Here is a 53,830-nt window from a genome sequence, read left to right as displayed (position 1 = left end):
CGGCCGAACTCATCACCGCGCCTCGTGGCACCGACGCCCGGCTCGACGAGAACCGTCGCGCTACGCGCGCCGAGCGCCGCAGCGAGTACTACGAGCGCATGGACGCCAAGGCCGAGGCGCGCGCCGAGCTCGAGCGCGAGCGCACGGCGGGCATGTGGACCGAGCTCGACGAGCAGACCGACGCCGAGGTTGCTGCGGGTGCCGAGGCGGCTCCCGTTGCGGACGCCGAAGCCGGGAAGGACTCGAGCGGCGAGGATCGGGAATGACCCCCGCCAGCCGCGCAGAGATCCCCACCGCGTCGCGCATCGTCGTCAAGGTCGGCTCATCGTCGATCAGCGGTGAGAACTCCGAGCAGATCGGTCCGCTGGTCGATGCCCTCGCCGCTGCACACGCACGGGGCGCCGAGATCGTGCTCGTCTCCTCCGGTGCGATCGCGACCGCCATCCCGTTCCTCAGCCTCGATGGGCGACCGACCGACCTCGCGACCCAGCAGGCGGCGGCGGCGGTCGGGCAGAATGTGCTCATGTGGCGGTACCAGACGAGCCTCGACCGCTACGGGGTGCTCGCGGGTCAGGTGCTGCTCACGGCGGGCGACCTCGAGAACTCCACTCCTCGTTCGAACGCGCAGCGTGCGATGGACCGGTTGCTCGCCCTCCGCATCCTGCCGATCGTCAACGAGAACGACACCGTCGCGACGCACGAGATCCGCTTCGGCGACAACGACCGGCTCGCGGCACTCGTCGCCGAACTCATCGGCGCCGATCTGCTCGTGCTGCTCTCCGACGTCGACGCGCTGTACACGAAGCCGCCGCACCTCGAGGGCGCGCGTCGCATCGAGCACGTGCCCTACGGCGACGATCTGGCCGGCGTCGAGATCGGATCCGCCGGTCGCGCCGGCGTGGGCACCGGGGGAGCGGAGACCAAGGTCTCGGCCGCCCGCATCGCCGCCGAAGCCGGCGCTTCCGTGTTGATCACGGCGACGCCGCTCGTCGCCGAGGCGCTCGCGGGGCACGACATCGGCACCTGGTTCGACCCGGCGCCGCCGCGTCACACGGCGGAGCGCGACATCCCGCTCGCCTAGGCTGGGGGCATGGAGCAGCCCGACCTCGACGTCTCGGTGATCGATACCCGTCTCGCCGCGGCGAAGGACGCCTCACGGCGCCTCGCTCGCGCTTCGACCGCCGAGAAGGACGCGGCGCTCGAGCAGGTGGCGGTGCTGCTCGCCGAGCGCTCGGCCGAGATCATCGAGGCGAACGCGCTCGACCTCGAGGCGGGCCGCACGGCCGGGCTCGGGTCGGGCCTGCTCGATCGCCTCACCCTCGACGAGCGGCGGGTCGCCGCGCTGTCCGACGCGGTTCGCGAGGTCATCGGACTCACCGACCCCGTCGGCGACACCGTGAGCGGCCGCTCGTTGCCGAACGGAGTGCGCATCGACCAGATCCGAGTGCCGCTCGGCGTCATCGGCGCGATCTACGAGGCGCGGCCGAACGTCACGATCGACATCGCCGTGCTCGCGCTGAAGAGCGGCAACGCCGTGGTGCTCCGCGGCGGCACCGCAGCCGAGCAGACGAACCGGGTGCTCCTCCGCGTGCTCCGCGACGCGCTCGATGCTGCCGGACTGCCAGCCGATGCCGTGCAGACCGTCGACGACTTCGGCCGTGCCGGCGCCCGGCACCTCATGCAGGCCCGTGACTACGTCGACGTGCTGATCCCGCGCGGCAGCGCCGGACTCATCCGTGCCGTGGTCGACGAGGCCAAGGTGCCCGTCATCGAGACGGGTGCCGGCGTCGTGCACATGTTCCTCGACGAGAGCGCCCGCGAAGACTGGGCGGTCGACCTCGTGCACAACGCGAAGACCCAGCGACCGAGCGTCTGCAACGCGCTCGAGACGCTGCTCGTGCACGTCGACGCGGCCGAACGGCTGCTGCCGCCGGTGCTCGCGCGCCTCGAGGCATCCGGTGTCACCGTGCATGGCGATGACCGGGTCCGCGCGATCCGGCCCGAGGCGCAGCCCGTCACCGACGAGGACTGGGCCACTGAGCACATGTCGCTCGACATCTCGGTCGGCGTCGTGGACTCGCTCGACGACGCGATGGCGCACATCCGCCGATACTCGACGAAGCACACCGAATCGATCGTGACGAACGATCTCGGCAATGCCGAACGCTTCCTCAACGAGGTCGACGCGGCCGCCGTCATGGTGAACGCCTCGACCCGATTCACCGATGGGGCCGAGTTCGGATTCGGTGCCGAAGTGGGCATCTCCACGCAGAAGCTGCACGCGCGGGGCCCGATGGGCCTGCCCGAACTGACCAGCACGAAGTGGATCGTGCGTGGTGCCGGACATGTGCGCGGCTGACCTCGCTAGACTGTCTGGAGCACGACCCGCAGGATTCGAAAGGAACGGCGAATGAGCCTTGTCACCGCAGTGCAGACCGCGACGGTGTTGACCGAGACGGTGCACGCGAGAGAGCTGCCGATGGAGTCCTGGGTCTACGGTCTCATCGCGCTCGCGATCTTCGCCGCCCTCGGGTTCGTCGTCGCCTCGTACCGTGACGTGGCGAACCGCCACGCCGCCAAGGCCGCGGCCTACGCCGCACGCCACGCCGGAGACGAGCACGGCGGCCACTGAGGCTGGCGAGCGCGCGATGACGGTCGCGGAGCGCCGGCCTCGCATCGGAGTCATGGGCGGAACGTTCGATCCCATTCACCACGGCCACCTGGTCGCGGCGAGTGAGGTCGCGCAGTCGCTCGATCTCGACGAAGTCGTCTTCGTGCCGACCGGCCAGCCGAGCTACAAGTCGAACGTCACCCAGGCGGAGCATCGCTACCTGATGACGGTGATCGCCACGGCGTCGAACCCGCGGTTCACCGTGAGCCGCGTCGACATCGATCGCGAGAAGCCGACGTTCACGATCGATACGCTGCGCGACATCCGCCGCGAACGCCCCGATGCCGACCTCTACTTCATCACCGGCGCCGACGCCATCGCGCAGATCCTCTCCTGGAAAGACGTGCAGGAGCTCTGGGAGCTCGCGCATTTCGTTGCTGTGAGTCGTCCGGGACATGTGCTGTCCGTTTCGGGATTGCCGGAGCAGGACGTAAGCTTGCTGGAAGTTCCGGCACTGGCGATTTCGTCGACCGATTGCCGGAGCAGGGTGCGCCGGGGTTTCCCGGTGTGGTACTTGGTGCCCGATGGGGTCGTCCAGTACATCTCCAAGCACCATCTCTACCGGAGTGTCGTATGACGTCGTCGCAGGATCCGCCGCTGACGCGCCGCGAAATGCGCGAACGCGAGCGACTGCTGGAGCAGCAGGAGCCTTCGGCGACCCCGGATGCCTCCGGTCAGACGCCTCCCGTTCCAGACGTGCCGGTCGCGCCGCAGCAGTCTCAGCCGCCCTTCCCCGTGCAGTCGGTCCCCGCGCCCTCGGCGCCGGTTCCCTCGATGCCGGTCGCGGCGACGAGCCCGGCCTACGCGGCGCCTCGTTCGGCCGGTGGCTTCGGCGAGGCCGTTTCGTTCCCCGTTGCGCCGTCGGCGCCCGCGCCGCAGCAGAGCCCCTTCGCGCCGCGTCCGGTCATCCCCGCGCCGGCCCCCGCACCTGCGGCACCCGTTCAGCCGCCGGCCGAGGCCGCGCCGTACCCGCGCCCCGTCGCCGAGCAGCAGCCATCGCAGCCGTACGGCCTGAATGAGGCGACGACGCCCGAGCGCACGCTCACCCGCCGTGAACTTCGCGCGATGCTCGATGCCAACCAGCTCGACGAGTTCGACCTCGAAGACGACGAGATCGACGACCCGGCTCCGCTGCAGCAGCCAGGGGCCGCCGTGTCGTTCCCGGTGGGGGCGAGCCCGACGCATCCGGTTCGACCCGACGAGGCGATCGTGTCGCCGTCGCCGGCGGTCGGTCACTGGACCGATCAGCTGAACGCCCCGGTCGAGTCGGCAGAGCCGTTCGACCAACTGCTGTCGCGCGGTGGCGTGAGTCACGGCGTTCCGACGACCACCAACGCGCTGATCCTGCCGACGTTGCCCGACCACGGTTCGCTCGGTGGCACGCCCCTCGCATCGAGCGGTGAGATCATCGCCACCGGGTCGATCGACCTGCCGCGCTCGTACGGCGCGACGGGCGTGCACCCCAGCCGCATCGACTCCTCCGACGTCGACCGTCTCTTCGACCAGATCGAAGAGGTCGGCACCGGTGCAGCGCCGGTCGCCGCGACGCGCGCCATCAGCACCCAGGGTGCGGCCCGCGCCATGATCGCCCCGCCGAAGAAGGAGGGCATGAACGTTCCGCTCGTGCTCGCCGTGACCGCCGGAGTGCTCGCACTCGGCGTCGTCGCCACCCTCGTCATCGGCGCCGTCGCGGGGCTGTTCTGATCCGAGACAACCACCACGCACCGGAAGTGAGCGCATGACTGCATCCGACCAGGCCCTCGAGACGCTCGCGCTGGCAGCGCGTGCGGCTGACTCGAAGGGCGGCGATGATCTCGTCGCACTCGACGTGTCGCGCCAGATCCCGTTCGCCGACGTGTTCCTCATCGTCACCGGCAACTCCGAGCGCAACGTCATCGCGATCGCCGATGAGATCGAAGACGTGCTCGGCCGCGCCGGCACGCCGACGAAGCGTCGCGAGGGCCACCAGGTCGGGCGCTGGATCCTGCTCGACTTCGGTGACGTCGTCGTGCACGTGTTCCACCAGGAGGAGCGCCTGTACTACGGTCTGGAGCGCCTCTGGGCCGACTGTCCGGCGCTTCCCGTGGCGCCGTTGCTCGCAGCGAGCAGCTGATCGGAGCGGGCTTCACCGGTCGAGGGTCCCTCGATTTCGTCTGGGGGCGGAGGCTGGTGTAAGCTCAATTCGTTGCCTCAAGCGAGGCAGAACGGGTCTGTGGCGCAGCTGGTAGCGCACCTGCATGGCATGCAGGGGGTCAGGGGTTCGAGTCCCCTCAGATCCACCAAAACCCCTGATGAACATCAAGTTCTCAGGGGTTCTTTTCGTAGAATCGGGACTCTTGGGGCCTTTTTGGGGCCTTTTTGGTTTCGGCCCCGTTCCACAGCGATCTACAACGGATCACCTCGGACGATGAAGTAACAGGGTTTGTGCCGCACTCATAAGGAGTATGAGCACATCTGTTCCGTCCACCGCCCCGTCGGCTCGTCTGATCGAGAGCTTCGGGGACTATCTCACCGTCGACGAGCTCGCAGAGTATCTGCAGCTGTCCAGAGAGACGATCTACCACTGGCGTCTCGAGGGCACCGGCCCGAAGGCGACCAAGCTCGGCAAGCAATTGCGCTACAGCCGGGCGAACGTCGAGGCATGGTTGCGGTCCCGAACGGACCGCCGGTGACCGGTTCGGTTGTGCCCATCTCCCCTGGCAAAGGGCGATTCCGATGGCACGGATCAAACTAGCGCCTGGCTCACACGGGGAGATCACATATCAGGGTCTGCCCGATGGTCGGGTGCGCGGCACGTTGCGCTTCCGGCGTCTCGATGGCAGTTACGGCAAACTCCGAACGCGGGCCGGTTCCAACGCGGCAGCACGTCGGAAGCTGATGGCTTCGATCGAGGAGCAGTATGCGCCGCTCGGTCAATTCGGCGATCTCTCGCCCGATTCTTCGTTCCTGGCTCTGGCACGGGAGTTCATGGACTATGTGGAGTTCACCCAGGAACAGCGCGACACCACCCGGCATGAGAATCGCAGGCTCGTTGAGAAGCAGATCGCGCCACACATGGGAGATCTGGCCATCCGTGAGATCAAGGCCAGCACGGTGGTGCGGGTGTACAAGGCGATACACAACAAGACGCCGAGCACGGCGCGAAACGTGAAAGCACTCATCAGCCAGATCTGCTCCTACGCGGTGATGAACGACCTGATGGTCGCGAACCCCGCCCGCGAGGTGAAGCGAGTCAAGCAGCAGCTCAAACCCATCTACGCTCCCGAGCCGATGGAGCTGGCGGAATTCCGCGGCATCATCCGCAACTACCAAGACCGTCCTGACCGGATGGGTCCGCGACCCTCCGACCTCCTCGGCGATGTCGTCGACCTCATCCTCGCGACCGGTGCTCGTATCGGCGAAGCGGTCGGCCTCAAGTGGGAGTACGTCGACATGGACTCGCTCAAGCCGACCATCACGATCGCCGGCAAGGTCGTCGACTCGAAGGGGCAGCCGAAGCACTGGGAGAACTATCTCAAGAGCGAATCCGGGTGGCGCCGCATCACCATCCCTCCGGAGTTGATCCCGATGCTGCGGCGCCGCAAACTCGCCAGCGGCGGCAACGAGTTCGTCTTCCACACCCGCACTGGGGCGCCTAACGGGACTCAGGACGTGCACCGCGCGCTTCGAAGTGTGCGGGCGTGGGCAGGCATCGATGACGAGCTCGTCCCGCATGCGCTGCGCAAGTCGGCGGTAACGGCTGTCTCGGACGCGCTCGGCCTGGAAGCGGCGGCACGTTTCGCCGGGCATAAGCGCTCCCGCGTCACCGAGCAGTACTACGCCAAGCGCGCCATTGACGCGCCGGACACCTCCGGTGTCCTCGGTCAGCTTCAAGGACGTCCGAAGAATACGGCCCGCGTTCTCGAGATCGACAAAGAGCGCGGGGACCGCCGGGAGGCAGGTTTCTGAGCGTCGGTGCGATTCGGGGTAAGGAACCGGCAGGGAGGTGGAAATTGGCCTTGTCGCGCGCCGGTAGGGACGGGCAGATCGAGTTGGTCGATGGCGAACGACCTACTCGCCTACATCTCCGTTCAGGGCACGATCACGCCGACGATCGACGGACGCACCGACGACGTCGCCCGCCCAGACGCCTGATGCCAGGGAGTTCTACGCACGGCTACTCAGGCCGTTCACGAACACGTCCTTCGTTCTGCTCGGAGCGTGCCACATGGAGACGCTGGCTCCACTGGTAGACCGCGCCAACTGCATCGATGCCGCTGACGCCGACCACGGCGTCGTCTTGTTCGTGCAGGACGATGAACTCCTCGGCCTGCTCGATTCGAGTCTCGGGGTGCCCGGTGTAGCCGACGCCGGCGATCATCTGCCCGTAGATCATGGCCATGAATGCGCTGCGGGGGCGATACGGGCCCGGGTCTTCTCCTCGGCCGTAGTCGTGGAGCAGCATCCGAGCGGCGTGCATTCCCTGCGCGGCCCCGTCGTCCCAGTGATCGATGCGCCACGTTCCGAGGTGGTCGTCGTGATGCACGGCCATGCCACCTGCCGCGTACACGCCCTCGAGGTCGCGCGCGCAGAGCCGATCGTCGACGGCCACCCCTTCGCTCCATGGCGCAAGCGCGACAGGTGTCGTGCCGAGCGCGAGAACGACTAGATCGACGGTGAGGTCGGTTCCGTTATCGAGTGTGATGACCGTCGCATCCGTTTCGGGATGAATCCGCCGGATGGTGCGGCCGAAGAAGGTGGCCACCCTCGACTGGTGATCGGCCGCGATGCGTTCGGCAACGGGCCTGCCCAGCGCGGCAATGCCCGGTATTTCACTCCGAGCGATGAGGCTGATCTGGTGGCCTTGTGCCTGCAGCACCGAAGCGGTCTCCGACGCGGTCAGTCCAGCGCCATAGATCGCGACTCGCGCCTGCATGCCGCAGGCGTTGATGACCTCCCTGATTCGGACGGCGTCGTCGAGCGAGTGCAGGGTCACCAGCGTTCCGGCCTCCTCGGCCTGTTCTGCGCCCGGGACAGAGTCGAGACCGCGTGCTCGGCTCCCGGTCGCGACGATGAGCGAGTCGTAGTCGATCGTTGCGCCTGAGGCCAGGCGAACCTGCCGAGTTTCGATGTCGACGAATTCGGCTGTGTCAGCGATGAAGTCCGTTTGCGGCATGGGCAGCCGAATGAGCTCAAGGGTGGTCAAACCGAAGGCGACGCCTTTGATGAGCATTCGCGTATAGGGGGTCTCATCGGTCTGTCCGACCAGAGTGGTCCGGATACCGTCATGACTGGCGAGTGCGCGAGCGGCGGAAGTACCCGCCGCTCCGGCGCCGAGAATCACGGCATGGTGTGCGGTCATGTGTTGCGTTCTCCAGTTTCGGTGAGATCTTGCCGCGGCAGCCGGGGTTCGCGGCCCGCGAGAACGGGCCGCGAACCTTTCATCCGCGTTGCTATGCCATGTTGGCGGCGTACCTGGCGGGGTCCGAGTCGAAGGCGGGCCCGCATCCGGCGCAGCAGAAGTAGTACCGCTCGCCTTCGTGGTCGCGGTACAGGCCGGCAGCTTCAGCGGCCTTCTTGCTGACGGCGCTGCCGACCATGACGGGGCAGGTGGTCAGGTCGTCGCTGGCACCGGCGAGCAGGTTCTCATGACCACTGCTTGCCGCGGCAGGGTTGGCCGCGCTCGTGCTGCAACAGCTGGAGCTCGCCTGGAGGTCGTTCGTCATCGTGGGTGATTCCCTTCGTTCCTTCTTGTGGGTGGTCTGGGTTCGTCGCATCACTGCTTGGCGAGGCTCTTGAACCCGCGCAGGCGCAGGCTGTTGCCCACGACGAAGACGCTCGAGAGCGCCATCGCAGCCCCTGCGAGCATCGGGTTGAGCATGCCGAGCGCCGCGACAGGGATAGCTGCGACGTTGTAGGCGAATGCCCAGAACAGGTTGGTCTTGATGGTTCCGAGGGTCTTGCGCGCGAGGCGGATCGCATCGACCGCGCTGCGCAGGTCGCCCCGCACGAGCGTGATGTCGGAGGCTTCGATCGCGACGTCGGCGCCCGTGCCCATGGCCAGACCGAGGTCGGCCTGAGCGAGGGCCGGGGCGTCGTTCACGCCGTCGCCGATCATCGCGACGACCTTGCCTTCACGCTGCAACCGGGCGACGACGTCGACCTTGTCGCTCGGCAGCACTTCGGCGATGACCTCTTCGATGCCGACCTCCGTGGCGATCTGCCGGGCGACGGCCTCGTTGTCACCGGTCAACAGCACCGGAGTGAGACCGATCGCCTTGAGCTGTGCGATCGCCTCGGCGCTCGTCGGCTTGACCGTGTCGGCCACGACGAGGATGCCTCGTGCATGCCCATCCCAGCCGACCGCGACCACGGTCTTGCCTTCGCCTTCGGCGCGCGCCTTGGTGGAAGCCAGTTCACGGCTCAGGTGCAACGACCACTCGGCGAGCAACGACTGGCGGCCCACCACGACGGCATGGGCATCGACGATGCCCTGCACGCCCTTGCCCTCGACGTTCGCGAAGCCCTCGACGGCCGGCAGCACGCCGATCTCCTGGGTCGCTCCCTTCGCGATGGCCTGCGCGATCGGGTGCTCCGAGGCATCCTCCAGCGCCCCGGCCAGCCTGAGCAGTTCGTCACGCTCGGTGCCGGGCTCGACGACCACATCGACGAGCGTCATCTTGCCGGTGGTCACCGTGCCGGTCTTGTCGAGCACGACGGTGTCGATCCTGCGGGTGGACTCGAGCACCTCCGGCCCCTTGATGAGCACGCCCATCTGCGCGCCACGGCCGGTGCCGACGAGCAGCGCGGTCGGCGTCGCCAGGCCGAGCGCGCACGGGCACGCGATCACCAGCACGGCGACCGCCGCGGTGAACGCCGCCGTCACGGGGAACCCCGCGCCGAGCCAGCCGCCGAGTGCGGCGACTGCGATCACGATCACGATCGGCACGAATACGCCGGAGATGCGGTCGGCCAGGCGCTGCACTTCGGCCTTGCCGGTTTGCGCTTCTTCGACGAGCTTGGCCATCTGCGCGAGCTGCGTATCCGACCCGATGCGGGTCGCACGCACCACGAGCCGGCCGCCGGCGTTGGTCGTGGCGCCGGTGACCGCGTCGCCCTCGGCGACCTCGACCGGCACCGATTCGCCGGTGAGCATCGAGGCATCGACAGCGGATGTCCCGGACACCACGACCCCGTCGGTGGCGATCTTCTCACCGGGGCGCACGATGAACTCGTCGCCGATCTGCAGGTCCTCCACGGGGATCTTCGTCTCGACGCCGGCGCGCAGCACCGAGACCTCTTTCGCGCCGAGCTCGAGCAGGGCTCGCAGGGCAGCGCCGGCCTGGCGCTTCGATCGCTTCTCGAAGTAGCGCCCGGCGAGGATGAACATGGTCACCCCGGCGCCCACCTCGAGGTAGATGTTCGCGGCGCCGTCCGACGGGGCCAGGGCGAATTCGAACGGATGCGTCATGCCGGGGGTGCCGGCCGTGCCGAAGAACAGCGCGTAGATCGACCACAGGAAGGCGGCCGACGTGCCCATGGAGATGAGCGTGTCCATGGTTGCTGCACCGTGCTTGAGGTTCGTCCACGCCGCTTTGTGGAACGGCCACGCCGCCCAGATGATCACGGGTGCCGCGAGCGCGAGTGACGCCCACTGCCAGTAGGTGAACTGCATCGCCGGAATCATGGCCATCGCGATGACCGGCAGGGTCAGCACGATCGAGCCGATGAGTCGGTGGCGCAGCGAGGTCAGCTCGGGGTCTTCGGCGTCGCCGTCGCCCGCGGATGCATCGCTCTTCGAGCGGCCCTTGGGTGCGGGAACGACGGCGGAGTACCCGGTCTTCTCGACCTCGGCGATCAGCAGGGCCGGATCGTATCCGTCGGGCACGGTGACCTTCGCCTTCTCGGTCGCGTAGTTCACCGTGGCGGTCACGCCGTCGAGCTTGTTCAGCTTGTTCTCGATCCGCATCGCGCAGGAGGCGCAGGTCATCCCGCCGATCTCCAACTCGACGCCGGTGCCCACGGTCGGGGGCGCTGATGTGCTCATGTGTCGTTCCTTCTGCTAGCTGCTTACAGGCGGGACCTGACGGTCAGTGCCCTTCTGAATGCGATCCGCTCTCGATGCCCGTGACGCTCTCGCTGTGGGCGGCGTCGAGCACGAACTCGGCGGTGTGCACCTGTCCGTCGACCTGGAAATCCAGGTACAGCAGGTAGCGGCCCTCAGTCGGGGCCTCCGCGGCGAACACGATCTCCGGCCCGGCCGTCTCGCCGGCCTCGGGGTCGCCACCCTCGGCGTGCACGTGAAGGAACGCGAGGTCGCCCTCACGCAGCGCCACAAGGTGACCGAACGCGCCGAGGTACGGCTCGAGGGTCGTGACCGGCTCGCCCGCGCGAGCGACGGTGATGGTGACCTCGCTCGGCGAGCCCGCCACGAGGTCGCCCTCGATCGAGACATCGAAGCCGTCGACCGAATCGGCTTGCGAGGGCTGCGGAGCCACCGGCGCGAACTCGCCCGCGACCTGAACGGTGCGGGTGAGCGTCAGCGGCTGGGCCACTGCACCGGCAGTCGTGAAGTCGGCGAACACGCGGTAGGTGCCTGCCGCGGCCCACTCCCACGGCAGCGACCACGTGCCCGTCACTTCGTCGAGTGCCGGGTGCACGTGACGGAACTGGCTGCCGTCGGATCGAGCGACGATCAGATGCAGTTCGCGATCGTGAGCGGTCGTGTACTCGGTGACCGGCGTGCCGGCGGCATCCTGAATCTGGAAGCTCAGCTCGCCGGGAGCGCCGACCGTCGCGGGTGCCTGCACTGGAGACAGCACGAAGCCGTCGATCTCGAGTGCGAGGCCCTTCAGTGCGGCTGCGTTCGAGGCTGCGCCGTCGGAAGCGGCGCTCCCGGAATCGTGACCTTCGTCGTGTCCGTTCATCTCAGTCCCTTCAGTCCACCCGGCGACGACGCTGCCGGGAATCACGGCGCCGGCGAAGACGAATGCCGTGCCGAACGCCGCAACCAACCCGAGCCCGTAGAGGGCGAGGCGTGCGCCGGTCTTCATGCCGCTCGCACCGCCGAGTAGCCGGCCTCCTCCACGGCCGCCAGAACCTGAGCGTCGTCGACCGTGTCGGAGCCCGTCACCGCGAGTCGGCCCGTCTGCGCGCTCACCGAGATGTCGTGCACCCCGGGGATCTGGCCGACCTCTTCACGGATCGACATCTCGCAGTGCCCGCAGGTCATGCCCGTCACCTGATACTCGTTCGTGGCCATCGCGTATCCTCATTCCGTTCTGCTATACCCCTACCGGGTACTTCGTCAAACGGTATACCCCCATGGGGTATTCCGCAAACCGTGCATGCATACGTGATCGGAGCGTCCGATGTCCGCGCGTGCGCACCGGGTAGTGAGTGCAGGACGTGTGACTTCCGGTCTACGTCGTGGCTCGCCGAGGCTCACGTCCCGCCGGCACAGGATCACCGCACGGCGACGGGCGCGCTATAGGCGCGCTTGGCTTCCCGCGATGCCGGCACGGCGCGACCCTCCGAGGGAGTTGGTTCGTCTTCGAAGGTGATGCGGTGGGGCCAAGCGATCCAGCCGGCAACAGCTCCGATGACGGCGAGCGCGGCGAGGATGGACCAGGCGACGGTGAATCCTGAGATCGTGCCGAGCCAGCCGGCGATCGGATAGGTGACCAGCCACGCCAGGTGCGAGAGCGAGAACTGCGCAGCGAACGCCGCGGGCAGTTCGGACCTTTCGACCGCAGAGCGAATGACGCGCCCGGTGGGAGTGACGATCAGCGCCATCCCGCCCCCGATGACCACCCAGATCGTCATGGTCACCGTCCACGCGTTGACCTCACTTGCCACCATTGCGACTGTGGCGAACACTCCGACGAGTAACGTCAGAGCACCGGTCATCATCACTGTACGGTCGGCGATCCGGTCGAGCACGCGCGGCAAGAACAGTGCGACCACGAGCGTTCCACCACCAGACGCTGCGAGCATCCACGCGACATCCGCCTGTGTGCCGCCAAGGTGGTCACGCACATAGTTGACCGTGTTCACCACAACTATCGAACCGGCGGCGGCGACCACGAGGTTCAGCGCCATCACACCGCGAAGCTGCCTTGTCGCTGTGAAGGTCTTGACACCCGACGTGAGACGATCCCACGCTGAACTGCGTGCGTTCCGCGCCGCGTTGGGGACACGAGTCGAGAGCACCAGCACGGCCGAGACGATAAAGCCGACGGAGGTGCCTACGAACAGCCAATTGAAGGTCATGAACGTCAGTGCGACTGCAGCCAGCACCGGGCTGAACAGACTCTCCATCGTGTAGGCGACCTGTGAGGCCGAGAGCGCGCGCGTGTAGTCAGATTCCTTGCTCACGATATCAGGGATCACTGCCTGAAAGGTGGGCGTGAAGGCCGCAGAGGCGGCTTGCAGAACTCCGATGAGAGCGTATATGTGCCAGATCTCGGACACGAAAGGCAGCGCGAGCACCACGCCCGCGCGTACGACGTCTAGCAGTGTCAGGAACAGGCGTCGGGGCAGGCGGTCCGCGTATGCAGCCGCGAGAGGGGCGATGAGGACGTACATCGCCATCTTGATTGTCAGGGCTGTGCCAAGGACTACCCCGGCGGCGGAGCCAGCCAGATCGTATGCGAGAAGGCCAAGTGCAACAGTCGCCAAACCGGTACCGAAGAGCGCAATCACCTGGGCGCTGAACAGATGACGATAGTCGCGAATTGCGAACAAACTCATGGCGGTCTCCTCAGATCTCGTATGCTTCACATCGGTCAACTCAATACCCCTAGGGGGTATTCCGTTGAGCCGAGGCGAGCGTCGAGAACGGTCGTCCACACTGAAGCCGAAAGCGGTCTGGAAACGAGTCGCTACTCGGTCAGTGGCGCCGAGTTATGCCCGCGAGCACGACAGTGCACAATCGATGAACTGCCGCGCTGCTTTCCAACGTTGCAGCCGCAGAGAGCGCGTGCAGGCAGTAGTTCGCGAGCTCGCGGGGTGGGATATCGTCCCGGACGACTCCGGCCTGTACCCGTTCGCCGATGAGTTTTGTGAAGAGGTCGATGAGATGCTGGTGCGCGCTGTCGACGTGGCCGTCGTGGCCGTGGCTGCTCGATCGGTGGTGCACGCGCTCGGGGTGCAGCATCGGTGCCAGCGCGGAGTCAGCGCGTTCGCGATGGTGCAGTGCGTATACCTCCAACACTGCTTCGAGGCGCCGAGATGGCTGGGCCCGGTCACTGGCATCCTCGAGCTCCGCAAGGTGTCGTGAGACCTGGCGCTCGTGCCAAGCGGCAATGACCGACTCCACATCCGGAAAGTACTTGTAGAGCGTTGCGCGGCCAATGCCGGTGGTCTCCGCGATCTCGGACATCGTCGCCGATGCGAGGCCGCGCCGAGCAATCACTTCAGCTGCTGCGTCGAGCGCTGCATCTCGGACGGCGTGGCGGTGTGTCTCGATGGTTTCGCTCCACAGCCGCGGCACGCTTCGAGTATAGGCCGGATGCATACGAATCGTCACTTATGGAGACATACTGTACTGAAAACGAGAAGTGGAGGATTCAGATGGTGGATGACGAGAGACGCAAGACGCCCGCTCCGCCCGGTGGCAACGATCGCTCTCGAATGCCTTTGTGGGTGAAGGTCTCATGCGGTGTCGGGCTCGCCGTAATTGTCGTGTTCGTACTCCTGCACCTGACGGGCAACGGGATGGTTGGTCACTGACCATGGGACCGATGCTCCGCAGATCCCTCCTCATCGTCCACGTCCTAAGCTCCGTCGGTTGGTTCGGCGCCGTCGCCGCGTTCCTCGCGCTGGCGATAACCGGACTCGGAAGCGGCGATGATCAACTCGTTTCTACAATGTACCTGGCCGCGCAGCTCATCACCTGGTGCATCATCGTCCCCTTCGGCGCCCTTTCGTTCCTGAGCGGGGTCCTTCAAGCACTCGGCACACACTGGGGGTTGGTGCGGCATTATTGGGTGCTCATGAAGCTCGTGCTCACGACCGGGGCGCTGGGCCTCCTGATCCTCCACACAAGTGTCGTCGACGCGGCAGCCGGTCACGCTGCCGGCGGAGGAGCGGACGGGCTCGACGCGATGAGGCTCCAGCTCGTCATCGATTCGGCGGCGGCTTGCGCGGTGCTTGCCCTCACCACCCTGCTCTCCGTCGTGAAGCCCCGCGGGCGAACGCCATTCCGCGAGAATCGATAACGAGAGCCGCGTCAGGGCAAGACCGGGCCGCACGAATCACCCCGTCCACATCAGGATTGACGGATACCAGTGGGGGGTATATTTTCGGGGCATGACCGACGAGCATCAGCACAAATCTGACGATGCGCCGGCAGCCGCGCGTGCTGCCGCGGCACCCCAGCATCACGATCACCCCGTGGCAGACGATCATGGTCACCAGCATTCCGGCCCTACCGGAGAAATGAGCCACGCCCGTCACGGCCAGACGAGTCGCTCCGACCCAGACGGACACGAAGCTCACGAAACTCACGCCGAGCACGGAGGTCACGCCGAGCACGGAGGTCACGGCGACCACGGCGGTCACGGAGGGCACGGCGACCACGTCGACCAGTTCCGTCGCCTGTTCTGGATCATGCTGATCTTCGCGGCGCCGACGATCGTGTTCAGCCCGATGTTCGCGGCGATCCTCGGCTATCAGCTCCCTGACAACGCGTTGGTGCCATGGATCTCGCCCGTGCTCGGCACGATCATGTTCTTCTGGGGCGGCCGGCCGTTTCTCACGGGAGCCTGGTCAGAGCTGAAGGCGCGTCAACCGGGAATGATGCTTCTCATCGGCCTGGCGATCACGGTCGCGTACTTCGCTTCGCTCGGCGCGAGCCTCGGCATCCTCAGTCATGAGCTCGATTTCTGGTGGGAGCTCGCATTGCTGATCGTGATCATGCTCCTCGGCCACTGGATTGAGATGCGCTCGATCATGCAGGCCTCCTCGGCTCTCGATGCACTCGCGGCGCTGCTGCCCGACGAGGCCGAGCGGGTGACGGATGCCCCGGACGGCTCGAGCACGATCGAGACCGTTCCCCCGTCAGAGCTCCAGGTCGGGGACATCGTAATCGTGCGACCCGGCGGGCGTGTCCCGGCCGACGGCGACGTCGTCGACGGTACCGCGGCGATGGACGAGTCCATGGTCACCGGCGAGTCCATCGCGGTGAGCAGGGGACCGGGCGACCACGTCGTCGCCGGCACCGTCGCGACCGACACCGCGATCCGCATACGCGTCAGCGCAGTGGGCGCTGACACAGCACTCGCTGGCATTCAGCGACTCGTCGCGCAGGCGCAGGCCTCGAGCTCTCGCGCCCAGCGGCTCGCTGACCGCGCCGCAGGCTGGCTGTTCTGGTTTGCGCTCGGCGCCGCCGTCATCACCGCGATCGCTTGGACGCTTCTCGGCAATCCCGACGACGCGGTCGTGCGTACGATCACCGTGCTCGTGATCGCGTGCCCCCACGCGCTCGGCCTGGCCATCCCGCTCGTCGTGTCGATCGCGACGGAACGCGCAGCCCGCGGGGGAGTGCTCGTCACCGACCGCCTCGCCCTCGAAACCATGCGCACCGTGGGCGCGGTGCTGTTTGACAAGACCGGCACCCTCACCAAGGGCGAGCCGGCGGTCGTGGAAGTCGCCGCCGCGCCAGGGTTCACCATCGATGAGGTATTCGCACAGGCAGGTGCTGCGGAAGCGGATTCGGAGCATCCCCTCGCGAAGGCGATCGTTGCCGAGGCGCACCGCCGTGTGTCGCACGTGCACCCCGCATCCGACTTCACTGCGTCGCCTGCACTCGGGGTACGGGCGATCGCGCACGGCCGTGTCGTCGAAGTCGGTGGCCCCAGGCTCCTAGCGCGCGACCGCATCGCGCCGCTCGAGGTATCCACCAGCTGGAGCGAATCCGGCAAGACGGTACTGCATGTGCTCGTGGACGGCACCATCATCGGTGCCCTCGCTCTTGCCGACGAGATCCGGCCCGAATCGCGCGAGGCGGTCGATGCGTTGCATGCGCTCGGCGTGCAGGTCGTGATGATCACTGGTGACGCCGAGCCGGTGGCGCGCTCCGTGGCAGCGACGCTCGGCATCGACCGCGTGTACGCGGGCGTGCACCCCGAGGACAAGTCCGCGAAGGTGCAGGAGCTCCAGTCGGAGGGACTCACTGTCGCGATGGTCGGCGACGGTGTGAACGACGCGCCTGCACTCGCGCAGGCCGATGTCGGCATCGCGATCGGCGCGGGTACCGATGTAGCCATCGCATCCGCCGGCGTGATCCTCGCGTCATCCGACCCCCGATCTGTGATCTCGGTCATCGAACTGTCGCGCGCGAGCTACCGCAAGATGCAGCAGAACCTGTGGTGGGCGGCCGGCTACAACATGGTCTCGGTGCCGCTCGCCGCGGGCGTGCTCGCGCCCGTGGGATTCGTGCTGCCGATGTCGGTCGGTGCAATTCTGATGTCGCTCTCGACGGTCATCGTCGCCGCGAACGCGCAGCTGCTGCGCGGGCTCGATCTTCGCCCCGCGGCGTCGACCAGAGCGGTGCTCGGGCGCCAGGAAGAGCCCGCGAAGGACGGCGTGCGTGCGTAGCGACGCCGCGAGCTTGGAGCTCGGGGTTCGCACTGAGGTAACCCCTGCATGCTGATCCAACCGATCAGATTTGTCGTGGCCGATTTCTCGTGCCGGACGCCCGACGTGATCATCGAGGTGGTGTTGTGCTGACCCTCCCAGTTAGCCCTGCATCGTGAGAAGGATGGTCGCTGTTGCGCCGTAGTCGTCGGTGGCGACGACCCCACGTTCATCGGCGATGAGGATCCACGGTGCATCCCCGCCGACATATGCGAGCGCTTCCGGCACGCCGGCGGTCTGCCCGCGTTCACTCCAGGTGGCGCCGTCATCGGATGTCCACACGGTGCCTTCCGCGTCGACACCGATGAACTGGCCAGTGTCGTGCGTGAGGGTGAGGAGGTACAAGGCGGGCGCGTTCGGGACAGGTAAGAATGACTCGCCGCGGTCGTTGCTCACCATCAATCCTCGCGCTGTGGTCGCGTACACGCGGTCGGGCGCCGCCGGATCGGTTGCCAGATCACGAAGCTCAAGCGCAGCGCCTTCGGACCAGGTCGCCCCGGAATCGCTGCTTGCCTTCACCGTTGCGGCTGTTGCGTCGTATCCGTAGATGCGAAGTTGCCCGTCGGGCAGTTCGACGGCGTCGAGGTCGTGGAAGTCCACTTCGCCTCGGAGAGATACGCTCTCCCACGTCATCGCTCCATCGGTGCTGCTGATCAGTCCGAGATTCGGTGGATCCAGGTCGGGTTGCTCGACGAGGTCCGGGTGTCCGGACCCGAGGAGGAGGCCGGGCCGGGCCACGGTGAATCCCATCGTGTCTTGCCAGCGCTCGGCGATCTGGACGGGTGCTTGGACGTCGACGCTGTCGACTGCCGGATAGGTCGATGGCAGGTCGGTCGTCGGCAGCAGCCAAACACCAGTGTGGGTGGCGGCGTACGTCTGCCCGGTGGAAGGGTCCGCACCGAGACCGTGAACATGTCCGACGGTCGCGGCCGGCGATTCTATTGGGTTCGCGTCAGCCGTGCATGCGGCAAGCACCATGGCGAGACCACCGGCCAGTGCCAGGTAGACGGCGGCTCTGCGAATTCTAAGTTGATCAATCAAGGGTGACTCCTCGCGCGCTCATGAAAGGTTCAGGGTCGATGCGTGCGCCATCCACACGCACTTCATAGTGCAGATGGCATCCGGTGGAAGCCCCGGTCGTTCCGACGGAGGCGATGTTCGCGCCAGCGCCGACGTATTGACCGACTCGGACGTACAAATCACTGTTGTGGGCATACCCGGTCTGGACGCCGTTGCCGTGGTCGATCAGCACCCAGAGTCCGTAGCTGCCAAGCTCGTCCGCGTACACGACGGTGCCGCTGGTGGCGGCGTAGACGCTTCGTCCGCAGGCGGCAGCGATGTCGGTGCCGTAGTGGAATGCACCGACCCCTGCGACGGGACGATTCGGGCGTGGGCCGAACCTGTCGGTGTTCCGGCCGGCGACTGGCAAAGCCCAGCCTTGGTTGCTCAGTTGTCCTGAGTCGAGGCCGCCATCCCCACTGCCGGCTGCGGCCTCGGTTGCGGCTGCCGCAGCTTCGACTGCGCGTCGAGCGGCCTCACCACTCTCGAAGTCGGCTTCAGTGGCTTCGCGGTTCTCGGCGAGAACCGCCAGCTGCGCCCGCATGGTCGCCTCGATCTGCTGCTGCGCTGCAAGCTTCGCGTGCGCGGAGGCGCGCGTGTCAATGGCAGCCGTCAGTGCTATCTCGGCCGTCTTCGCGAGGTCGCCGAGGAGGCTCCCGGCGAGTTTCGCCTGCTCGGCGACGGCAGCTGCAGTGTTCCGGTCGGTGGTGGCCTGCTGGTAGATCTGGGTAGTTCGCTCCGTGAGCTTGCTCATCGTCCCCAGCCGCGAAAGGAGGCCGGCGGCATTCGCTGAATCGAGGAGCATCGTCATCGACAGGTCGGTTGAGCCAGTGCGGGCGAGCATCGCGGCCAGTTGGCCGGCCTGCCGACTGGACTCGTCCGCGCGGGCGGTCGCGTCCTGAGCTTGCGTCTCAAGCTGAGTGGCGCGATAGGTGGCCTCGTCGAACGAGGCTTGAGCCTGCTCGTACTCGGTGCCGCGGCGGGTGGCGAGTTCCTCCGCGGCTTGCGCTTCCGCAGTGAGCGTGACGATGAACGCCTCGAGTTCGGCGATCTGCGCCTGCTTGGCGGCTTCGGAGGCGCGCGCTTTCTGTACGTCGGCCCACGATGGATAGTCCGATGCGGCCGAGGCTGCACCCGTGCCACTGCTGACGGCCAGAATGAAGGCGAGTGCGACGGTCAAGGCGCCCGCGATATTGGCGCGCGCTGCGCCGTCCGCCCAGGTCGTGCGTGTCGCGGATCGCATCAGGGCACGACCCGTTCGGAAAGCCAGGCGAACGGATCGGTCGGGGTGACGCCGTCGAGCAGGATCTCGAAGTGCAGGTGCGGCCCGGTGCTTTGCCCGGTATTGCCGACGTTTCCGACCAGGTCGCCGACCGAGACAGTCTGCCCAACCGACAGAGCGAGGGAGGCCTCGGCCATGTGCGCGTACACGCTGCTGACGAGCTCGCCGTCGATTGTATGGTCGATGACGGCGTACACGCCGAGGCCGCCGTTATCCGTGGCGGAGACCTCGCGGACCACCCCGTCCGCGATCGACTGGATCGGTGAGTTCACGCCCGGATTCATGTCGATGCCCTTGTGGTAGCTGGAGCACCCTTCGCACGGTGCGACGCGGTAGCCGAAGTCGGTACTGATCGGGACGCCGGTCAGGAACGGCCACTGGATGGCGCCGAAGTAGTTCACATACGTTCCCGCGGTCTGGCTGTACGACGCCACCGTCGGGACCTTCTCGGTGATGTACCCATCCCGGTCTACGGTCGCGATAGTGACATCGGCACCGACGCTGACTTGTTGACCATCAATAGCATCCGGGGACGCCATGGCGGGTGCGAACGAAATGACCGGATTGACGGCAACGGCGGGTACTGAGACGCTCACCATCATCAGGGCCGCGAAGGTCATGGCGAATGCGCCGAAGACCGGGCGCCGGCCACACGGAGGAGTGGCGGTCCGTTGGGCGGCGCGCACCGGCCCTAGCGACGGCCGCCGCCGGCGGGCGGCTTCTGTTTGTCGAGCTGCGCGTCGGGTGAGGTCTGGCGGTCGGCTGGTGCGGCTATCCATGCACTTTGGCCCGTTCATCTCGGCGGGCTACTGCGATATTGAGCATGATGGGTCCTCAAAGCATCGGAGGGCGGACGGGGGCCTTCGCACAGGAAGAGGGAGGGCCCCCGCCGGGAACGCAGCAGAGGGGGCTGTCCGCGTTCCGTCAGGGAGGTGTTAGAGGCTGGCGAGCAGTTCCTGCATGAGGGTGACTTCCTCGGTCTGCGTGGCGACGATGGTCTCGGCCATCGCCTTCGCATCGGCGTTCTCGCCGTCCTGCACCTCGGCGTTGGCCATCTCGATCGCACCCTCGTGATGCACCGTCATCTGCTCGAGGAAGAGCCTCGCCGCATCGGCACCAGCGGCGTCCTCAAGAGCCGTCATCTCCTCCTCGGACATCATGCCGCCGCCGTGGTTCATGCCGTCCATATCGGACTCTTCCTGACCCCAGTCATCGAGCCATTCCCTCAATTGGTCGATCTCGGGCTGCTGGGCGTCCTTGATCTGGGTGGCCAGGTCCCGGACCCGCTCGTCGATGCCGTCCTTGGCCAGGATCGTCTCGCTCATCGCCACGGCCTGCTCGTGATGCGGGATCATCATCTGCGCGAACGTAACGTCCGCGCCGTTGAAGTCGGCGGTGGCGGCTTCCGAGGTCGCTGTCGGTTCCTCGGAGTTCATGTCCACGCCGGACATGCCTCCCGCGCAGCCGCTGAGGGCAAGCGCAGTGGCCGCGGTGGCGGTCATGAGGGCGAGCTTGTGAATTTTAAGCATGGTGTGTTCTCTCATCGTCGGAATAGGTCGAACCGCGAAGTGCCGACGGGTATGGCGAAGCCACGCCCGAACCGGCTGGTGCTGGGTTCGGCCTAGGTGCGACTGATGGAAAGAACGGTCAGGTCGGGGCGATGTATCGGCAACGGGATGCGAGAGGCCGCGCCGATGACGAGTGTTCCGGCGTCGAAGATCTTCCGGTAGATGACGGGTCCGCGTGAGAAGACAATGAGCGCCGCGACTGCGATGATCATGGCGCACGTCATGATCATTAACGCGCAATCGAGGACACCGTGCATGCAGGCCGCATCGCATTGCACGGCTGTTGCCGTTATCGATGCGACGACGGACGTCGCCGCGGCGACGATCTCATCGCCCTCGCCGTGGCCGGAGTCAGCGGCATGGGCAGTGGCGGCCGAAAGTTGCGGCGCAGGCGCGTGTTCTGCGCCAAACGAGTGCATCGCCAGAAGTCCCAGAACGATTGCCGCCATGCCGAGCGCGCTCAATATGGTTCGACGGATCGAACGCCGGCGGGGACGAGCCAGCGATCGAATCGCACTCAGCTCCATCACGCCTCCCGGCTGAACTCAGGTGCGGAGAAATCCGCGCCTTTGACGTATACCCCCACAGCGTACCTCAGCGCTCCCGAGCAGAGCCAAGGGACCGATGCGTCCGATCGCGAACGCGAAGGAGATAGCGGCCGCAGCGTCAGGAGTGACTCTCCGGCCCGCGCGATGGCCGTGCAAGGCTCAATAACACGCTCGAATCGATCGCGACTCAAGGAGTTGGCACGATGACTGACACACCACATGCGCAGATGGCTGGTCGCGAGCACGGCGGGCATTCCAGGCCCTATCTGGTGTTTTGGATCATGATGGGGCTGAGCTTTGTCGTAATGTACGCCGCCATGTTCACGATGATCGACGAGTGGGGCGACTTCCGGAACAACTTGAACATGTTCTACATGACGGTCACAATGTGGGCGCCGATGGGCATCATCATGTTGTTGGCGATGCGCGGCATGTACCGGAACAAGAAGGCCAACATCGCGATGTTGGTGGTGTTCGCCGTCCTTGCGGTTGGGTCGTTCGGGGCAACCCGGGCTCAAGCACTCGTCGACGACCGCCAGTTCATCGACTCGATGATCCCGCACCACTCCGGCGCGATTCTCATGTGCCGGGAAGCCGCCCTGACCGACGGAGAGTTGTTGGCGCTGTGTGAGCAAATCAGCACGGGGCAGCGCTCAGAGATCGAGCAGATGGAGCAAATCCGAGATCGCCTGGACCAATAGGTGGCGCCGATCGTGAGCCGCAAACGCCAGCGGCAACGAAGCCTGAAAGTTCATCTCTTCACGCCGGCGATTGGACTGTGTTCCCGGATACTGCTCGGTGTAGCGCAACATTTGTACGCGGTACCCCCATGGGGTATGCTTGCGGTGCCCCCAATAGTACCTGTCAAGCGGGAAAGAGATCACGACTCAGAGCGAGGCCACCATGAGCCACACGGACATGAGCCATCACGGCTACATCAGCGACAGGGACGAGTACCTGCGGCGGCTCAAGCGTATTGAGGGTCAGGCCCGAGGACTCCAAGGGATGGTCGCTGATGAGAAGTACTGCATCGACATCCTCACCCAGGTGTCCGCCATGACGAAGGCCCTCGAGGCCGTCGCGCTCGGGCTGCTGAACGACCACATGACCCACTGCGTGCTCGCTGCGGCGCAGAACGGTGGTGAGGAGGCCGAGGAGAAGCTCCGCGAGGCAGCCGACGCCATCGCCCGCCTCGTCCGTTCCTGATTGTGTAACACCCCCTGGTGTCTGCGAGGCCTCAAGGTGGAGGAGGCTAGCAGGCGGGGATTTTCCGCGCCCTACCCTTTACACGTTCGAATCAGCTGGACTCTGCAGTGATCGATGCTCACGTCGCACATCGTCGCGACGTCGGGTTCTCAGGCCGACGAGAATTCGGCTTCGGCCACTCGCCGTAGTGAGACGTCGTCCAGGACGAATCGCACGAAGTCCTCATCCCGGTCGGTGATCACCGCGTCCTCGACGGTGCTGGTGGGTGGCTCGCCCGGCCAGGCAGTCTGGCGGGTTGGCCGGTCACGGTCGAGCCGAGTGCCTGACGTGGCCACCCAGTCGTGGAGGCGTTGGCGGGCGTCGGCGAAGTCGCGGTGCCAGCCGAATGGGGCGGAACCGTGTTGCTCGGGATCGTAGGCGCAGAGCCAGTGCAGGTGGAGGGCGGAGAGCTCCCAGACGAGCTCGGGGTGGCGATGCCAGAACGGTGGGATGACGGACGCTGGAAGTCCGTAGGTTCGTCTGAGCCAGTTGACCCACCGGTTGAGCTCCACCCATTCCGTCTCTGCTTCTTCAGCTGTGAGCAGATTCCAGTTGATCGGATGCGGCGGCTCCGAAGTCAAAGGTCCCTCTAGTTCGTGCAGCGAGTCCTCATCGTTCGAGGAATGCCGCGGTTCGGCGCCCCACGAGCGGTTTGAGACATCCGGCATTTGGATCTCACCGACCGAGCGCGCCGGTGTCGGCGAGCGCCTGCGCTGGCGGGACGACTGGTCGCGGGCCCGGTGCCTCTGGTTCGGCGACCGGTCCCGTCCGACGGCTGCGATCGACGTCGTAGTTCGTGCGGGCGAGGTCGTGGCCGATCTTCTTCGCGACGAACTCTTCGCGTTCGACGATGACTCCGTCGCGTTCGACCTGAAAGGTTCGGATGTAGCCCTCCGCAACGAAGCTGTCGCCCTTTGCGAACCGGGTGAATGCACGGTCAGCGGTGGCGCGGTATGCGACGAGGTCGTGGAATGTCGGTGCGAGTTCAGAGAAGCGCCCGTCGTCTTCGCGGCGGTAATGAGGCTGCCCGACGCGGACGTAGAAGCGAGTGTCGCCGTCCTCGGTGACCGATCTGTGTGGCTCCGAGGCGATGAAGCCGGAGAGCGACTGTTGGGTGTGGAGTGCCATGGGACTGTCCTCCTGCGATCTGGCGGATCGATTTCGACCCGCTCACCAGAGAGGTGCGCCTCGGGTTCCGCTCTCGGTGAATGCCGCTACTCCTTCGGGGTCACTGGATCGGCTTCCCCCGCGAGTTCGTGGGCTTCAGCCCGAGCCGGCAGTTCGCGCAGAAGCGTTTCGATCTGACTGCGGTTCTCCTTCAGCTTCGAGGCATCCGGTCGCTCGGTCCACATCCGCAGCTTTGCGATGACGGGTGGGGCGGCGCGGAGGAGGATGAGGCCGGTGCCGAAAGGGAGGGTGCGGATGGTGTCGGGCGGCATGATCGCGACGCGGCGGATGGAACGTTGGGCGGAGCGGGATCCGCGGTCGCCGACGCTGGTCGAGTCGGTGGCTTCGTCGCGTTCGCCGATCAGAGTCGAGAGGTCTTGGAGGTCTCTCGAGTTGGATGCTCCGCCGAGGACGATCTTCACGATCGAGGAGTCCCAGATCGCGCCGGCTGCGTTGTCGCTCCACTTCGTGCGGGCCTGCGCGAGGGACTGCAGGACCGGCATCGTGGTGATGCCGGTCCCGCCACCTTCGGCCATCAAGTTGGGCAGCGAGGGGAGTGGTGCGAGGTTGCCGATCTCGTCGAGCGCGAGCAGGAGCGGCGGGTCGAGCCGGGCGCCGGGGTTGCGGGCGGCGATGCGGCGGGCGGTCTCGATGAGGTCCTCGACGAAGGCTGCGACGAGCGCGGCGGAGTTGTTGGCACCTGCGCCGGTGGCGAGCAGATAAAGGGTGCCATTGCTGCGGAGGAACCCTTCAGGATCGAATGCTTCGCCGTCGCCGGGGGAAACAGCGTCGAGCACCCGGGGGTCCGCGAGGGCGCCAAGTGAGAGGGACACGCCTTGCCAGATCGAGTCGCGGGTGCGGGGGTCGGCGTCGAGCATGGCCTGGAGTGAATCGCCCCACCCGGTTGCGGCGGCGGGGTTGCCGAGCAGGATCGCGGCGGCGTCGTGGGCTGCGGTCGGGTCGAGGGTCCATCGGTAGAGCTCGGCGGGCGGACGGCGGTCGAGCGCTGCGGCGTGAAGGAGGACTTGCAGGGCGGTGCGGGTCTTCGCTTCCCAGAAGCCACCGCCGTCGACCCCACCAGCGGCGAGCCCAGTGCCGGCGGCGAGCCCGGTGGCGCGGATCATCGCGGTGAGCGGGTCTTCACAGCCGCGGATCGGTGACCAGCGGAGGCCTGCGGGAACGCCGGCGGCGAGCTGCTGCGGGTCGAACACTGCCACCGGTCCAGCACACCGTCGGGCGCGGAGGGTGGCCGTGAGGTTGTCGGGCCTTGTCGATGTGGTCACCACGGGGCCGGGGGCGTCGAGGATGGCGTTGATGACGATGTGCACACCTTTGCCAGAACGAGGCGGGCCAATGACGAGCATCGAGTCCTCAACGCTGGCCCACACGTTCGTTCCGTTGGACCGGCCGAGGAGGTATCCGACGTCGGTCGGCTTCGCGTTAGTCAGTGATGGTCGCAGGTGGGAGGCGCGCTTCATCAGCGCGACGCGGGATGCCGCGTAGCTGACGTCGCTGCGAGTGGCGATACCGGGTATGCGGTGCGGGTCGATCTTCGTGACACGGCCGGCGGCGCGCAGGACCCGCCACAGCAATATGGTCACGGAGACGGTTGCGCCGATCAGGAGGGTCGCCGAGATCCAGAACGCAACCGGGTGCAGGCCGGGCGCGTCCAGAGCGGCAGCTGGATCGCCGGGGCGGAGGAACACGGCGAGCCCTGTTTCCGGCCCGCCCGCCGGCTGAGGGATCGATGTCGCCCAGGCTGCGACTGCGCCCGCAGCGCGGAGCAGGAGCGCGAGCCCTGTCGCGCCGAGCAGGAGTCCGATGCCGAGGCTCGCGAGCTCGCCACCGAGCACGTTCTGCGTTCGTGTCGTGCTCATCGCGTCTGCCGAAACCGTCGCGTCCGAGGCATCCGTCGCTCTGCCATCGTTTTCTCAGAGGATGAGGTCGGCGCCGCTGCGGCCGAAGTGCCGGGTGGTGGAGTAGGCGAAGGTGCGGTCTCCGGAGAAGCCTGCGGTGGAGTCGAGCAGATCGGTGATGTCTTGCGCGTCGGTGACGAGGCTCGCGATGCCCTCTTGGATGAGTCGGTGGCATCCGGCGCTCGCGGGGCTCGTGACCGGGCCGGGGACGGCGCCGACTGGTCGGCCGAGGGAGTGTGCCTGCCCGGCGACGTTGAGGGACCCGGATCGGTGACCGGCCTCGACGACGACCGTCGCGCCGGCGAGTGCGGCGAGGATTCGGTTTCGTTGCTGGAATCGCCAGCGGGTGGGCGCTGCGCCGGGTGGGAGTTCGCTCACGACGAGGCCTCCGGTCTCGACGATCCGCTCGAAGAGCTGTTCGTTGCCCACCGGATAGAGGCGGTCGAGACCGCTCGCGATGACCGCGATCGTCGAACCGGGCTCTGCGCTTGACGCGGCACGGTGGGCGGCCCCGTCGATGCCGTAGGCGCCACCTGAGCAGATCAGTCGGTGCTGGGACGCGAGATCGGATGCGAGTTCTCTGGTGATGTGTTCGCCGTACCCGGTTGCCGCGCGGGAGCCGACGATGGTCACCCTGCTCGAGAGCGGCGACGTGAGCCGGTGCCCGTTGCCTTTGAACCAGAGCGCGATGGGCGCGCTCGCGCCGAGCTGTTGCAGCTCGCCCGGCCAATCGACATCCTCCGGAGTGAGTAGACGCAGGTCGTGGCGTTCCATGTCCGCGCGGATCCGGTCGACCTGGCCAGGGTTGATCCGTGGTGCGAGGCGTCGCCGCCAGAGCTCTCCTTCGGCTGGGTCGACACCGTTCGGCAGCCGGTCCCTGGTTGTGATGAGTTCGATGGTTTCGGTGGCCCCGAGCCGTGCGATGAGAGTGCCGGTGACGATGTCGGCTGGTTCGGACAGCGCTGCGAGCAGCATCCTCGCTTCTCGCTGCTGGTTCATGCTGTCGGACATCGGATGTCTCCCTCGACGTCGTTTGGAAGGTCGCAGTGGAGGTGCACCGCAACCACCGCCTGCTATGACTGACCGGTCATCCGCGCCGTCGTGTCGAATGCCACGAGTTCGTCGGGGTGCAACTGGTGCTGCACGACGAAGCTGCGGTCCTTGACCCGCCAAAGTCCTTGCCCGAGGCCGAGCGCCGGCAGCAGCTTTTGCTCGGTGCCGGAGAGCCCGAGCGCGGTCGCGGTGGAACCGAGCTGGTCAGGCTCCTGCCGATACACGATCCGGGTTTCCGCGTTCGCGAGCAGAGACGACGCGAGCGCGCGCATCGCGGACCCTGAGTCGCCGACGTTGTCGAGGTCGCTGAGCTTGTGGAACACGAGCATGTTCGCGATCCCGAAATGCCGTGCAAGCCGCCACTGTGCATCCATCCGGCGGAGCAGTGCCGGGTAGGCCATCAGTCGCCAGGCCTCGTCGTAGATCACCCACCGTTGCCCGCCGTCGGGGTCGGACAGTGCGGACTCCATCCAGGCTGACGAGCACGTCATGAGCACAGAGATCAGGGTCGAGTTCTCGGCGACACGGGAGAGGTCGAGTGACACCATCGGCAACGAGGGGTCGAATCGGACGGTGGATGGCCCATCGAAGAGCCCCGCGAGATCGCCGGCCACGAGTCGCCGGAGTGCGTGCCCGACGAGACGGCCGTCTTCGGCGAGCCGTCGGTCGCGGTCATCTTCGGCGTTCGGCGCCAGGATCCGGTCGACGACCATCGGCAGGATCGGGACCTCGGCGTTGCGGACCGCGTCGGCGAGAGCGAGGTCGATCGCGGTGTGCTCGAGCGGTGTCAGTGGGCGGTCGAGGACCGTCTCGGCGAGGGCGCCGATCAGCTCGCGTCGACGTGCGGCGAGCTGCGCGGCCCATTCGGCATCCGACACGGATGCCGCGCGGTGGCCTTCATCGAGCGGGTTCAGCCGATTTCGGAGCCCATGGCCAAGAATGATCGCCTTCCCGCCGACGGCTTCGGCGACCGGGGTGTGCTCGCCTTTCGGATCCCCGGGCACATACACCCGCCGCCCGAACGGCAGCGACCGCGTGTACAGCGACTTCGCGAGCGACGACTTGCCCGACCCGACGATGCCGGCGAGCACGATGTTGGGCGCGGTGATGATCCCGCGCTGGTACAGCACCCAGGGGTCGTAGACGAAGGATCCGCCGGAGTAGAGATCCTGCCCGACGAATACGCCGGCGGATCCGAGGCCGGCTTCGGCGAGGAATGGGTAGTGCCCGGCGAGCGTCGCGGACGTGTCCTGGTGCTTGGGTAGCTTGAGCCGGCCGGGCATCCGAAGTTGGGCAGGGCCGGACTCGCCGCCAGAGGGGAGGTAGGCCGATAAGCGCGCCTCGGCCCGCTCGGCCGACCACCGGGTGCGTTGCTCGCTCGTCTTCGCCTTCCGGGCAGCAGTCTCGATCTGGGCTGCCGCACGCTTCCGTGCGCGGCGGTCGCTTCGGCGCTCGTGATGTGGTTCGACCAACGCCGCAGTGAGTAGACGTTCCTGCGTGTCCGAGTCATTCATCGCGTCACGAGATGTGCAGGGCAGGATGTGCTGTGATGGTGCGGCGAGAACCACAGGTCGGGGTGCTCGGCGATCGCGCGTTCACCCTCCGTCGCTGGCCTCTCGAGCGCGACCGCAGGCGTTGGATCGGGGCTGGCATCGTAGCTGCGCAGCAGCGACACGTAGCCGTAGTGCGGACTGTAGGTCAGCGCGTAGTGCCCGGTTTCGTCGACTGCGGTGCGATCGAGTCTGCCGGCTGGAATGTCGTCGTACACATAGCCGTTCTCAAGCGCGGCCTCGGTCGTCTCGTCACCGAAGTCCCATTCCTCCAAGTGTCGGATCGCCTCCACCGGCCCCGCGAGATCGATCAGCTCGAGCACGGTTTCGGCATCGTCGCCGTCGAGGAATACGACGCTGATCCACCGGGACGGTGGGGCGTGCTGCACCAGGGTGGTCATGACGAGCTCCAATCAGGATGCTTCATCCTGAAGGTGCTCCCTTTAGATCACAGCGAGGTGCGTCTCGTCACGGCGTTGGCGTAGACCCAGACGAACCGATCCTGCTTCGTCGTTGGGTCGGGGTACTTCACCAGCACGGCGCCGTTAGTCCAAGCGAGAGCCACGCCCTCGACGGTTCGAGGTTCTTCGTAGACGACTCGATACCGGACTGATGCGATGACCGGAATCGGCGTGGGCGGCTCTGCGCGGTGGCCGGTGCGTCGGACTTCGGCGGTCGTCAGGCTCACCGGGGTGCCGAGCTTGGCCTGCTCGAGGTGGATCTCATCGGCGCGTTCGTCGGCGGCGTCGGGATATCTGCGGTTGCTTCCCACGTCAGGCGTAAGTCGCTTCGACGGTCCAGCCGATCGCTGAATGCCGCAGGTCGAAGACGAGCAACGTGTCGTCGTCGGAACGCCCGGTTACTCTCCACCCAGGTGCCAGGAGCACGTTTGCCGGCGGGTGTGAGATGCCGCTTGGCCATTCCGGGGTCTGGGGGAGCGAGGTGGGTTGGTCGATGACTCGGTAGCGCATCCCGTGGTGGACGAGTCGTGTTGGAAGGTCGGTACCATCCAGCCAGACGGTGACGGGTTCACCGTGTGTTGTGAGCATGGCCCTCCTCAGAGTTTCGAAGATATGTTCGAGGATAGGCCGAGGTGTCCCAACACGCAATGTGATGCCAAGGCGAGTGCGCCCCCTTGCTGATTACACGCTCCGACACAGCGGCAGCGCTGTCGCGGTGAATGCCTGCGCCTGCTGTCCGACGAGTCGCCTGACCTCGCACGACGCTTGGATGGCAGCCTGCTCGATCGCCGCGACCGCGGCATCCAACTCGTCGATGGTCGGCGCGGTCACGCACACGAGCCCCGTGGTTCGCAGCACTCCGTGACCGGCGGTCAGATCGGCTTCCTGCTGCAGCACGTCGTCGTACTCCGCGGTCGCGGAGGCATCCTCGATCTGCCCGATGCGTCGCCGCTGGTGGGCGTCGCTGATGAGTTCGGTCTTCTTCTTGCGGATGTCGCGTGCCGCCTGATCGGCACGGACCGGCAGGTAGTGCAGCGCGACAGTCCTGAGCACCCCGTTGGTGAAGACGATCGGTGAGAGGAAGCCCGGAAACACCTGCGACCTGGGCCATTCACTTATCCACAGCACGGCGTGGAACGCGCTGTCGGAGCGAAGCCGGTCCCACGACTCGGCGACCGCGACCGGCCCAGCGGTCGCGAGATCGCGCCCGACCGTAGGATGCCGATCGAGTTCGACACCGATTTCCGGGTCGTACGCGCTGCGGAGGGTGCTCGCGAGTTGGTCTGGGGTGAGCCATCCGTCGACGACCAGGTCGGCAGCTCGGAGCGACCCGTTGAGTGCGGTCATCTCTTGACGGAGCACCGTTGCGGCCCCGCGCATGCCGCCGCCCGAGGTTCGGATCTGCCGGGACGCGGCCCGCAGGTCGAGCGCAATGCTGATGGTGGTCGCGTGTCGCTCACCGGCCGGGCCGGCGCGTTCGATGAGCTCGCGGTAGGTCGACGCGGCCCAGGTGTCATCGTCGACGCCGTGTCGCTCCCACCATTCCGCGAGCCCGGTGCCGGAGTCAGGGAGGGTACGCTCGGTGACCTGAAGGCGGGCGATGCGGCCGGACCGGCACGCACCGGCGAGCACGCGTCCCCATCCAGTGACGCGCCGATGTTGTTCGCCGGGGTCGAGGAGTGCGAACGCAGGGTGTGACACGGAAACGATCGCGGTCAGGGTCTGCGCGTGCGGGTCGTGGATCATCACCGCACGGGACTCGGGGTCGTGCCACTCGCGCAGCGGTGCCGCGTCGCCGGGCAGTGCGAGCGTGCCGGCCGGGCGCGGACGGATGATCCGGCGCCGGTAGGTGAGCTGCCCGCGTGCAGCGCGCCACAGCCAGCGGCTCGTGATCGGCATCCACTCGACGATCTTGCGCCCGCCGATCGGGATCGCCGCGCTGAGTGCCGCCGTGCCCCAGATCGGAGACGTCCACGCGATCCCGGACGCACCCGTCGTGTACAGCGCGGTCACGATCGTGAGCACCCCGATCGAGAGCGCGATGAGCTGGGGGAGTGAGAGGCCGAGCAGGATGCCCCGCCGGGTGAGCCTCGAGAACTGAACTGGGGCGAGGGCGTATCCGGGGCGCGTGGTGTCGGTGTCCATGGTCAGACGTCCTTTCGTGCGCGGGCTGCAGCCGGCGACGAGGCATCCGGCCAGGGCGATGGGGTCGGATGCCTCGTGGATCCGAGAACCGGCGGCAGCGCGCTTGGGGGAGCAGATGCCCCGCTATCACCGGCGGACTCGACGTGGGCGTTGCTGATGCTCCCGACCGCGGCGCCTAGCTTTGGGCCCGCCTGTGCTGCCGCACTCGCCACGGCTGCACCGGCGGCGACACCTGCCCCGGCCACGCCGGCTGCTGCACCCGCGCCTGCGCCAGCTCCGGTGCCGGATGCGCTCGTGCGAGCTGCAGCGCCGCTGGCCGAGGCTCCGGCTGGCCCGGCGCCACCGCCTGGCGATCCCCGGCCTGAGGCACCAGCGCCCGATGTCGCGGCATCACCACCTCTGGTGGCACGCACGCCCATGCCGCCGCCTTCACTTGGCCCAAGGACCTTCTTCGCGGCATCCGTCATCGGTCCATTGGGAACCGGCACCGGACGGTTCAGGGCCGACTTGGCTTCCTGCTCGCTGGACATTGCGTGGTGCAGGTCGAGGCCCGCGAAGTTGAGGAACTTGTACGTGAGGTACGGGGCGAACGCGGCGATGAACATCAGCACGATCCCGGCGATCGGGTCGCTGATCGATGCGAGATCTGCGTCGATCGGCGCGGAGACCTGGGCGATAGCGACGAGGAAGATCACGACGAGGACGAGCTTGGACAGGATGAGCGCGATCACGAACGCGATCCATTTGGTGAACCAGCCCTTCGCGGCATCCCATGTCGCGCCGGCGAGCGCGATCGGCCCGAACACGATCGCGACCAGCAGTAGGGCTTTGCGGATCAGGAGCGAGAACCAGACGATCGCGGCCGCGCTGATCGCGAGTGCGGAGAGGAAGATCGTCACGATCGCGCCCACACCTGGAGCACCGATGTTGATCGTCGTGAGACCTCCGGCGAGGAGCGCGATCCGGTCGCCCATCCCTTCCATCGTGTTGCCAGAGGCTTGAACGACGCCGATCGCGAGTTGGTCGGTTATCTCGAGTAGCAGGCCAGTGATCGTAACGAGCACGAACGATCCGAGCACCGACTTCGCGAGGCCGAGCGCGGCGCGGGAGAGAGCACCGGGGTCGCGGTGGACGAGTCCGGCGATGAGTTGCAAGCAGAAGAAGATCATTGCGACGAGCACCGCGACGCCGAACAGCACGTTGTAGACCGCGATGTAGCCGGGGTCGGTGAGGTCGACGAGGGTGGTCGTGTCGAAGGCTGTCCAGACGGCTTCGAACAGCCAGGCCGCGGCGGCGCCCATCGCGTGTGCGAGCCAGTCGAACGGCGCTGCGACGAGTGACGCGGTGCCCTCACCGACGGTGTTGCAGACTTCGGCGATGACGGGGATGTCGCAGACGCTCATGCTGTCGCACCGCCTCTGGGCTTCGCTTACCGGCTCTCGGCTCGCTCAGACGGTTTGGCCGACGTTCCAGAAGAAATTGATTAGCGTGACGGATGCCCCGCAGATGATCGCCGCCGCGCAAGACACGAGTACCCCGAGCTTGCCGCGCGCCGCGAGGTGCGGGTTCGACGAGTTCGACCCGAGGCCCCACACGATCGCTGAAATGATCAATGCGAGCACGCCCAGGATGAGGCCGACGGTCATCACGGCGCCGACGATGACGCGGAGTTGTTCGATGCCGGGAAGCCCGGTGCCGTTGGGATCGATGTCGATCATTGGAAGCTCCCTCAGTGGACGTGTGGGTCCGAAGGGAAGGAGCGCAGCACGGTCCGAAGTCGGTCGCACGTGCATCTGGACAACGACAGCGGAGCGACACAGCCTCCACGGCGATGATGCCCCAGTGACGGCGAGTGCTTGACAAGTAGGGAGTTCCTCGGCCGGCGTGGCGCTGCTTGCAGGTGACTCCACCAACCATCTTGGCCAACGGAATGGTGCGGGTCACAAACCTTTGGTTTCTAGGCGCTGCGGGGCGGTGCAGGTGTCCGCCCTCGGCCAGGTCTAGGGTCCGAGTATGGCCGAGTCAATGACGCGCGCGCATACTGCGACTGAATGTGGAGGCCGTGGATGAAGGATCGATTCCGCGGCTACTATCCGCCGACCGACGATGAACTCAAGCGTGTGTGGGCAGAGGCAACAATCGTTCTCGACACCAACGTGCTGCTTGGCCTCTACGGACAATCACCTTCGACTAGGAAGACGTTCGTTGATGCCCTGCAGGCCATCGCGGAACGGCTGTGGATGCCCCATCAAGTTGGCTTGGAGTTTCATCGAAACCGCGCGACAACTCGCGCCAGGGCAACTGCTGAACACACACAAGTGGCGGCAAACCTCACAACTGCTATCGAGAAGGCGCGCACGCAAATGGTGCAGCTTACAGAACGCGACCAGCAGTTGAAAACACAACAGGCGTTCGATCGGCTCGATGGGGCGGCCAAGACTCTGAAGAAGGCGCTGGACGCGTCAAAGGAGCGGCTCAACGCCGAGCGGAAGGACGGTAGCGATCCTGTGCTGGACGTGGTGGAGCATCTGTATACCTCCGCGAGGATTGGTGAACCATTCGGGCCAAAGGAGCTAAGCCGACACCGCCGTCGTGGTGCTGAACGATTCGCGTCCGAGCAGCCCCCTGGCTTTGCCGATCTCAAAGACAAGACGGGAGATCGCGTGTTTGGCGACTACTTCCTCTGGGAGCAGACCCTTCTACATGCCAGAGCTGCCGCGTCGGATGTGATTTTGGTGAGCGACGACCAGAAGAGCGATTGGATTGACGTGGACGGATCGCCGCTTCCCGCGCTGCGGAGTGAGTTCTACGAGCGAACCGGACACGATGTCTTGATCCTGAATAGCAAGACGTTTCTCGAAGAAGTGAGTGCGCGAATCACGAAGGCGGACCCTGTCGAGGTCGAGCGTGCTGCAGACGAACTGGAGGACGCTGCCACGCATCGCCTGCATAGCGTGTCCGGCAACGCTGTGTTGAAGTGGCCGACCATTCCCACCCCAGAAGGCTTCGGGGCGCTGCGAACCGAGTGGCTCGGGAGTAACTTCGTTTCGCCTGGACTCCGAGCTCAGATCAACAATCAGCTTGCGGCAGGTTGGGGAGACCTCGTCATCCCGCCACAGGGTGCAATGGCCAGGGCTCTGGAAGAGTTGGGGACGGAGATGGCTCAAAACCTCTCCGCACTGGTTGCCTTCAAGTTGGGTGAAGCCAGTCGACAGGCAGCAGTCAATCGACAGATGGGCAACGTCGAGGAGTCCGAAGACGATGACGTCGCTGCCGACAGCGACAGCCCCGCTGCCGGTCAGAGCTCAGAGGACGACGGATCCCCCTCCGATTAGGTCGGCGTACGCAACAGGTCAGCCTGCCGCTTCGCTCCCGCGCAATTAAAGACCCGCGCCTACGTCGAGCAGGAAGTTGACCCACGCCACCCCTGCCCCCGCGAGCGCTGCAGCGCCGCACGCGACCCACAGCCCGATCCGTGCGCGCGTCGCAACGTTGAAGTGCCCGTTCGCGGACGCCAGCGCCCAGGCGATTCCGCTGATGATCATCATGAGCACGGCGACGATGAGCACGATCGTCAATAGCGCGCCAGTGATGCTTCGCAGCTCGGCGGCACCGCCGACGGCGCCAAAGTCGGGGAAGATCTCCATTTCAAGGCGTCCTTTCGGCTCTGCATGCGGCAGTTGAGACATCCGCTCCACTGAGACCAGCAGCGCCGTGCTCGGCGAGCCAGTCGATCGCGTCGACGGCGGGTGCGTTCGCGCCGCCGGGATGGATTTCGAGGTGTAGGTGCGGACCGGTTGATTTGCCGGCGGAACCGACTTCGCCGATGAGCTGGCCAGCGGCAACGGTGTCACCCTCGGCGACATGAATGCCGTGGTCGTACATGTGGGCATAGTACGAGGCGATGCGCTCGCCGGCGACGGTGTGCTCGATGATCATGAGTCCGCCGTAGGTGCCACGCTGGCCTGCGAAGGTGACGATGCCGTCGGCGATCGCGAGGATCGGCGTTCCCATCGGGGCGGCGAGGTCACTGCCTGCGTGGAATCGCTGTTCACCGGTGTACGGGTCGATGCGCGGTCCGAAGCTGTCAGTGTTCATGTAGGTGCCCGCCGGGAGCGGGAAGGCGAGGCGAGAGGTTTCGGGCACGAGGAGCCCGCCGCCGGCTGCGGCCGATCTGCCCGCGGTCTGGGTGCGAGTGAGCGCGGTGAGGATCGCCTCAGCGACCGGCTGGTAGTTCTGGTAGCGGTCGGGGTAGGCGCTGACTTCGACGGCCTGCGCGGCCTCGCCGTGGTCGAGGAGCTGCCAGGCAGGGATATCGAGCAGTCCACGAGGCGATCCGCCATTGGGTCCGGATGACCCGCCGAAGAACGCCCGCGCCTGGTACTCCGGGTCCATGAGTTCGGCGACCGTCCCCCAGCCGGAGGCGGGACGCATCTGGAAGAGCCCGAGCGAGTCGTGATCCGAGCCGATGCCGTCGTTCGGGAACCCGAGCGATTCGGGGTAGGCGCTCGGGTTGGCCAGCATCCGCAGCGTCGACTCGGTGAGCGCGGCCATCAGCGCGATGATGGTGCCCTCGCGACCGACATCTCCGGTACGCCCGGCGACCGTCATGATCGTTGCCGCATGCGTGAGCTGCTGCCTATTTAGCGCGATCGATCGTCCGTCGCGGGTTCGAGCGGTCAAGGAGTCGGGAATGTCACCGACGAGAAGCGACCCCGACGAGCAGGAGATCGCGGCCGGGTTCATCAACGCCGCGACGCTCACGAGGCCGGCTGGTGGGCCGAGAAGCAGGACGAGCGCGAGCAGGCCGAGCAGCTTCTTCATTCCGACGGCCCTCATTCCAGCGGCCGGTCGAGCTTCGAGATCCGCAGGAGCCTGCACGGTTCGTGAGCCGGACAAGCGATGAACACCGTGAACGACACGTGCCGCGTTGAGCGGGCGTCCTCCATGCCCCACGTGCCCTCGCGCAGACGAGTTCCGTCGATCGTGAAGGCGGATGTACCGCGGGGGAGTTGGCCCGGTGCGGCCTGCCCGAGCGCTGTCGTCCAAGCATCGGGCAAAGTGACGGACTCCACGTCGAGCCGCTGCCTGGTGCCGTAGGCGCTGAGCTGCTCCCACATCTCCGGCAAGGGGAGGTAGCCGCGCACATCAGATGCCAAAGCTGCGGCCTCATCTGCGTCCGCGACGTCGACCAGCATCTGGGCCCATTCCGACGGACCACTCGGATGACGCGTGTCCCAAGTGAATAACGCGCTGGCGACGCTCCGCGCGAACAGCTCCGGGTTCGAGGTTGAGAGAACCGGTACGGGTCGCAAGGGCCGTGGGGGAGTCTCCAACCGTTCGGATGCCTCGGGCCCTCGCTGCTCGCTCTCGGCCCCATGCAATGGCCCGCGGAGCAATCCGTACACGCCGAATCCGACGAGCACGATCATCGCGGCGCCGCTCGCGATGATCGCAATCAACAACCGACGTCGTCGTTGGAAGAAGCGCATCGGATCCGCCTCACCGAGCCACAGCCGTCGCGCGCGATCCGGAACGGAGCGCCCGCAGCGACTCCGCAAACGCGATCGTGCCGGCCAGCGTCTCTTCGAACTGGTCCCACTGCTCGCCGGTGAGCACGGCCGCGAGTTCGTCGACGTCGTACTGCATCCACCAGTCGCGTAGATCGCTCCAGAGGAACACGAATGCGCGTGCGGGCAGCTTCGCTTCGTCGCGCGAAACTGCCGGCCGTGCCGGCGCAGGGTGGTGTGACCCGCTCGTCGACTTCTTCGCCGCCTTCACCCGGGCCAGTGCTTCTCGCGCAAGCTGCTCGAGTTCCGCCGCGCTCGCGGACTGCTCGACCGCGTGCAACCGTGCTGCGCTCGCCGAGGATGCGTGGCGCACACCGGCCGGTCGCGAGAGATCAGCCGCGATCGCCTCGAGCTCCGCCAACGAATGCTGCGCGCTCACCCGCTGATGCGCCGACGACACCGCGCCGCCCTGGTCGATTCCGTCGAGTTCCGAGCGGGCAAGCGCTCGCACCGAGGCATCCGTGCTCTCATCGCCGGCGATGTGCTGCAGGTCGGCGATCTGCTCGAGGCGCTTATACGAGTCCTGGCCGGTGACCAGGCGGGCGGCTTGTCCGCGGGCCTCTCCGGCACGTGGTGACCCCGGCGGCGGCGATTCGCCGCCACCGTCTGATCTGGGATTTTCGTCCTTCGCCTGGAATCGCGTTGCCTGTTGGCGGCGTGCTGCTTCCTCGGCGAGCAGTTGCTTCAGCTCGCGGTAGAGCGTCGCTGACTCGGTGGGGCTGAGTGGCTTGTGCAGGGTGTTGTCGTCTTGCTCGGCGAGGAGTTCGGTGAGCCGGTCCGAGATGCCGGAGCGGACCCACACGTTGAGCTTCCGCACGCCGAGTTGGCGCAGGGCGGCGAGGCGGCGCGCGCCGCAGACGAGCATTCCGTCGGGCGTGACGGTGATCGGCTGCAGCAGGCCTTGGCGTTCGATGGACGTGGCGAGGGCGTCGATGTCGCCGAGGTCGGCGCGGTGCCGCGACCCGATCCGAATTGAGTCGATCGACCGCTCCAGCTCGATGTGCCCCGGTGTGCCGGTCATCCGCCCGCCCCCGGGAGGTTGCCGACGATGTCGGCAATCAGATCGTCGTCCTGAAGCAGTGACCGTAAGTGCTCGCCGACGAGCAGGCGAAGAAGGATGCCCCGGCCGGCCACCGTGTGCTCATGGACCTGGTCGCTGAAACCGAGGACCGCGCGGAGCATCGCGATCCACGCGCGCTGCGGAATGTCGAGCAACGCGCGGGCCGCGTAGTCGCGGCGCAGCGACTCGTACGCAGACGCACGCGACGGGGCATCCGCAAGCCTGTTGCAGATGTACTCGACCCCGCCCCGCGAGCGATCCGGCTCCCAACCGAGCAGGATGAACAGCGAGATCGCATCCTCAACCGCGCGCTCAACTTCGCGCGGCGATTCGGATGGCTCGCGCGGAGTGTCGACCGGATCGGTGCGGAACGCCGGATGGTAGTCGAGCAGCGCGTGCTCGCGATCGCTGAATCGCTCGGCGTCGTGGTACGACGAAACTCGCGGCCGCCGTGCCTGGTGCACCGAGCACAGGAGCCCCTGCGCGCGTTCCTCGGCGATGCAGGTGACTTGCACGGCGCGGGTGACGATCGCCCACGGGTCATCCGCTCGCAGTGTCGCCGGCGCACGCATCGCGTCGAACGCGGCGGCGGCCGCCTCCCACGGATCGAGGCCGTGCTTGCGCGCGAGCGCCGCGTAACGGTCGGCCGCGTATCGCATGAGCTCGGCGGCATCGGGGTCAGTGCGCCAGCCGGTGCCGCCGTTGGACTGCAGACGGTCGAGCAACGTACGAAGGCCCTCGGAGTTGTGGAAGCTCGTCGACGCGGCATCCGACTGTGTCGTCTCGTCCACCGCGGCACCCCCTGTCACGTAGGTGTGTGTCACCGCGTTCAGCAGGATGCGCATGGGTCACCGCCGGCCGAGCCCGTCGCGGTTCAGGTGTGGATGCTCGCCCGATCGTCCGAACGCGGAGAGCGGAGGGAGGCGGTCGGCACGCTCGCGGAGTGCGTGGCGAGCGGTGGCCGGGGCGCGGCGCAGGCGGCGCGCGAGTTCGGTCTCGAAGTCGAGGCCGCGACCGGCGAGGCGGCCGCTGCTCGAACTGAGCAGATCGGATGCCCGGACCCAGACGATTCCGGGGCGATCAGCGGCTTCGCGGTGCGCGCCGAGCGTGTGGCTTGGGTCGGAATTCACGCGTCGCCGGAGTGCGGCGAACCGCTCGCGGTAGTCATCGACCGGATGCGCCACTGCTGTGTTCTTCGAGTCCGTCGCGCTGTCGAAGCCCGCTGCATCGGATGCCTCGGGGCGTTCCTTCTCGAAGTCTTCCTCATCCATCGGTCGTGCCTTCCCTCATGGTGCTGGTCTGCACAGCAGGTGCGACGACGCGGTCACGGAACCAGCGGCCGACCGTGGACGGGTGCACGCCGAGATGCCGAGCGATCGCGGAGTTCGACCATCCGAGCGCGCGGAGGGAGGAGGCATCCGTGCGGTCTGGAAGTGCGGGAGCGAGTTCGGGGTGTGGCTCGGCCGCGGCAGTCGGAACCGGGGCTGGTTTCTCCGCCTTCGCATTCGCTTTCGCAAGCGCGGTTGTGGGTGCCGCGGCGAGGGCGGGGTCGTGGCGCATGAGCACTGAGGTCAGGTGGGTGATTGCGAGCAGCACGAGCGGAGGGACGGCCGAGACGGATGCCGCGAGCAAGAGCGGCACATCGGTCGTGTCGGCGACGATCGCGTGGATGGCGTTCGCGGCGACGGAGATGGCGGCGCCGGCGATGAGCAGCATCCACGGATACCAGGCGACACGCGATCGAGCGAGCGCGACAGCGGCTACTGTCGCGACGACGATGATGCCGTCGACGATGAGCGGCCACACCCATGACTGGGCGGGGTCGAGCCCGGATCGGCGGGCGAGGTCGCTGAGTGAAGTGAATGAGAGCCAGAACGCTCCGGCCGCGATGAAAACGGTGCCGATGACCGCGGTGATCATCGCGAGGCGGACGCCGTCGGGACGAGGGGGAGTAGTCGGGCGGTTCAGGGCAGGCATCGCGTGTCTCCTGCCCGTCGTGGTGGTGACGCGGGAGTAGACCAGGGGATCGGTGTGTTCTGTCTCTGACCCGTCGCCCCGGGTGGTGTCGCCGAGGCTTGACGGATGGCGGACCGAATCGTGGTCGCGATTTCAGCATCAGCGAGGCCGGCGCTCGCCGCGGCCGGCGCCAAGGCGGATGCGACGGTGTCGAGTGGGAAGCCGGCCTCCGCGAGTCGGCAGGCAGCCCAGAAGAGACCAGCGTTTCGCTCGCCCTCCTGGAGGCGGCCCACCCAGCCAGCGAGCCGGCTCGGGTCGACCGACCCGGTCTGAGGAGGTTTCGCCGTGTGCATGCGCGGCAGCGTCCGGTGCGGGTCGACGAACTCGCGAAGCGCGGTCGCGTCGACAGGCTTGGCATGTGCGGATGACACGGAGAAGAGGCGATACGCGATCCGGCCATGATCCGTCGACAAGGTCGACGGCGGCGCGATCACATACCCGCCCGTCCCGCGGAAGTCGATGTGCGCGACGGCCGCCTGCCAACAGCGCTGCGGGCGGGATCGCATCGCAGGGAAGTACACGTGCAGGCCGCCGGAGGGCGTGCGAACGCGGGCGAGTTCGCCATCGATGAGTCCCGCCGTGGCGGCGCGCTCGAACGATGGGAAGCCCGACCATGCGGCACTCTTCGCGTCGACATCGACGACGTCGATGCCGGAGGCGATACCGGTCGGCATGCCGAGGTTCCCGTGAGGCCAGCGCGCCCACCACGCGACGACCTGGTCGGGGTCGCAGCTCGCATCGTGGAATCCGGCCGGGGTCAGGGGACGCTTTGACTCGGGGACGCATGGGAAGACTGGGATACCAGCACGGGCGAACGCGATCGCTGCGTCGCGGGTCGGCAGGTGGTTTGTGGTCAACAGAAGCTCGGCGATGTCCATCAGAGGCTCCGCGTTTCGAGCTGCCCCGCTTGCCGCTCGGAGGCGGCTGCGACGACGGTCGGGGAGAGGCGATGAGACTGCCCGCGCCGATCGAGCCCGGGAGGATCCCCGGCGCTGTATTGAGCGGTCGGGAGCTGGTCGAGGATCGCGGCGGCGGCTCGTCGCACGCGCTCGCCGGTCTCCTGGATCACCTCGGTTGGTGTCTTCCCCTGGACGAAGTTCGCCCACGACGACACGTACGGGATCGTGTAGTCGCTCGTGTCGATTCCATGCGCCGCACCGATCATCAGCGCGACCGACTCTGCCTCGACCTCGCCGATGCCGCGATGCAAGGAGGCGTCGCTCCCAGGATCGTGCATTCGGACGTGCGCAAGCTCGTGCGCGAGTGTCTTCACCCGGGCCGAGGCATCCATGTCATCGCGCACCATGACCGCGCGTGCTTTGAAATCAGTGAGGCCGTTCGCGCCGCGGAGTGCCGAGGCATCCGTCACCATCACGAGGCCGAAGCCCTCGTCGCGAACGATCGCGGCGAGCCCATCCCAGAGTCCCGACGGCGCCTCGCCGCGGAGCAGGCGCGGAACCGGCAGTTCGGGCAGTGCGCGACCGTCGGTCTGCGAGACATCCCAGACGTACGCGGGACGGACTCCCACCATGCGAGAGCGCACGACTTCGCCGGCACGGGGGCGCTCGTTCCGCCGGAGCCGGCGCCACGAGTCCGCGTCCGTGGGTGACGAAGTTGCGAAGCGTGCGGTGAGCGGCGCGAAGATCATGTACCCGCGTTGTCCGGCGATCACTCGCCGGCCGAGCATTTGCCACTGCTTGAACCCGGCGACGTACCTCGGCATCGGGTCGGGCACACGCCCCTGCCGGTATGCGGCGTCGTGCTGCCACCAGATCAGCAGGGTGTTGTTGAACGACCGCATGCGAAATCGGGCGGCGAACTCGAGGGCGCGCTTCCATTCGGCGCCGGTCACTAACGTCTCGACCGACGCGATGAGGTGTTCATGAAGCTCGACCAGCTTCGCTTCCCGATCGTGTTGCAGTTGCGGGTTCGTCGACACGTTGACCACCTTTCGGGACGACCGCCGCGCTTGTGCGCCTGGCTGACGCATAGGTGTGCCGGTCTGCACACGGATGCTTCGGGCGCAGGTGAGCGGAATCGCGGAGACCGCGTGCGCGACGGCGTGGACGCCGCTGAATTCGATTTTGCTGAGCCACCTCCTCGTTGAGCATGCTCAATGTCTGGTCGACTCCGTTCATACCACGTGATTTGAGCGTGCGCAACGCTTGTGTCGGGTGTGCTCTCGGGGTAGATTGAGCATGCCCAATGCTTCGGTGCCGAAGCGACGCGAATCAGCAATATCAGACCTATCCCGAGGGTGATGGTGGATGCGAGAAATGAACGAAGTCGAGAGCAAAGCGGCTGCAGAGGATCTGGCGAAACGCCTCAGGCTCCTTCTCGATGTCGCGGTCGCTGAAACGGGGTCGGAGCCCACGTATTCGCAGATCGCCGCATTCCTCGAGGAACGCGGGACGAACCTGTCGCGCTCCCGCTGGACCTACATGGTGAACGGTCACCGGTATGTGCAAGACCGCGCGCTGTTTGACGGGCTCGCCGCGTACTTCGACGTCGACACGGAGTTCCTTCTGGGCGCCGAAGGCGCGCGAGCTCCCGACCGGGTCAGCGCGCAGCTCGATCTCGTTCGCTCAATGCGCGCCGCTCGCGTGAAGTCGTATGCCGCTCGCACGCTCGGAGACATCTCACCGAACGCACTCGAAGCGATCAGCAAGTTCCTCGATGAGGAGATCGTCAGAACGTAACGCCTGGCGCAACCGAGCCGAGGGCGAACCCTACAAATCGGCAAACGGAGGTGACGACCCGTGAACAGCGAGGCCGCCGTGTCAGCGGCCTTCAATGGACTCGCCCTGGGAGACGCGTTCACGTTCGACGCGTTGGTCGACGCGGTGCAGTCGCGGCGCGCGCGACGCTTGCGCATCGTCGAACTCTCCGAGCTCGGCGACCACGACGGGCTCTGTGCGATCTGGCTCAAAACCGACACCGAGGATCTGGTCCTCCACGCACACAGCGAGTCAGCACTGCATCGACAGCAATTCGTGCTGCACGAGCTCGCACACATGATCTTCGATCACGGCGAGGACGATGACTCTGCGGAGTCCGACTTCCTCCTCCCGGACATCCCGCTCGAGACCCGGCGGCGCCTACTTCGGCGACAGAATCTGGACACCGCCGACGAGATTCTCGCGGAGTCGCTTGCGGACCAGCTGGCCGCCGCGATCCGCGGGTCAGCGATGCACGAGTCCCGGTTCCTGGAGATCTTCGGGTGATTCCAGTCCTCGTCTCCGCGCTGATGTGGCTGCTGCTCGCATGCCTGCTCATCCTGCGCCGAGGCCGTGGAGAGCGCACGATCACATACGCCGCGCTCCTCATCGCGATCGCGATGACCCTGAACATCGACTCCATCTACGTCGCGTTCGACGGCATCGTTGGTGGCACCAACCTGCTGACGCTCGTCGCCGACCTCGCCCTGACGGTCGGCGTGTTCTTCCTCGGTCGCAGCGTCATGAAGGCCAGCGATCACCGATCCCGTTCCGTTCAGCTCGCGCTCGGGATACCCGCGCTCGTGATCACGCTGGTCTGTGTGATCGCTGCGTTCTTCCTCATTGATCGAGGCTCGACCACCACGAACTTCATGCTCGAGCTCGGCGACCAAACGGGCGCGGCCGCCTACTCGATGATCCATTTCGTCTACTACGCGATCGTGCTCACCGCGATGGCTGCACTGGCGTCTCGGCAGCTGCGAAACAACCGGGGCATCCAGCTCCTGCCGCCGGTCTCTCTGGTCATCGGAAGCGTCTTCGGCATCGCGCTCACCGTCGTCGTCATCACGATGGATGTCGCGCATGTGGCAGTGAACCTGGACCTGATGCTCGCCGCCTCGGTCGCGTACGGGCCGCTGTACCTGCTCACGTTCCTGTTTCTCTGTCTCGGGTTTGCCGGACAGCCGGTCGCTCGAAGCATGGAAGCGCGGTCCCGCGAGAAAATCACGCGGGCACTGGCGCGGCAGGTTGAGCCAGTGTGGGCGCGAGCCGTCGCGGTGCGGCCAGGCATCAGTCAGAGCGAGGATGCCGCCTTCCACGCCGAGAATGCCGAAACGCTACTGCACCGTGAGGTCGTCGAGATCCGTGACGCGATGATCGACACGAGGGTGTCGTTCGAGGTGAGTGATGACGAGAGGAGGCTCGTCGAGCGAGCGGAGCGGCAACTACTCGGAGCTGGTCGAGGCGAAACTGCAACGAGGGTGCGCTCGCGCTCGCGAATCGGGTGGGAGCAGCAGAAGCGATGAGAGCCGTGTGGGCAGTGGTCGGGGCCGTGGCGTCAGTCGGCGTCGCGCTCGGTGGTCTCGGTCTGGTCATCGCACGGCGCCTTACCTCACCAGTGGGCGGCCGGCGGTACGACCTCACCATTCGTGAGGTGGATACCTCGGGGGAGCGGCCGATCGTAGTGCTCGACCGTACGCCGCAAACGGCAGCGCCCGGGCGATATTGCCTTTTGCTCGAGAACGGAGGCTGGGTTCGGCTGTCCAGCGAGGTTCAGAACCGCGGTCCGGCTTTCGTTGGCCGCGAGGTCGTCGCGGAGATTGGTGCTGGCCTGCGCCCCGGCGCTCTCGCATCGTGGAGCGGAATCTACTTCTCGAGCCCGGAAGATGCGGGCCTCAAAGCACTCGACGTGGATATCCCGACGGATGCCGGCCCGATGCCCGCCTGGCTGATCCAACCTCGCGGGGCATGGTCGACCACGTGGGTGATCCACGTTCACGGCCTCGGGAGCACTCGTGCCGGAACACTCCGTGGCGTGCAGGTTGCAGCCGAGGCCGGACTCGCGTCGCTCGTCGTGACCTATCGGAATGACGGCGAAGGTCCGACATTGAGTTCTGGGCGCGCGACGCTCGGCGCCACCGAAGTCGAAGATGTGCGGGCCGCCGTCGACTACGCGCTCGCGTATGGCGCGCGCCGCGTCATCCTTTTCGGATGGTCGATGGGTGCGGCCATCGCCCTTCAACTGGCCGCGCAGCCTGCGCTCCGCGGCATCGTCGCTGGGCTCGTGCTCGAATCGCCGGTGCTCGACTGGGTCTCTACGATCAAGGCGAACTGCAGGCGGTCCGGTCTCCCAGCGTGGACTGGAGTACTCGCCGTCCCGTGGCTCGACCATCGGCGGTTGGCGCGCATCGCAGGGCTCGCTGCGTCTGTCGGTCTCCGCCGTTTCGACTGGATCACGCGAACCGACGACCTGACTGCCCCGATGCTCATCCTCCACGGATCCGCCGATGCTTCGTCGCCGATCGAGGTCGCGACTCGTCTCCAACATCTCCGACCGGACCTCGTTCACCTCGAACCGTTTGATGCGGACCACACCATGACCTGGAACGCCGACCCCAAGCGTTGGCGGGTATCCGTGGCTTCGGCGTTGGATGAGTGCGTCGGACGCCGATCTGCCTCAGTCTCGGGCTGAGTCTGGCTTGCCGCGATCTACGCTCGGTCGCTCTCGAGGCTGGCGGTTGAGCTTCGAGTGGCTCGAAGGTTTACGTTTGTCGCATGGATGGTTTGCGTATCTCTGAGGTGGCGCGCCGTTCAGCCGGTACCCATTCGAACCACGCCCAGCCGGCTCGATCAGTCCCGCCGACTCGTAGTACCGGATCGTGCTCGCCGGCAGCCCGGTTCGCTCCAAACTCACGCGGTTTCTTTAATACAGCCATGACTGTATAGTCATCGGGTGCTGACTATTGCTAACCGTCTTGATGTGATGAACCGGCTCGGCCGGGCGATGGCGGATCCGACCCGTTCGCGGATCCTCATGACCCTGCTCGAGGGACCGAGCTATCCCGCGGTGCTCTCACAGAACCTTGAGCTCACCCGCTCGAATGTCTCGAACCACCTCACCTGCCTGCGGGACTGCGGGATCGTCGTCGCCGAGCCCGAGGGACGTCAGACCCGATATGAGATCGCCGATCCGCACCTCGCACGGGCGCTGACGTCCTTGGTCGATGTGACGCTCGCCGTCGACGAGAGCGCGCCCTGCATCGACCCGACGTGCACTGTCCCCGGCTGCTGCCAGGAGGACGCCCGATGAGCACAACTCTCACCACAGAGAGGCGCGCGACACTTCACCGGCGGGTGCGGTTCATCGTCGCCTTCACGATCACGTACAACGTCATCGAAGCGATCGTCGCGATCTGGGCAGGCACCGTCGCATCCTCGGCTGCGCTGATCGGATTCGGCCTGGACTCAATCGTCGAAGTCCTCTCGGCCGTCGCGGTCGCGTGGCAATTCACACGCAAGGAACCCGAGCGCTGGGAGAAAGCCACGGTCCGAGCGATCGGCATCGCGTTCTTCGCCCTAGCCGCCTACGTCATCATCGACGCCCTCCTGACCCTCACCGGCGCACAGGAGGTAGACCACAGCCCGCTCGGCATCGGGATCGCCACCCTGAGCCTGCTCGTCATGCCGGTGCTCGCGTGGTTCGAGTTCCGTACCGGCCGCGAACTCGGCTCCAAGAGCGTCTTGGCCGACGCCAAGCAACTCCTCCTCTGCGTCTACCTCTCCGGGACCGTCCTGATCGGTCTGCTCCTGAACTCCCTGTTCGGGTGGATGTGGGCCGACTCGGTCGCCGCACTCGTCGTCGCCGCGCTCGCCATCCGTGAAGGGATCGAGGCCTGGCGCGGCGAGGTCGAGTCCCCCTTCGGTCTGCTCGAAGACGATGAGGAGGAAGACGAGGAATGATGGATCCGGAGAACGACCACGGCTCGGTGAGAGCGACGACCCAGATGCGAGGAACCCGTTGAAGCGAAGCACGAAGATCCAGGCCGGCATCCTCGCGGGCGTGGTCATCGCTGTCGGCGCCGGCATCCTCGCGATCGCACTGAACAACCAGCCTGCTGCTGACCAGCGCGCGCCGACGGCGTCGACGGTCGTCGCCGAGAACAGCCACCGCCTGGACGTCGCAGAGAACAGTGACGTCACGTTCACCGAGTTCCTCGACTTCGAATGTGAAGTGTGCGGTGCTGTCTACCCGGTCGTCGAGGAACTCCGCGAGGAGTATGCCGGCCGCGTCACCTTCGTGACCCGGTATTTCCCACTGCCCGGGCACTTCAACTCACGAAACGCTGCGATCGCTGTCGAAGCGGCAGCGCAGCAGGGCAAGTTCGAAGAGATGTATCACCGCATGTTCGAGACCCAGGCCGAGTGGGGCGAACAGCAGGTCTCCGCGGCGGACCGCTTCCGCGAGTTCGCCGAGGAGCTCGAACTGGACCTCGACGCCTATGACGATGCTGTTGCGAACCCGGCCACCGACGCCAGGGTCCAGCAGGACTTCGACGCCGCAACCGCGCTGGGCGCCACCGGCACGCCGACGATCTTCATCAACGACGAGTACATCCCTCTCACCTCACCCGACGACCTCCGCAAGGCGTTGGACGCGGCGTTGAGCGAGCAATGAACATGGCGATAGTGCGCACGGAGGAGCCTGGCGGTGTGAGTATCGAGATCCTACATATCGAGGCCTGCCCGAACTGGGTAGAGGCGGGCAACCGTGTACGTGAGGCGGTCCGATCGCTGGCCGCCGACGGCGTCGAGATCTCCTTCCGGCTGCTGAGTTCTCCTGAGGACGCCATGCGGGTTCGGTTCGCAGGATCGCCCACGATCCTCCTCAATGGTGAGGACCTCTTCCCCGGCGGGGAAGAGACCTCGGAACTGGCGTGCCGCGTGTACGCGACCCCAACCGGCTTGGCCGGGCTGCCGACCACCAAGCAGATCATCAGCGCAGTGGCATCGCATGAACGCTGACCAGGCCGTCGAATGCTCGTGCTGCGGCAGAACGTTGCCGCGATCGAAGGTGCATGCCTTGAGCGAGGGCGCGGGTTACCTGTGTCGCCGATGCGGGCTGTGGATCGCGCTGCGACCACGCAGCGACAAGCTCGAGTAACGTCTCGAAGGCCGGGCCGAAGATGTTGACCCCAATAGGTGGGGCGACGGCGGCGAAATCGACCCCATGATTCCATCCATGGGCTATGAGGTCTCGAGGATGATGGCCGCCTGTTCCTCGACCGGATCGGCCAGGCCGTTCGCGGCGAGGTAGTGCTCGGCGTCGAGGGCGGCCGCGCACCCGGTGCCGGCCGCCGTGATGGCCTGCCGGTAGCGCTTGTCGACGAGATCGCCGCAAGCGAAGACGCCCTCGAGATTCGTTCGGGTCGACGGATGCTGCACGAGCACGTAGCCATCGTCGTCGAGTTCGACCTGGCCGGCGACGAGCTCGCTGCGCGGGTCGTGGCCGATCGCGATGAACAGTCCGGTCGCGTCGAGCGCGGCATCCTCACCGGTCGTCGTGTCCCGGAGGCGAAGGCGCTCGAGCCCGTCGTCGCCCTCGGCCGCTATGACTTCGGCATTCCAGTAGGGCCGGATCTTCGGATTCGACAGTGCGCGCTCCTGCATGATGCGCGACGCGCGCAGCGAATCGCGGCGGTGCACCAGCGTGACGGAATCGGCGAAGCGGGTGAGGAACATCGCCTCTTCGAGCGCCGAGTCGCCGCCGCCGACGACGGCAATGTCCTTGCCCTTGAAGAAGAAGCCATCGCACGTGGCGCACCACGAGACGCCGCGGCCGGTGAGTCGCTCCTCACCCTCGACACCGAGCTTGCGGTAGGCGGAGCCCATGGCGAGCACGACGGCGTGCGCCCGGTACTCGACGCCGTTGATGGTGCGGATCGTCTTTACGGCACCGGTGAGGTCGACCTCGGTGGCGTCGTCGTAGACGATTCGGGTGCCGAAGCGTTCGGCCTGTTCGCGCATCTGATCCATGAGCTCGGGGCCCATGATGCCGGTGGAGAAGCCGGGGTAGTTCTCGACCTCCGTTGTTGTGACCAGTGCGCCGCCCGCCTCGACGGAGCTGGCGAGCACGACGGGGGCGAGACCTGCACGTGCGAGGTAGACCGCGGCCGTGTAACCCGAAGGTCCTGAGCCGATGACGACGACGTTCTCGATGATCTGGTCACTCATTGGATTCGCTCTCCAGTGTCTGCAGCAGTTGTTCGATGTGGGTGCGGATCTCGTCGCGGACCCGGCGAACCTCGTCGAGCGTGAGAAGCTCCGGGTCGTCAAGGTGCCAGTCCAAGTACCGCTTGCCGGGGTAGATCGGGCATGCGTCGCCGCAGCCCATCGTGACGACGACGTCGGCGGCCTGCACGACGTCGTCGGTGAGCGGCTTCGGGAACTCCCGACTCACGTCGAGCCCGAGTTCTTCGAGGGCGGTCACCACCGCGGGGTTGAGCTCTGCGGCCGGTGCCGAGCCGGCGGAGCGCACATGGACGCGGTCGCCGGCGATGCTGTGGGTGAGTACAGCCGCCATCTGCGAGCGTCCGGCGTTCTGCTCGCAGACGAAGAGCACTTCGGGCACCTCGTGCGCGATCGCTCCCTTCACCTGGGCGAGTGCGGTCAACCGGTCGGCAGCGAAGCGCTTGACGCGACTGGTGAGGTGCGCCTTGACGGTGGCAGTTCGGAGGAGGGCCGTGTACGACTCGAGCACGTATCGTTCCACCGTCTCGGCGTTGAACGTGCCATCGAAGCGCTCGGTCAGCTCGAGGGAGAGATCGTGCAGGTACCGCTCGGGATAGCTGAGACCCGGCAGGCCACGTCGTCCGGCGGTGTCGAGGCCGGTCATGGTTATGCGGCCGGGGCGATTTCTGCGAGGAGCGCCTCGACGCGGCCGCGGATGTCGTCGCGCACGCGGCGCACGGTCACGATCTCCTTGCCGGCAGGGTCTTCGAGTTCCCAGTCCTCGTAGCGCTTGCCGGGGAAGATGGGGCAGGCGTCGCCGCAGCCCATGGTGATCACGACGTCGGATTCCTTGACGGCGTCGACGGTGAGGATCTTCGGCGTGTTGCCGGTGATGTCGATGCCTTCCTCGGCCATCGCCTCGATCGCGACCGGGTTGATCTGGTCCTTCGGCTCGGACCCGGCGGAACGAACTTCGACGTTGTCGCCGCCGAGGGCGCGAAGGTAGCCGGCGGCCATTTGGGAACGGCCGGCGTTGTGAACGCAAACGAACAGGACGGAGGGCTTCTCAGTGCTCATACTCAAATAATAGACGTCCATCTATCATTTGGCTACTTGAGTTGGCGCTTTCGTGATGGCGACTTCGAGAACAGGAGCAGGGGCTGGGTAGAGGTAGCTCACGAGGAGCACGCCGATGACGCCGCCGAGCAGCTGCGCGGCGAGGAAGGGTAGGGCTGAGGCTGGTGCGATGCCGGCGAATGTGTCGGTGAAGATGCGGCCGACGGTCACGGCAGGGTTGGCGAAGGATGTGGAGCTGGTGAACCAGTATGCGGCTCCGATGTACGCGCCGACAGCTGCAGGGATGATTCGGGAGTTGCCGCTGCGCACGAGCGAGAAAATGATAAGCACGAGCCCAGCGGTTGCCACGATTTCGGCGAGGAACGTCGCCGGCGTCGCCCGCTCGGTCGCAGAGATTGCAGCGGGGATGTCGAACATCGTGTTCGCCAGCAGTGCGCCGACGATCGCGCCGAGCACCTGCGCGGCGGCATACGGCGCGATATCCCGGGCGGCGAATCCGGGCTGACTTGATCGGCGCGATATCCACCAGTCGGCGATCGAGACGACCGGGTTGAAATGGGCACCCGACAGGGGTGCGAGCACGGCGATGAGCACCGCCAGGCCGAGAGTGGTGGCGAGGCTGTTCTCGAGCAGCTGCAGGCCGATGTCCTCCGGGGAGAGTCTCGATGCGGCGATCCGTCGGAAGATGGCTCGACGATCGCGGCCCGCGCCTCGTCATGACCTTGGGAGCCGTCATCGGCAGCCTGGGCCTGGTGATCGTCAGCGCGGCATCCGATCTGGTCGTCTTCACGCTCGGCTGGGTGGTGTGCGGGCTCGCGCAGTCGGCCGTGCTGTACCAGGCGGCGTTCACCGTCATCGCCCGTCGTCATGGCGACTCGCGGCGCAGCGCGATGACGATCCTGACCCTGGCCGGCGGCCTCGCCTCGACGGTGTTCGCTCCCGTCGTCGCGGGCCTCCTCACCGCGTTCGACTGGCGCGCGACGTTCCTCATCCTCGCGGGTGCATTGCTCGTCCTCACCGTGCCGTTGCACTGGTTCTTCCTCGAGCGCGCATGGGCTCAGCTCCCTCCCGCCCACGCCGGAGAGGTGGTGCATCACGTCGGTGCCGTGATCCGTACACGCCGGTTCTGGATGCTCGAGGTCTCGATGGTCACCCTCGCGGCCGCACTGTTCAGCGTCACCCTCGCCATCATCCCGCTCTACATGGAGAAGGGCATGACGTACGAACTCGCCGCATGGGCGCTCGGCCTCCTCGGAGCAGGTCAGGTCGTCGGCCGGCTCTTGTACGTCGCGATCCCGCACGGCACCGCTCCCTGGGTCACGCTCGCCGCAACGTCGAGCCTTGCCGTCGTGCTTCTGGCGCTGATGGGCCTGGTGCCCGGGCCGCCATGGCTCCTCATCGGCGTCGGCATCATCGCCGGCGCCGTTCGCGGCGCACAAACCCTGGTACAAGGTTCCGCGGTCGCCGACCGGTGGGGTACCCGCAACTACGGCAGCATCAACGGGGTGTTCGCCGCGCCGATCACCGCGATCACCGCGCTCGGACCGGCCCTTGGCCCCGTCATCGCCGTGGCCGTCGGCGGGTACTCGGCGATGGCCCTGCTCATGGCCGGCGTCGCAGTTGTCGCGGTAATCACCGCACGATTCTCCTGAGGAACCATTCGTGACCAGTGTTCAAAACCGGTCGTTTATGACCGTCTGACGTCGTTTCGGAGTCGGAGAGCGACCCAGAGGCCGCATCGCCGACAGATGTACGCGTTGCCTTCAGCTAGTGCGTGAAGACGGCGCCGAGGGAGTGCTCTGCCGCAGCATGCGCACCGAATTGGGACGGGATCAGCCATGAGCGATCAGGGCACTTTCTATCTGTTCTTGCGTAGGCCGGCCGGCCAGCCCTTTCGGCGTCAGGTAGACCCGGCACGCGAGATCAGTTGTCCGTCCGTCCGACGGAAACAGGTCTTGCCCGTCGATGAGGATCGTTGGTGAGCCGGCGAAGGGGAGGCGGGTTGCGTCAGCTGCAGAAGCAATGAGCGTGAACGTGATGGCCACGTCTCGGTGGCCCGTGGCGTCCAACGCTGACCGAAGACCCCGGCCGGCGTCTTCCCAACTCGGGCATTCTTCGATGTGCAGCACTTCTGCTCTCATACGGCTATTCTCCCGCTCCTGTGCCTCGGGTGGGACGTGACCGCCCGTCGAAAACTGACGACAGAGAGAGCGGCCGCATTGAGGTTCAAGCTACTTGAAGGTTTACGATCGTTGCATGGTTGGGCTGCGTATCTCTGAGGTGGCGGAGCGGACTGGCTTGCCGGCGAGCACGATCCGGTACTACGAGTCGGCTGGCCTGATCGAGCCGGCTGAGCGTGGTTCGAACGGGTACCGGCTGTATGGCGAAACGGAAGTTGAGCGACTTTCGTTCATCGCCGGCGCGAAGCGATTGAATCTCGGACTCGCCGACGTGCGGCAGTTGGTCGCGGCGCGGGAGTCTGATCTGTGCGAGCACGTGCAGCGCGACATGCGGGCTGTCGTCGCGACTCGGTTGGCCGAGACCCGCGCGCAGATAGCTGAGCTCGTGCGTCTCTCGGACGAGCTGCAGCGCGCCGAGGATCGCTTGTCCCAGCCGGCGACCGGCGGCGTGTGTTCGGATGCGTGCGCCTGCTCGGTGATCACCGGCGACCAGGCTCTGCAGCCGCCGGCAGGTGCTACCGTGCTACCGGTCCGGGGCCGCTGAGCGACGGCTCGTCGTCGCGGCTCGGCGCTGGCTGGATATCGACAGCGACCCTCGTCGCGGGAAGCTGGCAGGCTCTCGCGCGGTGCCGACGGATCAGGAGAACCGTCACGACGATGCCCGCGAGCACGGCGACCGCCAGGAGGCCAGGGATCCAGTACGCGCCGACCAGGGATGCCGCTCCGACGCTGCTGACGATCGCCAGCAAGGGCCCGGCACAGCACGCCGCGCAGGCGAGTACCGCAGCACCAATGACTGCGGACGTCGACGCGATCGACTTCTTGTCACGCTTCACGCCGCACCCGCCGCTGCGCTCAGCCCGGCATCGCTTGTCGCGGTCGCGACGAGCGCCTCGAGCACGGCAGCGTGCTGCTCCGGCACGGTGATGCGCATCGTGAGCGAGTCCGCGCCAGGCTCGAACTCGAAGGTGAAGAACGAGCAGCACGACGACTCCCGCGCGGCGAGGTCGCGGCCGGCCGTCTCGCTCGCCGGATCGAGGATGAGGTCAGCGCGGGTGAGATCCACCTGGTGCACCGCACGGAGGCTGCTCGCGAACAGGGCGCTGAACTCCTTCTCGCGGAACGGCTGCTCGACAGTGGGGAGCGTGCAGGCCGTGGGGGCCCACTCAAGTTCGGTCATGGCAACGACGCTAAAGCTTCGACCCGCTTGAAGGTCAAGCATTCTCTAGGCTGATCGGATGCAGCGACTCGTGGACTGGTGGGACCGACACCAAGTGGCCCTCTACGTCGCCGCGATCCTCTTCGGCGGCGTGTTCGGCGTCCTGGCTCCCAGCGCGGCCCCCGTGCTCACGGCCGCGACGAACCCGGTACTCGCGATCCTGCTGTTCGCCACGTTCCTCGGTGTGCCTCTGATCGAGGTCGGCCGCTCGTTCCGAGATCTCCGGTTCCTCGGTACCGTGCTCGCGGTGAACTTCGTCATCGTCCCACTGATCGTCTGGGGACTATCCCGGTTTGTGGCCGATGATCGCGGACTGTTGATCGGCGTGCTCCTCGTGCTGCTCACCCCGTGCGTGGACTACGTGATCGTGTTCACCGGCCTCGCCGGGGGCGCGAAGGCGCGCCTGCTCGCCGCGACCCCGCTCCTGATGCTGCTGCAGATCGTCCTGCTGCCCGCGTACCTCTGGCTGTTCGCCGGCG

Annotated in this window: 64 protein-coding genes and 1 tRNA gene (2 of these 65 running past the window's edge); 26 read left to right on the top strand and 39 right to left on the bottom strand. The window is 66.5% G+C overall.

Annotated features, from left to right (window positions below; genetic code table 11):
• From obgE to BJY17_RS04075, 10 genes are all read left to right on the top strand, one after another.
• Positions 1-266 carry the end of a GTPase ObgE gene (gene obgE / locus BJY17_RS04120; protein WP_179550249.1) on the top strand. The gene continues 1,336 nt to the left of window position 1, outside the view, so only the last 266 of its 1,602 coding nucleotides appear in the window; the start codon falls outside the window, past its left edge; it ends in the stop codon at positions 264-266.
• Positions 263-1,081 (top strand): glutamate 5-kinase, encoded by an 819-nt coding sequence (gene proB / locus BJY17_RS04115; RefSeq protein ID WP_179550248.1) that lies wholly within the window; start codon positions 263-265, stop codon positions 1,079-1,081. The genes obgE and proB overlap by 4 nt, the downstream gene beginning before the upstream one ends.
• Positions 1,082-1,090: 9 nt before the next feature.
• Positions 1,091-2,359, top strand: a complete 1,269-nt coding sequence (locus tag BJY17_RS04110; protein ID WP_179550247.1) for a glutamate-5-semialdehyde dehydrogenase — start codon at positions 1,091-1,093, stop codon at positions 2,357-2,359.
• A 51-nt stretch (positions 2,360-2,410) separates the two neighbouring features.
• Positions 2,411-2,632 carry a hypothetical protein gene (locus tag BJY17_RS04105; protein ID WP_056009123.1) on the top strand — a complete coding sequence of 74 codons (222 nt, stop codon included), beginning with the start codon at positions 2,411-2,413 and terminating at the stop codon, positions 2,630-2,632.
• 16 nt (positions 2,633-2,648) lie between these two features.
• Positions 2,649-3,248, top strand: a complete 600-nt coding sequence (gene nadD, locus BJY17_RS04100; RefSeq protein ID WP_179550246.1) for a nicotinate-nucleotide adenylyltransferase — start codon at positions 2,649-2,651, stop codon at positions 3,246-3,248.
• A 35-nt stretch (positions 3,249-3,283) separates the two neighbouring features.
• Entirely contained in the window at positions 3,284-4,375 is a 1,092-nt protein-coding gene (locus BJY17_RS04095) for a hypothetical protein (protein ID WP_179550245.1), read from the top strand.
• A gap of 34 nt (positions 4,376-4,409) precedes the next feature.
• Complete coding sequence (rsfS, locus tag BJY17_RS04090) at positions 4,410-4,784, top strand: ribosome silencing factor (protein WP_179550244.1); 375 nt, start codon at positions 4,410-4,412, stop codon at positions 4,782-4,784.
• A 93-nt stretch (positions 4,785-4,877) separates the two neighbouring features.
• A tRNA-Ala gene (locus BJY17_RS04085) sits at positions 4,878-4,953 on the top strand.
• Positions 4,954-5,115: 162 nt separating this feature from the next.
• A complete protein-coding gene (locus BJY17_RS04080) occupies positions 5,116-5,343 on the top strand; it encodes a helix-turn-helix transcriptional regulator (RefSeq protein ID WP_179550243.1) in 228 nt (75 codons plus the stop codon).
• Between the two features lie 43 nt (positions 5,344-5,386).
• Positions 5,387-6,619: a tyrosine-type recombinase/integrase gene (locus BJY17_RS04075; RefSeq protein ID WP_179550242.1), complete on the top strand. Its 1,233-nt coding sequence runs from the start codon at positions 5,387-5,389 to the stop codon at positions 6,617-6,619.
• Positions 6,620-6,827: 208 nt separating this feature from the next.
• Here the strand turns inward: BJY17_RS04075 and BJY17_RS04070 are convergent, their stop codons facing one another.
• From BJY17_RS04070 to BJY17_RS04040, 7 genes are all read right to left on the bottom strand, one after another.
• Positions 6,828-8,012: an FAD-dependent oxidoreductase gene (locus tag BJY17_RS04070; protein ID WP_179550241.1), complete on the bottom strand. Its 1,185-nt coding sequence runs from the start codon at positions 8,010-8,012 to the stop codon at positions 6,828-6,830.
• 91 nt (positions 8,013-8,103) lie between these two features.
• Positions 8,104-8,376 carry a YHS domain-containing protein gene (locus tag BJY17_RS04065; RefSeq protein WP_179550240.1) on the bottom strand — a complete coding sequence of 91 codons (273 nt, stop codon included), beginning with the start codon at positions 8,374-8,376 and terminating at the stop codon, positions 8,104-8,106.
• A 50-nt stretch (positions 8,377-8,426) separates the two neighbouring features.
• A complete protein-coding gene (locus BJY17_RS04060) occupies positions 8,427-10,697 on the bottom strand; it encodes a heavy metal translocating P-type ATPase (protein ID WP_179550239.1) in 2,271 nt (756 codons plus the stop codon).
• A gap of 43 nt (positions 10,698-10,740) precedes the next feature.
• Positions 10,741-11,703 (bottom strand): heavy-metal-associated domain-containing protein, encoded by a 963-nt coding sequence (locus BJY17_RS04055; protein ID WP_179550238.1) that lies wholly within the window; start codon positions 11,701-11,703, stop codon positions 10,741-10,743.
• Positions 11,700-11,912, bottom strand: coding sequence for a heavy-metal-associated domain-containing protein (locus tag BJY17_RS04050; protein ID WP_179550237.1), 213 nt, complete (start codon positions 11,910-11,912; stop codon positions 11,700-11,702). Before BJY17_RS04050 ends, BJY17_RS04055 begins: the two co-directional genes overlap by 4 nt.
• 203 nt (positions 11,913-12,115) lie before the next feature.
• Entirely contained in the window at positions 12,116-13,402 is a 1,287-nt protein-coding gene (locus tag BJY17_RS04045) for an MFS transporter (RefSeq protein ID WP_179550236.1), read from the bottom strand.
• 139 nt (positions 13,403-13,541) lie between these two features.
• Positions 13,542-14,144, bottom strand: coding sequence for a TetR/AcrR family transcriptional regulator (locus tag BJY17_RS04040; RefSeq protein WP_179552707.1), 603 nt, complete (start codon positions 14,142-14,144; stop codon positions 13,542-13,544).
• A gap of 250 nt (positions 14,145-14,394) precedes the next feature.
• Here BJY17_RS04040 and BJY17_RS04035 point away from each other — a divergent pair, with 250 nt between their 5' ends.
• Both BJY17_RS04035 and BJY17_RS04030 read left to right on the top strand, forming a co-directional pair.
• Entirely contained in the window at positions 14,395-14,871 is a 477-nt protein-coding gene (locus tag BJY17_RS04035) for a DUF2269 domain-containing protein (protein WP_218889846.1), read from the top strand.
• 91 nt (positions 14,872-14,962) lie between these two features.
• Positions 14,963-17,251 carry a copper-translocating P-type ATPase gene (locus tag BJY17_RS04030; protein ID WP_179550234.1) on the top strand — a complete coding sequence of 763 codons (2,289 nt, stop codon included), beginning with the start codon at positions 14,963-14,965 and terminating at the stop codon, positions 17,249-17,251.
• Positions 17,252-17,392: 141 nt separating this feature from the next.
• Here the strand turns inward: BJY17_RS04030 and BJY17_RS04025 are convergent, their stop codons facing one another.
• The 5 genes from BJY17_RS04025 to BJY17_RS04005 form a co-directional block, all read right to left on the bottom strand.
• Positions 17,393-18,331, bottom strand: a complete 939-nt coding sequence (locus tag BJY17_RS04025) for a F510_1955 family glycosylhydrolase (RefSeq protein WP_179550233.1) — start codon at positions 18,329-18,331, stop codon at positions 17,393-17,395.
• Positions 18,324-19,529: a M23 family metallopeptidase gene (locus tag BJY17_RS04020; RefSeq protein WP_179550232.1), complete on the bottom strand. Its 1,206-nt coding sequence runs from the start codon at positions 19,527-19,529 to the stop codon at positions 18,324-18,326. Before BJY17_RS04020 ends, BJY17_RS04025 begins: the two co-directional genes overlap by 8 nt.
• Before the next feature lie 62 nt (positions 19,530-19,591).
• Positions 19,592-20,251 carry a M23 family metallopeptidase gene (locus BJY17_RS04015; protein ID WP_179550231.1) on the bottom strand — a complete coding sequence of 220 codons (660 nt, stop codon included), beginning with the start codon at positions 20,249-20,251 and terminating at the stop codon, positions 19,592-19,594.
• Positions 20,252-20,566: 315 nt separating this feature from the next.
• On the bottom strand, positions 20,567-21,133 hold the full coding sequence (locus BJY17_RS04010; protein ID WP_246303651.1) for a DUF305 domain-containing protein: 567 nt from the start codon (positions 21,131-21,133) through the stop codon (positions 20,567-20,569).
• Positions 21,134-21,252: 119 nt separating this feature from the next.
• Positions 21,253-21,726, bottom strand: coding sequence for a hypothetical protein (locus tag BJY17_RS04005; RefSeq protein ID WP_179550230.1), 474 nt, complete (start codon positions 21,724-21,726; stop codon positions 21,253-21,255).
• Between the two features lie 224 nt (positions 21,727-21,950).
• Between BJY17_RS04005 and BJY17_RS04000 the strand changes: the two genes are divergently transcribed.
• Together BJY17_RS04000 and BJY17_RS03995 are read left to right on the top strand one after the other, a co-directional pair.
• The gene (locus BJY17_RS04000) at positions 21,951-22,448 is read left to right on the top strand and encodes a DUF305 domain-containing protein (protein ID WP_179550229.1); all 498 of its coding nucleotides are present in this window, start codon (positions 21,951-21,953) and stop codon (positions 22,446-22,448) included.
• A 202-nt stretch (positions 22,449-22,650) separates the two neighbouring features.
• The gene (locus BJY17_RS03995; RefSeq protein WP_179550228.1) at positions 22,651-22,953 is read left to right on the top strand and encodes a metal-sensitive transcriptional regulator; all 303 of its coding nucleotides are present in this window, start codon (positions 22,651-22,653) and stop codon (positions 22,951-22,953) included.
• Between the two features lie 149 nt (positions 22,954-23,102).
• Here BJY17_RS03995 and BJY17_RS03990 read toward each other — a convergent pair whose 3' ends face one another.
• The 10 genes from BJY17_RS03990 to BJY17_RS03945 form a co-directional block, all read right to left on the bottom strand.
• Positions 23,103-23,660: a DUF4913 domain-containing protein gene (locus BJY17_RS03990; protein ID WP_246303650.1), complete on the bottom strand. Its 558-nt coding sequence runs from the start codon at positions 23,658-23,660 to the stop codon at positions 23,103-23,105.
• A 7-nt stretch (positions 23,661-23,667) separates the two neighbouring features.
• On the bottom strand, positions 23,668-24,120 hold the full coding sequence (locus BJY17_RS03985; RefSeq protein WP_179550227.1) for a single-stranded DNA-binding protein: 453 nt from the start codon (positions 24,118-24,120) through the stop codon (positions 23,668-23,670).
• A gap of 86 nt (positions 24,121-24,206) precedes the next feature.
• Positions 24,207-26,036 carry a TraM recognition domain-containing protein gene (locus tag BJY17_RS03980; protein ID WP_179550226.1) on the bottom strand — a complete coding sequence of 610 codons (1,830 nt, stop codon included), beginning with the start codon at positions 26,034-26,036 and terminating at the stop codon, positions 24,207-24,209.
• Between the two features lie 54 nt (positions 26,037-26,090).
• On the bottom strand, positions 26,091-27,086 hold the full coding sequence (gene dprA, locus BJY17_RS03975; RefSeq protein ID WP_179550225.1) for a DNA-processing protein DprA: 996 nt from the start codon (positions 27,084-27,086) through the stop codon (positions 26,091-26,093).
• Between the two features lie 62 nt (positions 27,087-27,148).
• Complete coding sequence (locus BJY17_RS03970) at positions 27,149-28,642, bottom strand: TraC family protein (protein WP_179550224.1); 1,494 nt, start codon at positions 28,640-28,642, stop codon at positions 27,149-27,151.
• Positions 28,639-29,079 carry a hypothetical protein gene (locus tag BJY17_RS03965; protein ID WP_179550223.1) on the bottom strand — a complete coding sequence of 147 codons (441 nt, stop codon included), beginning with the start codon at positions 29,077-29,079 and terminating at the stop codon, positions 28,639-28,641. The genes BJY17_RS03970 and BJY17_RS03965 overlap by 4 nt, the downstream gene beginning before the upstream one ends.
• Positions 29,080-29,126: 47 nt before the next feature.
• Complete coding sequence (locus BJY17_RS03960; protein ID WP_179550222.1) at positions 29,127-29,450, bottom strand: hypothetical protein; 324 nt, start codon at positions 29,448-29,450, stop codon at positions 29,127-29,129.
• A gap of 370 nt (positions 29,451-29,820) precedes the next feature.
• Positions 29,821-31,284: a PrgI family protein gene (locus BJY17_RS03955; RefSeq protein WP_179550221.1), complete on the bottom strand. Its 1,464-nt coding sequence runs from the start codon at positions 31,282-31,284 to the stop codon at positions 29,821-29,823.
• Positions 31,285-31,286: 2 nt separating this feature from the next.
• Entirely contained in the window at positions 31,287-32,687 is a 1,401-nt protein-coding gene (locus BJY17_RS03950) for a conjugal transfer protein TrbL (protein WP_179550220.1), read from the bottom strand.
• A 45-nt stretch (positions 32,688-32,732) separates the two neighbouring features.
• Positions 32,733-33,002 (bottom strand): DUF6112 family protein, encoded by a 270-nt coding sequence (locus tag BJY17_RS03945; RefSeq protein ID WP_179550219.1) that lies wholly within the window; start codon positions 33,000-33,002, stop codon positions 32,733-32,735.
• 348 nt (positions 33,003-33,350) lie between these two features.
• Between BJY17_RS03945 and BJY17_RS03940 the strand changes: the two genes are divergently transcribed.
• Positions 33,351-34,619 carry a PIN domain-containing protein gene (locus tag BJY17_RS03940; protein ID WP_179550218.1) on the top strand — a complete coding sequence of 423 codons (1,269 nt, stop codon included), beginning with the start codon at positions 33,351-33,353 and terminating at the stop codon, positions 34,617-34,619.
• 45 nt (positions 34,620-34,664) lie between these two features.
• Here the strand turns inward: BJY17_RS03940 and BJY17_RS03935 are convergent, their stop codons facing one another.
• From BJY17_RS03935 to BJY17_RS03895, 9 genes are read right to left on the bottom strand one after another with little or no spacing between them, the layout of a single operon-like run.
• Positions 34,665-34,931 carry a DUF6112 family protein gene (locus tag BJY17_RS03935; protein ID WP_179550217.1) on the bottom strand — a complete coding sequence of 89 codons (267 nt, stop codon included), beginning with the start codon at positions 34,929-34,931 and terminating at the stop codon, positions 34,665-34,667.
• Position 34,932: 1 nt separating this feature from the next.
• A complete protein-coding gene (locus tag BJY17_RS03930; protein ID WP_179550216.1) occupies positions 34,933-36,108 on the bottom strand; it encodes a M23 family metallopeptidase in 1,176 nt (391 codons plus the stop codon).
• 11 nt (positions 36,109-36,119) lie between these two features.
• On the bottom strand, positions 36,120-36,776 hold the full coding sequence (locus BJY17_RS03925; protein WP_179550215.1) for a hypothetical protein: 657 nt from the start codon (positions 36,774-36,776) through the stop codon (positions 36,120-36,122).
• Between the two features lie 10 nt (positions 36,777-36,786).
• Positions 36,787-37,875: a ParB N-terminal domain-containing protein gene (locus BJY17_RS03920; protein ID WP_179550214.1), complete on the bottom strand. Its 1,089-nt coding sequence runs from the start codon at positions 37,873-37,875 to the stop codon at positions 36,787-36,789.
• Positions 37,872-38,759 (bottom strand): hypothetical protein, encoded by an 888-nt coding sequence (locus BJY17_RS03915; protein WP_246303649.1) that lies wholly within the window; start codon positions 38,757-38,759, stop codon positions 37,872-37,874. Before BJY17_RS03915 ends, BJY17_RS03920 begins: the two co-directional genes overlap by 4 nt.
• A gap of 3 nt (positions 38,760-38,762) precedes the next feature.
• On the bottom strand, positions 38,763-39,185 hold the full coding sequence (locus BJY17_RS03910) for a hypothetical protein (RefSeq protein ID WP_179550213.1): 423 nt from the start codon (positions 39,183-39,185) through the stop codon (positions 38,763-38,765).
• Entirely contained in the window at positions 39,178-39,891 is a 714-nt protein-coding gene (locus BJY17_RS03905) for a DUF2637 domain-containing protein (RefSeq protein WP_246303648.1), read from the bottom strand. The genes BJY17_RS03910 and BJY17_RS03905 overlap by 8 nt, the downstream gene beginning before the upstream one ends.
• Positions 39,879-40,808: a bifunctional DNA primase/polymerase gene (locus tag BJY17_RS03900; RefSeq protein WP_179550212.1), complete on the bottom strand. Its 930-nt coding sequence runs from the start codon at positions 40,806-40,808 to the stop codon at positions 39,879-39,881. Before BJY17_RS03900 ends, BJY17_RS03905 begins: the two co-directional genes overlap by 13 nt.
• The gene (locus BJY17_RS03895) at positions 40,808-41,782 is read right to left on the bottom strand and encodes an ArdC family protein (protein ID WP_179550211.1); all 975 of its coding nucleotides are present in this window, start codon (positions 41,780-41,782) and stop codon (positions 40,808-40,810) included. The genes BJY17_RS03900 and BJY17_RS03895 overlap by 1 nt, the downstream gene beginning before the upstream one ends.
• 424 nt (positions 41,783-42,206) lie before the next feature.
• Here BJY17_RS03895 and BJY17_RS03890 point away from each other — a divergent pair, with 424 nt between their 5' ends.
• From BJY17_RS03890 to BJY17_RS03875, 4 genes are read left to right on the top strand one after another with little or no spacing between them, the layout of a single operon-like run.
• Positions 42,207-42,629: a hypothetical protein gene (locus BJY17_RS03890; protein ID WP_179550210.1), complete on the top strand. Its 423-nt coding sequence runs from the start codon at positions 42,207-42,209 to the stop codon at positions 42,627-42,629.
• Between the two features lie 60 nt (positions 42,630-42,689).
• Positions 42,690-43,154: an ImmA/IrrE family metallo-endopeptidase gene (locus BJY17_RS03885; protein WP_179550209.1), complete on the top strand. Its 465-nt coding sequence runs from the start codon at positions 42,690-42,692 to the stop codon at positions 43,152-43,154.
• Positions 43,151-44,173 (top strand): hypothetical protein, encoded by a 1,023-nt coding sequence (locus tag BJY17_RS03880; protein WP_179550208.1) that lies wholly within the window; start codon positions 43,151-43,153, stop codon positions 44,171-44,173. Before BJY17_RS03885 ends, BJY17_RS03880 begins: the two co-directional genes overlap by 4 nt.
• A 5-nt stretch (positions 44,174-44,178) precedes the next feature.
• The gene (locus BJY17_RS03875; protein WP_322789739.1) at positions 44,179-45,339 is read left to right on the top strand and encodes an alpha/beta hydrolase family protein; all 1,161 of its coding nucleotides are present in this window, start codon (positions 44,179-44,181) and stop codon (positions 45,337-45,339) included.
• On the opposite strand, the gene BJY17_RS03870 is transcribed toward BJY17_RS03875, so the two are convergent.
• On the bottom strand, positions 45,325-45,561 hold the full coding sequence (locus BJY17_RS03870; RefSeq protein WP_179550206.1) for a MerR family DNA-binding transcriptional regulator: 237 nt from the start codon (positions 45,559-45,561) through the stop codon (positions 45,325-45,327). The genes BJY17_RS03875 and BJY17_RS03870 overlap by 15 nt on opposite strands.
• A gap of 39 nt (positions 45,562-45,600) precedes the next feature.
• On the opposite strand from BJY17_RS03870, the gene cmtR reads away from it, so the two are divergent.
• From cmtR to BJY17_RS03850, 4 genes are read left to right on the top strand one after another with little or no spacing between them, the layout of a single operon-like run.
• Complete coding sequence (gene cmtR / locus BJY17_RS03865; protein ID WP_179550205.1) at positions 45,601-45,957, top strand: Cd(II)/Pb(II)-sensing metalloregulatory transcriptional regulator CmtR; 357 nt, start codon at positions 45,601-45,603, stop codon at positions 45,955-45,957.
• On the top strand, positions 45,954-46,607 hold the full coding sequence (locus tag BJY17_RS03860; protein WP_179552703.1) for a cation transporter: 654 nt from the start codon (positions 45,954-45,956) through the stop codon (positions 46,605-46,607). The genes cmtR and BJY17_RS03860 overlap by 4 nt, the downstream gene beginning before the upstream one ends.
• Before the next feature lie 58 nt (positions 46,608-46,665).
• Positions 46,666-47,322: a DsbA family protein gene (locus BJY17_RS03855; RefSeq protein ID WP_246303645.1), complete on the top strand. Its 657-nt coding sequence runs from the start codon at positions 46,666-46,668 to the stop codon at positions 47,320-47,322.
• A 35-nt stretch (positions 47,323-47,357) separates the two neighbouring features.
• Entirely contained in the window at positions 47,358-47,669 is a 312-nt protein-coding gene (locus BJY17_RS03850; protein ID WP_179550203.1) for a thioredoxin family protein, read from the top strand.
• 222 nt (positions 47,670-47,891) lie between these two features.
• Here the strand turns inward: BJY17_RS03850 and trxB are convergent, their stop codons facing one another.
• The 4 genes from trxB to BJY17_RS03830 are packed head-to-tail and all read right to left on the bottom strand — an operon-like array spanning position 47,892 to position 50,627.
• A complete protein-coding gene (trxB, locus tag BJY17_RS03845) occupies positions 47,892-48,878 on the bottom strand; it encodes a thioredoxin-disulfide reductase (RefSeq protein WP_179550202.1) in 987 nt (328 codons plus the stop codon).
• Complete coding sequence (locus BJY17_RS03840; RefSeq protein WP_179550201.1) at positions 48,871-49,539, bottom strand: arsenate reductase ArsC; 669 nt, start codon at positions 49,537-49,539, stop codon at positions 48,871-48,873. The genes trxB and BJY17_RS03840 overlap by 8 nt, the downstream gene beginning before the upstream one ends.
• Positions 49,540-49,541: 2 nt before the next feature.
• Positions 49,542-49,973 (bottom strand): arsenate reductase ArsC, encoded by a 432-nt coding sequence (locus BJY17_RS03835; protein ID WP_246303643.1) that lies wholly within the window; start codon positions 49,971-49,973, stop codon positions 49,542-49,544.
• A gap of 3 nt (positions 49,974-49,976) precedes the next feature.
• Positions 49,977-50,627, bottom strand: coding sequence for an aquaporin (locus tag BJY17_RS03830; protein ID WP_322789900.1), 651 nt, complete (start codon positions 50,625-50,627; stop codon positions 49,977-49,979).
• On the opposite strand from BJY17_RS03830, the gene BJY17_RS03825 reads away from it, so the two are divergent.
• The gene (locus tag BJY17_RS03825) at positions 50,618-51,604 is read left to right on the top strand and encodes an MFS transporter (RefSeq protein ID WP_179550200.1); all 987 of its coding nucleotides are present in this window, start codon (positions 50,618-50,620) and stop codon (positions 51,602-51,604) included. The two genes, BJY17_RS03830 and BJY17_RS03825, sit on opposite strands and share 10 nt — an antisense overlap.
• A 180-nt stretch (positions 51,605-51,784) precedes the next feature.
• Here BJY17_RS03825 and BJY17_RS03820 read toward each other — a convergent pair whose 3' ends face one another.
• Positions 51,785-52,093: a hypothetical protein gene (locus BJY17_RS03820; protein WP_179550199.1), complete on the bottom strand. Its 309-nt coding sequence runs from the start codon at positions 52,091-52,093 to the stop codon at positions 51,785-51,787.
• Between the two features lie 115 nt (positions 52,094-52,208).
• On the opposite strand from BJY17_RS03820, the gene BJY17_RS03815 reads away from it, so the two are divergent.
• Positions 52,209-52,676 carry a MerR family transcriptional regulator gene (locus tag BJY17_RS03815; protein ID WP_179550198.1) on the top strand — a complete coding sequence of 156 codons (468 nt, stop codon included), beginning with the start codon at positions 52,209-52,211 and terminating at the stop codon, positions 52,674-52,676.
• Here BJY17_RS03815 and BJY17_RS03810 read toward each other — a convergent pair.
• Both BJY17_RS03810 and BJY17_RS03805 read right to left on the bottom strand, forming a co-directional pair.
• Positions 52,648-52,968, bottom strand: coding sequence for a hypothetical protein (locus tag BJY17_RS03810; protein WP_179550197.1), 321 nt, complete (start codon positions 52,966-52,968; stop codon positions 52,648-52,650). The two genes, BJY17_RS03815 and BJY17_RS03810, sit on opposite strands and share 29 nt — an antisense overlap.
• Complete coding sequence (locus BJY17_RS03805; protein WP_179550196.1) at positions 52,965-53,312, bottom strand: hypothetical protein; 348 nt, start codon at positions 53,310-53,312, stop codon at positions 52,965-52,967. Before BJY17_RS03805 ends, BJY17_RS03810 begins: the two co-directional genes overlap by 4 nt.
• Before the next feature lie 58 nt (positions 53,313-53,370).
• Here BJY17_RS03805 and BJY17_RS03800 point away from each other — a divergent pair, with 58 nt between their 5' ends.
• Positions 53,371-53,830: the beginning of an arsenic resistance protein gene (locus BJY17_RS03800; RefSeq protein WP_179550195.1), read on the top strand. It continues 542 nt past the right edge of the window; 460 of the gene's 1,002 nt are visible here — the first part of the coding sequence; the start codon lies at positions 53,371-53,373; its stop codon lies beyond the right edge, outside the window.

Origin of the sequence: Agromyces hippuratus, from assembly GCF_013410355.1 — a bacterium.
Classification (GTDB): domain Bacteria; phylum Actinomycetota; class Actinomycetes; order Actinomycetales; family Microbacteriaceae; genus Agromyces; species Agromyces hippuratus.
The sequence above is the reverse complement of the archived record's forward strand: the minus strand, read 5'-3'. Positions and strand labels throughout refer to the sequence as shown.

What these genes read in the sequence shown, in the direction of transcription:
- proB (WP_179550248.1), top strand. Translation starts at nt 263, where the DNA reads ATGACCCCCGCCAGCCGCGCAGAGATCCCCACCGCGTCGCGCATCGTC.
- BJY17_RS04110 (WP_179550247.1), top strand. Translation starts at nt 1,091, where the DNA reads ATGGAGCAGCCCGACCTCGACGTCTCGGTGATCGATACCCGTCTCGCC.
- BJY17_RS04105 (WP_056009123.1), top strand. Translation starts at nt 2,411, where the DNA reads ATGAGCCTTGTCACCGCAGTGCAGACCGCGACGGTGTTGACCGAGACG.
- nadD (WP_179550246.1), top strand. Translation starts at nt 2,649, where the DNA reads ATGACGGTCGCGGAGCGCCGGCCTCGCATCGGAGTCATGGGCGGAACG.
- BJY17_RS04095 (WP_179550245.1), top strand. Translation starts at nt 3,284, where the DNA reads ATGCGCGAACGCGAGCGACTGCTGGAGCAGCAGGAGCCTTCGGCGACC.
- rsfS (WP_179550244.1), top strand. Translation starts at nt 4,410, where the DNA reads ATGACTGCATCCGACCAGGCCCTCGAGACGCTCGCGCTGGCAGCGCGT.
- BJY17_RS04080 (WP_179550243.1), top strand. Translation starts at nt 5,116, where the DNA reads ATGAGCACATCTGTTCCGTCCACCGCCCCGTCGGCTCGTCTGATCGAG.
- BJY17_RS04075 (WP_179550242.1), top strand. Translation starts at nt 5,387, where the DNA reads ATGGCACGGATCAAACTAGCGCCTGGCTCACACGGGGAGATCACATAT.
- BJY17_RS04070 (WP_179550241.1), bottom strand. Translation starts at nt 8,012, where the DNA reads ATGACCGCACACCATGCCGTGATTCTCGGCGCCGGAGCGGCGGGTACT.
- BJY17_RS04065 (WP_179550240.1), bottom strand. Translation starts at nt 8,376, where the DNA reads ATGACGAACGACCTCCAGGCGAGCTCCAGCTGTTGCAGCACGAGCGCG.
- BJY17_RS04060 (WP_179550239.1), bottom strand. Translation starts at nt 10,697, where the DNA reads ATGAGCACATCAGCGCCCCCGACCGTGGGCACCGGCGTCGAGTTGGAG.
- BJY17_RS04055 (WP_179550238.1), bottom strand. Translation starts at nt 11,703, where the DNA reads ATGAAGACCGGCGCACGCCTCGCCCTCTACGGGCTCGGGTTGGTTGCG.
- BJY17_RS04050 (WP_179550237.1), bottom strand. Translation starts at nt 11,912, where the DNA reads ATGGCCACGAACGAGTATCAGGTGACGGGCATGACCTGCGGGCACTGC.
- BJY17_RS04045 (WP_179550236.1), bottom strand. Translation starts at nt 13,402, where the DNA reads ATGAGTTTGTTCGCAATTCGCGACTATCGTCATCTGTTCAGCGCCCAG.
- BJY17_RS04035 (WP_218889846.1), top strand. Translation starts at nt 14,395, where the DNA reads ATGCTCCGCAGATCCCTCCTCATCGTCCACGTCCTAAGCTCCGTCGGT.
- BJY17_RS04030 (WP_179550234.1), top strand. Translation starts at nt 14,963, where the DNA reads ATGACCGACGAGCATCAGCACAAATCTGACGATGCGCCGGCAGCCGCG.
- BJY17_RS04015 (WP_179550231.1), bottom strand. Translation starts at nt 20,251, where the DNA reads ATGACCTTCGCGGCCCTGATGATGGTGAGCGTCTCAGTACCCGCCGTT.
- BJY17_RS04010 (WP_246303651.1), bottom strand. Translation starts at nt 21,133, where the DNA reads ATGACCGCCACCGCGGCCACTGCGCTTGCCCTCAGCGGCTGCGCGGGA.
- BJY17_RS04005 (WP_179550230.1), bottom strand. Translation starts at nt 21,726, where the DNA reads ATGGAGCTGAGTGCGATTCGATCGCTGGCTCGTCCCCGCCGGCGTTCG.
- BJY17_RS04000 (WP_179550229.1), top strand. Translation starts at nt 21,951, where the DNA reads ATGACTGACACACCACATGCGCAGATGGCTGGTCGCGAGCACGGCGGG.
- BJY17_RS03995 (WP_179550228.1), top strand. Translation starts at nt 22,651, where the DNA reads ATGAGCCACACGGACATGAGCCATCACGGCTACATCAGCGACAGGGAC.
- BJY17_RS03990 (WP_246303650.1), bottom strand. Translation starts at nt 23,660, where the DNA reads ATGCCGGATGTCTCAAACCGCTCGTGGGGCGCCGAACCGCGGCATTCC.
- BJY17_RS03985 (WP_179550227.1), bottom strand. Translation starts at nt 24,120, where the DNA reads ATGGCACTCCACACCCAACAGTCGCTCTCCGGCTTCATCGCCTCGGAG.
- BJY17_RS03980 (WP_179550226.1), bottom strand. Translation starts at nt 26,036, where the DNA reads ATGAGCACGACACGAACGCAGAACGTGCTCGGTGGCGAGCTCGCGAGC.
- dprA (WP_179550225.1), bottom strand. Translation starts at nt 27,086, where the DNA reads ATGTCCGACAGCATGAACCAGCAGCGAGAAGCGAGGATGCTGCTCGCA.
- BJY17_RS03970 (WP_179550224.1), bottom strand. Translation starts at nt 28,642, where the DNA reads ATGAATGACTCGGACACGCAGGAACGTCTACTCACTGCGGCGTTGGTC.
- BJY17_RS03965 (WP_179550223.1), bottom strand. Translation starts at nt 29,079, where the DNA reads ATGACCACCCTGGTGCAGCACGCCCCACCGTCCCGGTGGATCAGCGTC.
- BJY17_RS03955 (WP_179550221.1), bottom strand. Translation starts at nt 31,284, where the DNA reads ATGGACACCGACACCACGCGCCCCGGATACGCCCTCGCCCCAGTTCAG.
- BJY17_RS03950 (WP_179550220.1), bottom strand. Translation starts at nt 32,687, where the DNA reads ATGAGCGTCTGCGACATCCCCGTCATCGCCGAAGTCTGCAACACCGTC.
- BJY17_RS03945 (WP_179550219.1), bottom strand. Translation starts at nt 33,002, where the DNA reads ATGATCGACATCGATCCCAACGGCACCGGGCTTCCCGGCATCGAACAA.
- BJY17_RS03940 (WP_179550218.1), top strand. Translation starts at nt 33,351, where the DNA reads ATGAAGGATCGATTCCGCGGCTACTATCCGCCGACCGACGATGAACTC.
- BJY17_RS03935 (WP_179550217.1), bottom strand. Translation starts at nt 34,931, where the DNA reads ATGGAGATCTTCCCCGACTTTGGCGCCGTCGGCGGTGCCGCCGAGCTG.
- BJY17_RS03930 (WP_179550216.1), bottom strand. Translation starts at nt 36,108, where the DNA reads ATGAAGAAGCTGCTCGGCCTGCTCGCGCTCGTCCTGCTTCTCGGCCCA.
- BJY17_RS03925 (WP_179550215.1), bottom strand. Translation starts at nt 36,776, where the DNA reads ATGCGCTTCTTCCAACGACGACGTCGGTTGTTGATTGCGATCATCGCG.
- BJY17_RS03920 (WP_179550214.1), bottom strand. Translation starts at nt 37,875, where the DNA reads ATGACCGGCACACCGGGGCACATCGAGCTGGAGCGGTCGATCGACTCA.
- BJY17_RS03915 (WP_246303649.1), bottom strand. Translation starts at nt 38,759, where the DNA reads ATGCGCATCCTGCTGAACGCGGTGACACACACCTACGTGACAGGGGGT.
- BJY17_RS03910 (WP_179550213.1), bottom strand. Translation starts at nt 39,185, where the DNA reads ATGGATGAGGAAGACTTCGAGAAGGAACGCCCCGAGGCATCCGATGCA.
- BJY17_RS03905 (WP_246303648.1), bottom strand. Translation starts at nt 39,891, where the DNA reads ATGCCTGCCCTGAACCGCCCGACTACTCCCCCTCGTCCCGACGGCGTC.
- BJY17_RS03900 (WP_179550212.1), bottom strand. Translation starts at nt 40,808, where the DNA reads ATGGACATCGCCGAGCTTCTGTTGACCACAAACCACCTGCCGACCCGC.
- BJY17_RS03890 (WP_179550210.1), top strand. Translation starts at nt 42,207, where the DNA reads ATGAACGAAGTCGAGAGCAAAGCGGCTGCAGAGGATCTGGCGAAACGC.
- BJY17_RS03860 (WP_179552703.1), top strand. Translation starts at nt 45,954, where the DNA reads ATGAGCACAACTCTCACCACAGAGAGGCGCGCGACACTTCACCGGCGG.
- trxB (WP_179550202.1), bottom strand. Translation starts at nt 48,878, where the DNA reads ATGAGTGACCAGATCATCGAGAACGTCGTCGTCATCGGCTCAGGACCT.
- BJY17_RS03840 (WP_179550201.1), bottom strand. Translation starts at nt 49,539, where the DNA reads ATGACCGGCCTCGACACCGCCGGACGACGTGGCCTGCCGGGTCTCAGC.
- BJY17_RS03835 (WP_246303643.1), bottom strand. Translation starts at nt 49,973, where the DNA reads ATGGACGTCTATTATTTGAGTATGAGCACTGAGAAGCCCTCCGTCCTG.
- BJY17_RS03825 (WP_179550200.1), top strand. Translation starts at nt 50,618, where the DNA reads ATGCGGCGATCCGTCGGAAGATGGCTCGACGATCGCGGCCCGCGCCTC.
- BJY17_RS03820 (WP_179550199.1), bottom strand. Translation starts at nt 52,093, where the DNA reads ATGAGAGCAGAAGTGCTGCACATCGAAGAATGCCCGAGTTGGGAAGAC.
- BJY17_RS03815 (WP_179550198.1), top strand. Translation starts at nt 52,209, where the DNA reads ATGGTTGGGCTGCGTATCTCTGAGGTGGCGGAGCGGACTGGCTTGCCG.
- BJY17_RS03805 (WP_179550196.1), bottom strand. Translation starts at nt 53,312, where the DNA reads ATGACCGAACTTGAGTGGGCCCCCACGGCCTGCACGCTCCCCACTGTC.